The sequence below is a fragment of the Pseudomonas sp. SDO524_S393 genome (genome assembly GCF_054071875.1).
In genome coordinates this window covers 1-50,177 of record NZ_JBSVVZ010000050.1, presented here as the reverse complement: position 1 = coordinate 50,177, position 50,177 = coordinate 1, and the positions used below count along the sequence as shown (strand labels likewise).

45 protein-coding genes and 5 tRNA genes are annotated in these 50,177 nt (G+C 61.8%); 34 read left to right on the top strand and 16 right to left on the bottom strand.

Annotated features, from left to right (window positions below; genetic code table 11):
* Positions 1-163: 163 nt before the first annotated feature.
* Positions 164-442 carry a 30S ribosomal protein S20 gene (gene rpsT, locus ACW9IB_RS20630; protein WP_123714497.1) on the bottom strand — a complete coding sequence of 93 codons (279 nt, stop codon included), beginning with the start codon at positions 440-442 and terminating at the stop codon, positions 164-166.
* A gap of 254 nt (positions 443-696) precedes the next feature.
* On the opposite strand from rpsT, the gene murJ reads away from it, so the two are divergent.
* From murJ to ispH, 6 genes are all read left to right on the top strand, one after another.
* Positions 697-2,235 (top strand): murein biosynthesis integral membrane protein MurJ, encoded by a 1,539-nt coding sequence (gene murJ / locus ACW9IB_RS20625; RefSeq protein ID WP_457365295.1) that lies wholly within the window; start codon positions 697-699, stop codon positions 2,233-2,235.
* A gap of 119 nt (positions 2,236-2,354) precedes the next feature.
* Entirely contained in the window at positions 2,355-3,293 is a 939-nt protein-coding gene (gene ribF / locus ACW9IB_RS20620; RefSeq protein ID WP_457415252.1) for a bifunctional riboflavin kinase/FAD synthetase, read from the top strand.
* A 14-nt stretch (positions 3,294-3,307) separates the two neighbouring features.
* Positions 3,308-6,139, top strand: coding sequence for an isoleucine--tRNA ligase (ileS, locus tag ACW9IB_RS20615; protein ID WP_457415251.1), 2,832 nt, complete (start codon positions 3,308-3,310; stop codon positions 6,137-6,139).
* Positions 6,132-6,641: a signal peptidase II gene (lspA, locus tag ACW9IB_RS20610; RefSeq protein ID WP_457365298.1), complete on the top strand. Its 510-nt coding sequence runs from the start codon at positions 6,132-6,134 to the stop codon at positions 6,639-6,641. Before ileS ends, lspA begins: the two co-directional genes overlap by 8 nt.
* A 7-nt stretch (positions 6,642-6,648) precedes the next feature.
* Positions 6,649-7,086, top strand: a complete 438-nt coding sequence (fkpB, locus tag ACW9IB_RS20605; RefSeq protein ID WP_457365445.1) for an FKBP-type peptidyl-prolyl cis-trans isomerase — start codon at positions 6,649-6,651, stop codon at positions 7,084-7,086.
* Positions 7,087-7,269: 183 nt separating this feature from the next.
* Positions 7,270-8,217: a 4-hydroxy-3-methylbut-2-enyl diphosphate reductase gene (ispH, locus tag ACW9IB_RS20600; RefSeq protein ID WP_457415249.1), complete on the top strand. Its 948-nt coding sequence runs from the start codon at positions 7,270-7,272 to the stop codon at positions 8,215-8,217.
* On the opposite strand, the gene ACW9IB_RS20595 is transcribed toward ispH, so the two are convergent.
* Positions 8,171-8,752 carry a GspH/FimT family pseudopilin gene (locus ACW9IB_RS20595; RefSeq protein WP_457415247.1) on the bottom strand — a complete coding sequence of 194 codons (582 nt, stop codon included), beginning with the start codon at positions 8,750-8,752 and terminating at the stop codon, positions 8,171-8,173. The genes ispH and ACW9IB_RS20595 overlap by 47 nt on opposite strands.
* A gap of 203 nt (positions 8,753-8,955) precedes the next feature.
* On the opposite strand from ACW9IB_RS20595, the gene pilV reads away from it, so the two are divergent.
* The 5 genes from pilV (at position 8,956) to thiO (ending at position 12,263) form a co-directional block, all read left to right on the top strand.
* Positions 8,956-9,435, top strand: a complete 480-nt coding sequence (gene pilV / locus ACW9IB_RS20590) for a type IV pilus modification protein PilV (protein ID WP_457415255.1) — start codon at positions 8,956-8,958, stop codon at positions 9,433-9,435.
* Positions 9,432-10,139 carry a PilW family protein gene (locus ACW9IB_RS20585; protein ID WP_457415244.1) on the top strand — a complete coding sequence of 236 codons (708 nt, stop codon included), beginning with the start codon at positions 9,432-9,434 and terminating at the stop codon, positions 10,137-10,139. Before pilV ends, ACW9IB_RS20585 begins: the two co-directional genes overlap by 4 nt.
* 13 nt (positions 10,140-10,152) lie before the next feature.
* Positions 10,153-10,677: a pilus assembly PilX family protein gene (locus ACW9IB_RS20580; RefSeq protein WP_457415242.1), complete on the top strand. Its 525-nt coding sequence runs from the start codon at positions 10,153-10,155 to the stop codon at positions 10,675-10,677.
* 12 nt (positions 10,678-10,689) lie between these two features.
* A complete protein-coding gene (locus ACW9IB_RS20575) occupies positions 10,690-11,091 on the top strand; it encodes a type IV pilin protein (protein ID WP_457415239.1) in 402 nt (133 codons plus the stop codon).
* A gap of 62 nt (positions 11,092-11,153) precedes the next feature.
* The gene (gene thiO, locus ACW9IB_RS20570; protein ID WP_457415236.1) at positions 11,154-12,263 is read left to right on the top strand and encodes a glycine oxidase ThiO; all 1,110 of its coding nucleotides are present in this window, start codon (positions 11,154-11,156) and stop codon (positions 12,261-12,263) included.
* Here thiO and ACW9IB_RS20565 read toward each other — a convergent pair.
* Complete coding sequence (locus ACW9IB_RS20565; RefSeq protein ID WP_457365305.1) at positions 12,250-12,483, bottom strand: PP0621 family protein; 234 nt, start codon at positions 12,481-12,483, stop codon at positions 12,250-12,252. The genes thiO and ACW9IB_RS20565 overlap by 14 nt on opposite strands.
* A gap of 141 nt (positions 12,484-12,624) precedes the next feature.
* Complete coding sequence (locus ACW9IB_RS20560) at positions 12,625-13,650, bottom strand: outer membrane protein assembly factor BamD (RefSeq protein ID WP_457415234.1); 1,026 nt, start codon at positions 13,648-13,650, stop codon at positions 12,625-12,627.
* 149 nt (positions 13,651-13,799) lie between these two features.
* On the opposite strand from ACW9IB_RS20560, the gene rluD reads away from it, so the two are divergent.
* From rluD to ACW9IB_RS20525, 7 genes are all read left to right on the top strand, one after another.
* A complete protein-coding gene (rluD, locus tag ACW9IB_RS20555) occupies positions 13,800-14,762 on the top strand; it encodes a 23S rRNA pseudouridine(1911/1915/1917) synthase RluD (RefSeq protein ID WP_457365307.1) in 963 nt (320 codons plus the stop codon).
* Positions 14,759-15,484 carry a peptidoglycan editing factor PgeF gene (pgeF, locus tag ACW9IB_RS20550; RefSeq protein ID WP_457415231.1) on the top strand — a complete coding sequence of 242 codons (726 nt, stop codon included), beginning with the start codon at positions 14,759-14,761 and terminating at the stop codon, positions 15,482-15,484. The genes rluD and pgeF overlap by 4 nt, the downstream gene beginning before the upstream one ends.
* 132 nt (positions 15,485-15,616) lie before the next feature.
* Complete coding sequence (gene clpB, locus ACW9IB_RS20545; RefSeq protein ID WP_457415228.1) at positions 15,617-18,181, top strand: ATP-dependent chaperone ClpB; 2,565 nt, start codon at positions 15,617-15,619, stop codon at positions 18,179-18,181.
* Positions 18,182-18,482: 301 nt separating this feature from the next.
* A tRNA-Asn gene (locus ACW9IB_RS20540) sits at positions 18,483-18,558 on the top strand.
* A 9-nt stretch (positions 18,559-18,567) separates the two neighbouring features.
* A tRNA-Pro gene (locus tag ACW9IB_RS20535) sits at positions 18,568-18,644 on the top strand.
* 5 nt (positions 18,645-18,649) lie between these two features.
* Positions 18,650-18,725: transfer RNA gene (locus tag ACW9IB_RS20530), tRNA-Lys, on the top strand.
* Positions 18,726-18,819: 94 nt separating this feature from the next.
* Positions 18,820-18,896, top strand: a tRNA-Pro gene (locus ACW9IB_RS20525).
* A 175-nt stretch (positions 18,897-19,071) separates the two neighbouring features.
* Here ACW9IB_RS20525 and ACW9IB_RS20520 read toward each other — a convergent pair.
* The 3 genes from ACW9IB_RS20520 to ACW9IB_RS20510 all read right to left on the bottom strand — a co-directional run bounded on the left by ACW9IB_RS20520 (position 19,072) and on the right by ACW9IB_RS20510 (position 21,309).
* Positions 19,072-20,370: an NAD(P)/FAD-dependent oxidoreductase gene (locus ACW9IB_RS20520; RefSeq protein WP_457415224.1), complete on the bottom strand. Its 1,299-nt coding sequence runs from the start codon at positions 20,368-20,370 to the stop codon at positions 19,072-19,074.
* Between the two features lie 60 nt (positions 20,371-20,430).
* Positions 20,431-20,604, bottom strand: a complete 174-nt coding sequence (locus ACW9IB_RS20515; protein ID WP_016976295.1) for a DUF3094 family protein — start codon at positions 20,602-20,604, stop codon at positions 20,431-20,433.
* Between the two features lie 75 nt (positions 20,605-20,679).
* The gene (locus tag ACW9IB_RS20510; RefSeq protein ID WP_010213242.1) at positions 20,680-21,309 is read right to left on the bottom strand and encodes a DUF1780 domain-containing protein; all 630 of its coding nucleotides are present in this window, start codon (positions 21,307-21,309) and stop codon (positions 20,680-20,682) included.
* Between the two features lie 172 nt (positions 21,310-21,481).
* Here ACW9IB_RS20510 and ACW9IB_RS20505 point away from each other — a divergent pair, with 172 nt between their 5' ends.
* Both ACW9IB_RS20505 and ACW9IB_RS20500 read left to right on the top strand, forming a co-directional pair.
* Complete coding sequence (locus ACW9IB_RS20505) at positions 21,482-22,171, top strand: energy-coupling factor ABC transporter permease (protein ID WP_457365311.1); 690 nt, start codon at positions 21,482-21,484, stop codon at positions 22,169-22,171.
* A 75-nt stretch (positions 22,172-22,246) separates the two neighbouring features.
* Positions 22,247-22,462 carry a hypothetical protein gene (locus ACW9IB_RS20500; RefSeq protein WP_457365447.1) on the top strand — a complete coding sequence of 72 codons (216 nt, stop codon included), beginning with the start codon at positions 22,247-22,249 and terminating at the stop codon, positions 22,460-22,462.
* Here the strand turns inward: ACW9IB_RS20500 and yacG are convergent.
* From yacG to ACW9IB_RS20480, 4 genes are read right to left on the bottom strand one after another with little or no spacing between them, the layout of a single operon-like run.
* Positions 22,459-22,659: a DNA gyrase inhibitor YacG gene (gene yacG, locus ACW9IB_RS20495; protein WP_457365312.1), complete on the bottom strand. Its 201-nt coding sequence runs from the start codon at positions 22,657-22,659 to the stop codon at positions 22,459-22,461. The genes ACW9IB_RS20500 and yacG overlap by 4 nt on opposite strands.
* Complete coding sequence (gene coaE, locus ACW9IB_RS20490) at positions 22,656-23,279, bottom strand: dephospho-CoA kinase (protein ID WP_457365313.1); 624 nt, start codon at positions 23,277-23,279, stop codon at positions 22,656-22,658. The genes yacG and coaE overlap by 4 nt, the downstream gene beginning before the upstream one ends.
* On the bottom strand, positions 23,276-24,142 hold the full coding sequence (locus tag ACW9IB_RS20485; protein ID WP_457415222.1) for a prepilin peptidase: 867 nt from the start codon (positions 24,140-24,142) through the stop codon (positions 23,276-23,278). Before ACW9IB_RS20485 ends, coaE begins: the two co-directional genes overlap by 4 nt.
* A complete protein-coding gene (locus ACW9IB_RS20480; protein ID WP_457415220.1) occupies positions 24,139-25,347 on the bottom strand; it encodes a type II secretion system F family protein in 1,209 nt (402 codons plus the stop codon). The genes ACW9IB_RS20485 and ACW9IB_RS20480 overlap by 4 nt, the downstream gene beginning before the upstream one ends.
* Before the next feature lie 202 nt (positions 25,348-25,549).
* Here ACW9IB_RS20480 and ACW9IB_RS20475 point away from each other — a divergent pair, with 202 nt between their 5' ends.
* The 4 genes from ACW9IB_RS20475 (at position 25,550) to ACW9IB_RS20460 (ending at position 27,968) form a co-directional block, all read left to right on the top strand.
* Positions 25,550-25,963 carry a pilin gene (locus ACW9IB_RS20475; protein WP_457365448.1) on the top strand — a complete coding sequence of 138 codons (414 nt, stop codon included), beginning with the start codon at positions 25,550-25,552 and terminating at the stop codon, positions 25,961-25,963.
* Positions 25,964-25,998: 35 nt separating this feature from the next.
* Positions 25,999-27,408: an O-antigen ligase family protein gene (locus tag ACW9IB_RS20470; protein WP_457415217.1), complete on the top strand. Its 1,410-nt coding sequence runs from the start codon at positions 25,999-26,001 to the stop codon at positions 27,406-27,408.
* A 39-nt stretch (positions 27,409-27,447) separates the two neighbouring features.
* A tRNA-Thr gene (locus tag ACW9IB_RS20465) sits at positions 27,448-27,520 on the top strand.
* A 142-nt stretch (positions 27,521-27,662) separates the two neighbouring features.
* Positions 27,663-27,968: a DUF6388 family protein gene (locus tag ACW9IB_RS20460; RefSeq protein ID WP_457365317.1), complete on the top strand. Its 306-nt coding sequence runs from the start codon at positions 27,663-27,665 to the stop codon at positions 27,966-27,968.
* A 49-nt stretch (positions 27,969-28,017) separates the two neighbouring features.
* Here ACW9IB_RS20460 and nadC read toward each other — a convergent pair whose 3' ends face one another.
* The gene (gene nadC / locus ACW9IB_RS20455) at positions 28,018-28,866 is read right to left on the bottom strand and encodes a carboxylating nicotinate-nucleotide diphosphorylase (RefSeq protein ID WP_457365318.1); all 849 of its coding nucleotides are present in this window, start codon (positions 28,864-28,866) and stop codon (positions 28,018-28,020) included.
* Between the two features lie 246 nt (positions 28,867-29,112).
* Here nadC and ACW9IB_RS20450 point away from each other — a divergent pair, with 246 nt between their 5' ends.
* The 5 genes from ACW9IB_RS20450 (at position 29,113) to ACW9IB_RS20430 (ending at position 35,472) form a co-directional block, all read left to right on the top strand.
* The gene (locus ACW9IB_RS20450) at positions 29,113-31,260 is read left to right on the top strand and encodes a DUF1631 domain-containing protein (protein WP_457415215.1); all 2,148 of its coding nucleotides are present in this window, start codon (positions 29,113-29,115) and stop codon (positions 31,258-31,260) included.
* A 61-nt stretch (positions 31,261-31,321) separates the two neighbouring features.
* Positions 31,322-31,885 carry a 1,6-anhydro-N-acetylmuramyl-L-alanine amidase AmpD gene (gene ampD / locus ACW9IB_RS20445; RefSeq protein ID WP_457415212.1) on the top strand — a complete coding sequence of 188 codons (564 nt, stop codon included), beginning with the start codon at positions 31,322-31,324 and terminating at the stop codon, positions 31,883-31,885.
* Positions 31,882-32,718: a regulatory signaling modulator protein AmpE gene (gene ampE / locus ACW9IB_RS20440; protein WP_457365321.1), complete on the top strand. Its 837-nt coding sequence runs from the start codon at positions 31,882-31,884 to the stop codon at positions 32,716-32,718. Before ampD ends, ampE begins: the two co-directional genes overlap by 4 nt.
* A 149-nt stretch (positions 32,719-32,867) precedes the next feature.
* The gene (locus tag ACW9IB_RS20435; protein WP_457415210.1) at positions 32,868-34,898 is read left to right on the top strand and encodes a methyl-accepting chemotaxis protein; all 2,031 of its coding nucleotides are present in this window, start codon (positions 32,868-32,870) and stop codon (positions 34,896-34,898) included.
* A 142-nt stretch (positions 34,899-35,040) separates the two neighbouring features.
* Positions 35,041-35,472, top strand: a complete 432-nt coding sequence (locus ACW9IB_RS20430; RefSeq protein ID WP_457365322.1) for a hypothetical protein — start codon at positions 35,041-35,043, stop codon at positions 35,470-35,472.
* Here ACW9IB_RS20430 and ACW9IB_RS20425 read toward each other — a convergent pair.
* Both ACW9IB_RS20425 and cra read right to left on the bottom strand, forming a co-directional pair.
* Positions 35,419-36,195 (bottom strand): TatD family hydrolase, encoded by a 777-nt coding sequence (locus ACW9IB_RS20425; RefSeq protein ID WP_457415207.1) that lies wholly within the window; start codon positions 36,193-36,195, stop codon positions 35,419-35,421. The two genes, ACW9IB_RS20430 and ACW9IB_RS20425, sit on opposite strands and share 54 nt — an antisense overlap.
* 2 nt (positions 36,196-36,197) lie before the next feature.
* On the bottom strand, positions 36,198-37,193 hold the full coding sequence (cra, locus tag ACW9IB_RS20420) for a catabolite repressor/activator (RefSeq protein WP_457415204.1): 996 nt from the start codon (positions 37,191-37,193) through the stop codon (positions 36,198-36,200).
* A 282-nt stretch (positions 37,194-37,475) separates the two neighbouring features.
* Between cra and ptsP the strand changes: the two genes are divergently transcribed.
* From ptsP to ACW9IB_RS20400, 4 genes are all read left to right on the top strand, one after another.
* Positions 37,476-40,334, top strand: coding sequence for a phosphoenolpyruvate--protein phosphotransferase (gene ptsP / locus ACW9IB_RS20415; protein WP_457415201.1), 2,859 nt, complete (start codon positions 37,476-37,478; stop codon positions 40,332-40,334).
* Entirely contained in the window at positions 40,335-41,255 is a 921-nt protein-coding gene (gene pfkB / locus ACW9IB_RS20410; RefSeq protein WP_457415198.1) for a 1-phosphofructokinase, read from the top strand.
* A gap of 11 nt (positions 41,256-41,266) precedes the next feature.
* Positions 41,267-42,970 carry a PTS fructose-like transporter subunit IIB gene (locus ACW9IB_RS20405; protein ID WP_457415195.1) on the top strand — a complete coding sequence of 568 codons (1,704 nt, stop codon included), beginning with the start codon at positions 41,267-41,269 and terminating at the stop codon, positions 42,968-42,970.
* Positions 42,971-43,443: 473 nt separating this feature from the next.
* A complete protein-coding gene (locus tag ACW9IB_RS20400; protein ID WP_457415192.1) occupies positions 43,444-44,985 on the top strand; it encodes an alkaline phosphatase D family protein in 1,542 nt (513 codons plus the stop codon).
* A 58-nt stretch (positions 44,986-45,043) separates the two neighbouring features.
* Here ACW9IB_RS20400 and ACW9IB_RS20395 read toward each other — a convergent pair whose 3' ends face one another.
* Entirely contained in the window at positions 45,044-47,569 is a 2,526-nt protein-coding gene (locus ACW9IB_RS20395; protein ID WP_457415189.1) for a PepSY domain-containing protein, read from the bottom strand.
* 249 nt (positions 47,570-47,818) lie between these two features.
* Here ACW9IB_RS20395 and ACW9IB_RS20390 point away from each other — a divergent pair, with 249 nt between their 5' ends.
* Complete coding sequence (locus ACW9IB_RS20390; RefSeq protein WP_457415186.1) at positions 47,819-48,568, top strand: tetratricopeptide repeat protein; 750 nt, start codon at positions 47,819-47,821, stop codon at positions 48,566-48,568.
* A gap of 49 nt (positions 48,569-48,617) precedes the next feature.
* On the opposite strand, the gene ACW9IB_RS20385 is transcribed toward ACW9IB_RS20390, so the two are convergent.
* On the bottom strand, positions 48,618-49,781 hold the full coding sequence (locus ACW9IB_RS20385; protein WP_457365331.1) for a type III PLP-dependent enzyme: 1,164 nt from the start codon (positions 49,779-49,781) through the stop codon (positions 48,618-48,620).
* Positions 49,782-50,177 lie beyond the last annotated feature (396 nt).

Sequence of the window (50,177 nt, the reverse complement as noted above, 5' to 3'; positions counted from 1 at the left end):
CACTGAATAACGTGGCTGACACGCCCTCATCGCGGGCAAGCCCGCTCCCACATTTTGATCTGTGTACGCCAAATATGAAGGGCAAACAAAAATGCCCCGAACCTTTCGATTCGGGGCATTTCTTAACTGTGCATAGCCTGGGCTACACGTCAGTTGTTACCACTCAGGCTGCTGCAGCGACGTTCAGAGCCTTGATGTGGCCATTCAGGCGGCTCTTGTGGCGAGCGGCCTTGTTCTTGTGGATGATGCCTTTATCGGCCATACGGTCGATAACAGGCACAGCCAGAACGTAAGCAGCTTGGGCTTTTTCAGCGTCTTTGGTGTCGATGGCTTTAACTACATTCTTGATGTAGGTACGAACCATGGAACGCAGGCTGGCGTTGTGGCTGCGACGCTTCTCAGCCTGTTTTGCACGTTTTTTGGCGGAAGGTGAGTTGGCCACCGTCGAGCTCCTCGAAAGACTTTTTAGGAAATAGCAAACAAAATAGGCCGCGAATCATGCCGATGACTTGATGGGTTGTCAAGGCCGGCTGAAGCGAACTGCTGAGTGGTCGATCTGAAGAGGCGGGTGATTTATTTCCGGCGCTTGACCTGTAAACTCGCGAGCTTTGGCTCTGTGCTGTTGCAGGCGCGCAGTATCGCACAAGTGGGCGCGTTGTTCGCCTGCTCTTTATCTAATAGGCGCAATCTCTTTCAATGAATCTGCTCAAATCGTTGGCCGCCGTCAGCTCTATCACGATGATCTCCCGGGTACTGGGGTTTGTGCGTGACACCCTGCTGGCGCGCATTTTTGGCGCCAGCATGGCTACGGATGCCTTCTTTATTGCCTTTAAATTGCCCAACCTGCTGCGACGCATCTTCGCGGAGGGCGCATTTTCCCAAGCGTTCGTGCCGATCCTGGCCGAGTACAAGACCCAGCAGGGCGAAGAAGCGACCCGCACCTTTATCGCTTACGTCTCGGGCCTGCTGACCCTGGTACTGATGCTGGTGACCGTTGTCGGCATGCTCGCCGCGCCCTGGGTGATCTGGGCCACGGCCCCCGGTTTTGCCAACACCCCGGAAAAGTTCGCGCTGACCTCGGACCTGCTGCGCGTCACCTTCCCTTATATATTGCTGATCTCCCTTTCATCCCTTGCCGGAGCGATCCTCAACACCTGGAACCGTTTCTCGGTGCCGGCGTTCGTGCCGACCCTGCTCAACGTCAGCATGATCCTCTTCGCGCTGTTCCTCACACCGTACTTCGACCCGCCCGTGATGGCCCTGGGCTGGGCCGTGCTGGCCGGCGGGCTGGCGCAATTGCTGTATCAACTGCCGCACTTGAAGAAGATCGGCATGCTCGTGCTGCCGCGCCTGAACCTCAAGGACACCGGCGTATGGCGTGTGATGCGCAATATGCTGCCGGCGATCCTCGGGGTCTCGGTCAGCCAGATTTCCCTGATCATCAACACCGCCTTTGCCTCGCTGCTGGTGTCGGGCTCGGTGTCGTGGATGTACTACGCCGATCGCCTGATGGAGCTGCCGTCCGGCGTGCTCGGCGTGGCGCTGGGCACGATTCTGCTGCCGACGCTGTCGCGTACCTATGCCAGCAAGGATCGCCAGGAGTACTCGCGCATCCTCGATTGGGGCCTGCGCCTGTGCTTCGTACTGGTATTGCCGTGCGCCCTGGCCCTGGGGATTCTGGCGGAGCCGCTGACGGTATCGTTGTTCCAGTACGGTCAGTTCAGTGCGTTTGACGCGTCCATGACCCAGCGGGCGCTGATCGCGTACTCGGTCGGCTTGCTGGGTATCATCGTGATCAAGGTGCTGGCCCCTGGCTTCTATGCCCAGCAAAACATCCGTACGCCGGTCAAGATCGCGGTCTTCACGCTGATCGTGACGCAACTGCTCAACCTGGCGTTCATCGGTCCGCTGGCCCATGCGGGCCTGGCGCTGGCCATCAGCGCAGGCGCCTGCATCAATGCCGGCCTTTTGTTTTACCAACTGCGCAAGCAGGAAATGTTTCAACCGCAGCCCGGCTGGGGGATGTTCGCCTTGAAGCTGTTGGTTTCAGTCGCCGCGATGTCTGCGGTGTTGCTGGGCCTGATGCACTTCATGCCGGCCTGGGATGAGGGGCATATGCTGGAGCGTTTCATGCGCCTGGGGCTGTTGGTCGTGGCCGGCGTGGTGGTGTACTTCGGTATGTTGCTGCTGCTGGGCTTTCGACTGCGGGATTTCAATCGCAAGTCCCTTGGGTAGAGACATTCCCGCGATAAACCGGTTGTTTTATCGATTCGATCCATTTGCCCTGCGCTGTTGCCTGTCGTCCGGGGCCGGGTGTGGTTATAATCGACCACTTTATGAGCAAGAAGCGCGTTATGCAGCTGGTTCTAGGTCTCCACAACCTGCGCCCCGAGCATCGGGGCTGCGTCGCCACTATTGGCAACTTTGACGGTGTTCACCGTGGTCACCAGGCTATCCTGGCCCGGCTGCGTGAGCGTGCGGTCGAGTTGGGCGTGCCCAGCTGCGTGGTGATTTTCGAGCCACAGCCGCGGGAATATTTCACCCCCGAAACGGCGCCGGCCCGCTTGGCCCGCCTGCGGGACAAGCTGCAACTGCTGGCTGAAGAAGGTGTGGACCGCGTTCTGTGCCTGGCCTTCAACCAGCGCCTGCAAAGCTTGAGCGCCGCCGAGTTCGTCGACCGTATCCTGGTCGATGGCCTGGGCGTGCAGCACTTGGAGGTCGGTGACGACTTCCGCTTTGGTTGCGATCGCGTCGGGGATTTCGATTTCCTGCAACAGGCCGGTATCAGCCAGGGGTTTACCGTCGAAGCCGCGCAAACCGTCGAACTGGATGGCCTGCGCGTGAGCAGTACCCAGGTGCGTAACGCCCTGGCCGCTGCCGACTTCGCCCTGGCCGAGCGTTTGCTCGGTCGCCCGTTCCGCATTGCCGGGCGGGTATTGCACGGCCAGAAGCTGGCGCGCCAATTGGGCACGCCAACCGCCAACGTGCAACTCAAACGTCGTCGTGTGCCGCTCACCGGGGTCTACCTGGTCAGCGTCGATATCGACGGCCAATCGTGGCCCGGAGTCGCCAACATAGGCGTCAGGCCCACGGTTGCAGGTGATGGCAAGGCCCACCTGGAAGTTCACCTTTTGGATTTTGCCGGTGATCTGTATGACCGGCGTTTGACGGTGGTTTTCCACCACAAGCTGCGTGAAGAGCAGCGTTTCGCCTCCCTCGAGGCGTTGAAAACGGCGATCAATGCGGATGTCGCCGCCGCCCGTGCACTAGCCGCACCTAGCGCCCATCGCTAACCGAAGAGCCTTAAATGACCGACTATAAAGCCACGCTAAACCTTCCGGACACCGCCTTCCCAATGAAGGCCGGCCTGCCACAGCGCGAACCGCAGATCCTGCAGCGCTGGGACAGTATTGGCCTGTACGGAAAGTTGCGCGAAATTGGCAAGGATCGTCCGAAATTCGTCCTGCACGACGGCCCTCCTTATGCCAATGGCACGATTCACATCGGTCATGCACTGAACAAAATCATCAAGGACATGATCATCCGCTCGAAGACCCTGTCGGGTTTCGACGCGCCGTACGTCCCGGGTTGGGACTGCCATGGCCTGCCGATCGAACACAAGGTCGAAGTGACCCACGGCAAGAACCTGGGCGCGGATAAAACCCGCGAACTGTGCCGGGCCTACGCCACCGAGCAGATCGAAGGTCAAAAAGCCGAGTTCATCCGCCTGGGTGTGCTGGGTGACTGGGCCAACCCCTACAAGACCATGGATTTCAAGAACGAGGCCGGTGAGATCCGTGCCCTGGCCGAAATCGTCAAGGGCGGTTTCGTGTTCAAAGGCCTCAAGCCTGTGAACTGGTGCTTCGATTGCGGTTCGGCCCTGGCCGAAGCGGAAGTCGAGTACGAAGACAAGAAGTCCTCGACCATCGACGTGGCCTTCCCGATCGCCGACGACGCCAAGCTGGCCGAGGCTTTCGGCCTGGCGTCGCTGGCCAAGCCGGCCGCCATCGTGATCTGGACCACAACCCCGTGGACCATCCCGGCCAACCAGGCGCTGAACGTGCACCCTGAATTCACCTATGCCCTGGTGGACACCGGTGATCGCCTGCTGGTGCTGGCCGAGGAAATGGTCGAGTCGTGCCTGGCCCGTTACGGGCTGCAAGGTTCGGTGATCGCCACCACCACCGGCTCGGCACTGGAACTGATCAACTTCCGTCACCCGTTCTACGACCGCCTGTCGCCGGTATACCTGGCCGACTACGTGGAGCTGGGCGCCGGTACCGGTATCGTTCACTCCTCGCCGGCCTACGGCGTGGACGACTTCGTGACCTGCAAAGCCTACGGCATGGTCAACGACGACATCCTGAATCCGGTGCAGAGCAACGGTGTCTATGCGCCGTCGCTGGAGTTCTTCGGTGGCCAGTTCATCTTCAAGGCCAACCCGGCGATCATCGACAAGCTGACGGAAGTCGGTGCGTTGCTGCACACCGAAACCATCAAGCACAGCTACATGCACTGCTGGCGCCACAAGACGCCGCTGATCTACCGCGCCACCGCGCAGTGGTTCATTGGTATGGACAAAGAGCCGAACGGCGGCGAAACCCTGCGCAAACGTGCGCTCAAGGCCATCGAAGACACCACGTTCGTGCCGGCCTGGGGGCAGGCGCGCCTGCACTCGATGATCGCCAACCGTCCGGACTGGTGCATCTCGCGTCAGCGTAACTGGGGCGTGCCGATCCCATTCTTCCTGAACAAGGAAAGCGGCGAGCTGCACCCGCGTACCGTCGAGCTGATGGAAGAGGTCGCCAAGCGCGTCGAAGTCGAGGGCATCGAAGCCTGGTTCAAACTGGACGCCGCCGAGCTGCTGGGCGACGAAGCGCCGCTGTACGACAAGATCAGCGACACCCTCGACGTGTGGTTCGACTCCGGCACCACCCATTGGCACGTATTGCGCGGTTCGCACCCAATGGGCCACGAAAGCGGCCCGCGTGCCGACCTGTACCTGGAAGGCTCCGACCAGCACCGCGGCTGGTTCCACTCGTCGCTGCTGACCGGTTGCGCCATCGACGATCACGCACCGTACCGCGAGCTGCTGACCCACGGTTTCACCGTCGACGAAAACGGTCGCAAGATGTCCAAGTCGCTGGGCAACGTGATCGCACCGCAAAAGGTCAACGACACCCTGGGCGCCGACATCATGCGCCTGTGGGTTGCCTCGACGGACTACTCGGGCGAAATGGCCGTGTCGGAGCAGATCCTGCAGCGCAGCGCCGATGCCTATCGCCGTATCCGTAACACCGCGCGCTTCCTGCTGTCGAACCTGACCGGTTTCAACCCGGCCACCGACTTGCTCCCGGCCGAAGACATGCTCGCCCTGGACCGTTGGGCCGTGGACCGTACCCTGTTGCTGCAACGCGAGTTGCAGGAACACTACGCCGAATACCGCTTCTGGAACGTCTACTCGAAGATCCACAACTTCTGCGTGCAGGAGCTGGGCGGGTTCTACCTCGACATCATCAAGGACCGCCAGTACACCACCGGCGCCAACAGCAAGGCGCGCCGTTCGGCGCAAACCGCGCTGTACCATATCAGCGAAGCGCTGGTGCGCTGGATCGCGCCAATCCTGGCCTTCACCGCCGACGAGCTGTGGGAATACCTGCCGGGCGAGCGCAACGAGTCGGTGATGCTCAATACCTGGTACGAAGGCCTCACGGAGTTGCCGGCCGACTTCGAACTGGGTCGCGAGTACTGGGAAGGCGTCATGGCCGTCAAGGTCGCGGTGAACAAGGAACTGGAAGTGCAGCGTGCGGCCAAGGCCGTTGGCGGTAACCTGCAAGCCGAAGTCACTCTGTTTGCCGAAGACGGCCTGACCGCCGACTTGTCCAAGCTGAGCAACGAGCTGCGTTTCGTACTGATCACCTCTACTGCGAGCCTTGCACCGTTTGCCCAGGCGCCGGCGGATGCGGTCGCGACCGAAGTGCCGGGTCTCAAACTCAAGGTGGTCAAGTCTGCTTTCGCCAAGTGCGCCCGTTGCTGGCACTGCCGTGAGGATGTCGGTGTGAACCCTGAGCACCCAGAGATCTGCGGTCGTTGCGTCGACAACATCAGCGGCACTGGCGAGGTTCGCCACTATGCCTGAAGCCAGTCGTTTTGGACGTCTGGGCTGGCTCGTATTGAGCGTGCTGGTGCTGGTCATCGACCAGCTCAGCAAGGCTCATTTCGAGGGCGCACTGCAGATGTACCAGCAGATCGTCATCATCCCTGATTACTTCAGCTGGACCCTGGCCTACAACACCGGCGCGGCCTTCAGCTTCCTGGCAGACAGCTCCGGCTGGCAGCGCTGGTTGTTTGCCTTGATCGCCGTGGTGGTCAGTGCCGTGCTGGTGGTGTGGCTCAAGCGTCTGGGTCGGGACGACACCTGGCTGGCCATCGCCCTGGCCCTGGTGTTGGGCGGTGCGCTGGGCAACCTGTACGACCGCATTGCTTTGGGCCATGTGATCGATTTCATCCTGGTGCATTGGCAGAACCGCTGGTACTTCCCGGCGTTCAACTTCGCCGACAGCGCCATCACCGTCGGTGCAATCATGCTGGCGCTGGACATGTTCAAGAGCAAGAAAACCGGAGAGACCGTCAATGACTGATCAGGTATTGGCTGAGCAACGCATCGGCCAGAACACGGAAGTCACTTTGCATTTCGCATTGCGCCTGGAGAATGGCGACACGGTCGACAGCACGTTCGACAAGGCCCCGGCGACCTTCAAGGTCGGTGATGGCAACCTGCTGCCAGGTTTTGAAGCCGCCCTGTTCGGTTTCAAGGCCGGTGACAAACGCACCCTGCAAATCCAGCCGGAAAACGCGTTTGGCCAGCCCAACCCGCAGAACGTGCAGATTATTCCGCGTTCGCAGTTCCAGGACATGGAGCTGTCGGAAGGCCTGCTGGTGATCTTCAATGACGCGGCGAACACCGAACTTCCAGGGGTGGTTAAAACCTTCGATGACGCGCAAGTGACCATCGATTTCAACCACCCGCTGGCCGGTAAAACCTTGACGTTTGATGTTGAAATCATCAGCGTTAAAGCGATCTAACAGAAGATCAGGCCCTGTGAGTGTCGGGCTTGTGTGGGAGCTGGCTTGCCTGCGATTGCATCACCTCGGTGTACCTGATACACCGAGTCGTCTGCATCGCGGGCAAGCCCGGCTCCCACAAAGGCTTACTCTTATAGAGCTGAGTTGATCCAATTTCTTGCGCTGCAAGACACGAGGCACAGCATGCAAATCAAACTCGCCAACCCCCGTGGCTTTTGCGCCGGCGTGGACCGGGCGATCGAAATCGTCAACCGCGCCCTGGAAGTCTTCGGTCCGCCGATCTATGTGCGCCATGAAGTCGTGCACAACAAGTTCGTGGTTGAGGACCTGCGCGCGCGCGGCGCGATCTTTGTCGAGGAACTCGACCAGGTGCCGGACGACGTAATCGTTATCTTCAGTGCCCACGGTGTGTCCCAGGCCGTACGTTCCGAAGCGGCAGGCCGTGGGCTGAAGGTGTTCGATGCCACCTGCCCGCTGGTGACCAAGGTGCACATCGAGGTCGCGCGCTACAGCCGCGACGGTCGTGAGTGCATCCTGATCGGCCACGCCGGCCATCCGGAAGTCGAAGGCACTATGGGCCAGTACGACGCCAGCAATGGCGGCGCCATCTACCTGGTCGAAGACGAAAAAGACGTCGCTGACTTGCAGGTGCACAACCCGGACCGCCTGGCATTCGTTACTCAGACTACCTTGTCCATGGACGACACCAGCCGTGTGATCGACGCCTTGCGCAGTCGTTTCCCGGCCATTGGCGGGCCGCGCAAGGACGACATCTGCTACGCCACGCAAAACCGCCAGGATGCGGTCAAGCAACTGGCCAACGAGTGTGACGTGGTGCTGGTCGTCGGCAGCCCCAACAGCTCCAACTCCAACCGCTTGCGCGAGCTGGCCGAGCGCATGGCGACACCGGCGTATCTGATCGACGGCGCCGAAGACATGCAGCGCAGCTGGTTCGATGGTGTCGAGCGTATCGGCATCACGGCAGGCGCTTCCGCACCGGAAGTGTTGGTGCGCGGTGTAATCCAGCAACTGCATGCGTGGGGTGCTACGGGTGCCGATGAACTGGCTGGGCGCGAAGAGAACATCACGTTCTCAATGCCCAAGGAACTGCGAGTCCGTTCGCTGCTCTGACGACCAAGGTGCCGGAAGGGCTCCGGCACAGCGCCTGCTCGGCTCTGTCGTTGCGCAGGCTGATGCGCCCACTGGGTGCCAGCACGATCTGATACAGACTTTGCGCCACCTCCGTGGCGCAGACGTGCACCGTACCGGCACGAAAACCTCCCGCTGAAAACACCGGCTCGCCCAGGCCGCTGAAGCGCACCTGGCTCTTCACGGGGCCGTTGCCCACGATCGGCACGCGCCCGCTCTCCTGATGAATCAACAGCACCGGGTTGTCGTCGTCCAGGTGGCCGCGCCCGCTTACATCCAGAATCACTCGCCAGCCCTGGGACCAGTCTTCGTCCAGCGCATGAATAACCACCGCTTGGTTGCGCGCGATGGCCTCGGTGCGCGCATAGCGCAGACCGCCCGCCAAGGCTTGCGCGGCGCCTTGACGTTGCTGCGATTCCAGCAAGCCCTTGAAACCGGGCAGTGCAAGGTGAGCCAGAAGTCCGCTCACGATCAGCCCGAGGAGCAATTCGATCAGCGTGAAACCACGTTGTTGCATGGAACATCCCTCCGTGGATGAAGTCGTTCTTCAAGTGGAGAGCTAGGTATAGCGTCCAGTTTCCGGGGCTGAGTGATGGCCTTTACGTCCAAAGTATTTCCCTTTGTTCCCGCAGCAGCGCCCGCGAAAAACCGGCGCTAGTCTTGGGTCGCACAACAGGTTTCACCTGCCTCCTTTGGCCTTCGACATGGACGACGATGCAAATGCCTGCCAGCCCGAACACTCTTTTTACCCGCGCCTTGCCGCGCTGTCAGACCGGCATGACGCTGATCGAAGTGCTGGTCGCGGTGCTGATTCTCGCGGTCGGCCTGCTCGGCACGGCGGCGATCCAGCTCAATGCGCTCAAGTACACCGACAGCTCGCGGATGACCAGCCAGGCCAGCTTCATCGCTTACGACATGCTCGACCGGATACGCGCCAATTCCGCAGCGGATTATTCAGGGGGACGGGCCGAGCGTGCGCCGCTCGGCAGTGCCAGTGTGCGTGATCAGGACCTGCACGATTTCGAAGCCAACATCCTCGGATTTGCCGGGGCGAGCGCCAAGGGGACGGTGGCGATCAGCGGTACCGAGGTCGCCATCAATATCAGTTGGGACGATGCCAGAGGGGCGAACAGTGCGGGCGCGCGGGAAACCTTCACGTTGACCAGTCGCATTGCCGGCGTGCCGGGAGCGGCGCAATGAAAGCGTATGCCCGAGGGTTTGGTCTTCTGGAGTCATTGCTGGCCCTGGCTGTCGGCCTGCTGCTGGTGTTGGGCGTGAGTCAGGTGGTGATCAGCACGCGACTGACCCACGCCAGTCAGCAAGCCGCAATGTTGCTGCAGGACGACGCACGGTTTGCGCTGGGCAAGCTGGTTCAGGATATTCGTCAGGTCGGTATGTTTGGCTGCCTGGGCGTCGCCTTTATCGATGATGCGCCATTGGCTTTTGATCGGCCTGTCAGTTGGAGCGTTTCAGGCAGTTCAAAGGCCCTGACGCTGATCAGTGCGGATGTCGGGGACGGCGGGGGCAAGCCCGACTGGACGGTGCTTTCCGACTGTACCGGGAGTGCCCGGGCTTATGAGGGGCAAGCACCTGCGCCTGCGCCGGGGCAGATTCGTTTTGCGATACGCCAGCTCACCTACACCTTTGAAACCGGCCAATTGAAAGTCAGCAGCCCCGCGGCACCGGCGAAGGCGGCGCTGGTGGATAACGTAGCGGCATTCGAGATCAGTTTCGGCGTGGCGGCCAACCCCATATCGACGAGCGTGGACCATTACGATCTGCAGCCAGCGGACGCTTCGCTGATCCGTAGCGTCCGTATCCTGATCACGCTCCAGGACCCGACAGGGCAGGTCAAGGACCAGACCTACAGCGTCGTGGCGGCGTTGCGAAACCGGTTGGGTTAGGGAGGGCAGGGTCATGAAGGCGTTCATTCAGAAGCGGCAGTCGGGCATGGTGCTGTTGATCAGTCTGGTTTTCCTGCTGCTGCTATCGCTGGTGAGCCTGGCGTCCATGCAGGGCGCGGTATCCCAACAAAAAGTCACGGGCAGCCTCTGGCACCGCAACCAGTCGTTTCAAACCGCCGAGAGTGGTCTCAGGCTGGGAGAGTCAACCCTGCAGCATGGCGCGGCGGCGGTACCGTTATGTCACTCGATTGCTACTTGTGCGCCACCGGCAGAGTCGTTTTCGGTGCTGGGTGCCGGTACGAACCCTGTTTCGGCGGTGACGTGGATGGCTCTGAAGGGGGGCCTGTATGGCCTTCAGGCGTTGGGGCCGGCAGTGGGATTGGCGCAGTTGCCGGCGCAGACCGTCGCCGACCTGTATCGGGTGACGGCGGTGGGCTTGGCTGGCCAATCGCGAACGGTACTGGAAACGGTGTACGCCCGTGTGGCGGAGGGTCCCGGTGTCCGGTTTCAGCGAGTGTCATGGCGGCAACTTCAATAAAGGAGCAGTGGGATGGGCAAGGACAGCCAAGGGTTTACCCTGATCGAGTTACTGATCGCCGTGGCGATCGTTGCGGTGCTGGCAGGTATCGCTTATCCGGGATACAGCAGTCACGTCAAAAAGGGGTATCGCGCCGAGGTGGTGGCGTTGTTGATGGAGCAAGCCCAGCTTCTCGAGCGCTTTTATACGAGGAACGGCAGTTTTATTGACGCAAGCGGCGTCAGCTCGGGCAATGATCGCTATAGAATCACCGCTGCATTGAGCCCTCAGGATTTCAGCCTGGTGGCCACGCCGCTGGTCGATTCGGTCATGGCGGGCGACGCGTGCGGCGATTTCAGTCTCACCAGTACGGGCCTGCGGACCAATCCGGGCGCTTCGCCTGAAATGTCCCGCAAAGCGTGCTGGGGGCGATGATGCGAATGCTGAATGATGGGGCGCCGAGCGCGCTCGTTCCTATTTATCGGCTGGATCAGGTAATGGCTAAGCAAGAGCAAGTGGTAGTTGTCGGCGGTGGAGTCATCGGTTTGTTGACCGCGTTCAACCTGGCTACCCAGGGGCGGCCTGTGGTGTTGCTGGACCGTGCAGGGGTAGGGCAGGAGTCTTCCTGGGCCGGAGGCGGGATTGTGTCCCCACTCTACCCGTGGCGCTACAGCCCGGCTGTCACGGCGCTGGCCCATTGGTCCCAGGACTTCTATCCGCAACTCGCCCAGCGCTTGTTTGCCGCCACCGGGTTGGATCCGGAGGTTCACACTACCGGTCTGTACTGGCTCGATCTGGACGACGAAGCCGAGGCTTTGGCCTGGGCCGCCCGTGAAGGCCGTCCGCTGAGCAAGGTGGACGTTTCGGCGGCCCATGATGCTGTCCCGGTGCTGGGCGGTGGGTATTCCCGCGCGATCTACATGGAGAACGTGGCCAACGTGCGCAACCCGCGTCTGGTCAAGTCCCTCAAGGCCGCGTTGCTGGCATTGCCGGGCGTGACGATTCATGAACAGTGTGAAGTGCGTGGTTTTGTGTTGGAGGCCGGCTGTGTCGTGGGCGTGAACACTACCGCCGGTCCGATTCCGGGTGATCAGGTGGTGTTGGCGGCGGGGGCCTGGAGCGGTGAGTTGTTGCGCACTCTGGGCCTGTCGCTGCCGGTGGAGCCGGTCAAGGGGCAGATGATTCTCTACAAATGTGCAACGGATTTCCTGTCGAGCATGGTGCTGGCCAAGGGGCGCTATGCCATCCCACGGCGTGACGGGCACATTCTGATCGGCAGCACGCTGGAGCATGAAGGGTTCGACAAGACACCGACTGACACCGCTCTGGAAAGCCTCAAGGCGTCGGCAGTGGAGCTGATTCCCGCCCTGGCGGACGCTGAAGTGGTGGGCCACTGGGCCGGCTTGCGGCCAGGCTCGCCGGAGGGCATCCCTTATATCGGCGAGGCTCCGGGCTTCAAAGGTCTGTGGCTCAATTGTGGGCATTACCGCAATGGGCTGGTGCTTGCGCCTGCGTCCTGCCAGTTGTTCGCCGATCTGTTGCTGGGGCGTCCGCCTATTATCGATCCGGCGCCCTATGCTCCTGAAGGGCGGATCAGCGCTGGATAGATTTCGGGCCCTGTTCCAGATGCGCCTGAGTGCAATACCACTCCTGGCGTGAGCTCAGTGCGCGATCCTGCGGCAAGTGCACGCCACAGTGGGCGCAGCGTACCATCGGGGTCGCGTCAGGTTCGCCGCTGCGCTGCTGCCTGGCAGCCGGGCTTTTGAATTTGCGCCAGAACCATACCGCGGCAGCAATGACGGCAATCCAGAACAGTAGACGAACCATGATGGGCAGTTTCTCGACAAGGAATGCGCCAGTTTAGCCAAGGACGTGTCAGGCGCACAGCGCAATAACACCAGCCCATAAAATCGGCCCATAAAAAAGGGAGCCTCGAAGGGCTCCCTTTGTGTGCGTTGTCGACGAGGATCAGTCGAATACGCCGAAGGTCATGTAGCTGAACCACGAGCGGTCCTGGTTGTTGCCCAGGGCCTGCGGTGCTTCCTCCTCGATCACGTCGCCGTTTTCGTCGTGGGGCTTGAGGTCCGAAGGAATGGCGTCCTTGGCGTCCTGGAACTGCTTGATCACGTCCTGGTTGGCGCGGGTTTCTCCCGGCGGCAGCGGAGGACGGGATTCGATCAGGCCCAGGGTGTATTTGCTCAGCCACGAACGATTGTCCGCTTCGGCGACCTGAGGCACGAACTGGCCGTCTTTAAGGCTTGGATGGTCCGGGTAGTTGAGCTTCAAGGTTTCCAGGCTGGTGCTGGCCAGGTCATCCAGGTGCAGACGCTGGTAGGCCTCGGTCATGACTGCCAGGCCGTCACCCACCGAAGGGGTCTCCTGGAAGTTTTCCACCACATAACGACCACGGTTGGCCGCTGCGACGTAGGCCTGGCGGGTCAGGTAGTAGTGAGCCACGTGGATTTCGTAGGACGCCAGCAGGTTGCGCAGGTAGATCATGCGCTGCTTGGCGTCAGGCGCGTAGCGGCTGTTGGGGTAACGGCTGGTCAGCTGGGCGAACTCGTTGTAGGAGTCGCGGGCGGCGCCCGGGTCGCGTTTGGTCATGTCCAGCGGCAGGAAACGCGCCAGCAGGCCGACGTCCTGGTCAAACGAGGTCAGGCCCTTGAGGTAGTAGGCGTAGTCCACGTTCGGGTGCTGGGGGTGCAGGCGAATAAAACGCTCGGCAGCGGACTTGGCGGCCTCGGGCTCGGCGTTCTTGTAATTGGCGTAGATCAGTTCGAGCTGGGCCTGGTCAGCGTAGCGTCCGAACGGATAGCGCGACTCCAGTGCCTTCAGCTTGGCCGTGGCGCTGGTGTAGCTATTATTGTCCAGGTCTTTCTGAGCCAGCTGGTACAGCTCGACTTCGCTCAGGTTTTCGTCGACGACTTCCTTTGTTGACGAGCAAGCAGCAGTCATGGCGAGGATGGCGATCAGCAGCAGGTGTTTCACTTGCATGGCGGCTTGCGTCCCTATGACGGCCGCTGTCTTGGGCGGGGCCGTCCTGTTATGATGAGCGCCCCGTTGAAAGCCTCGGGGCAAAAGACGCCGTATTTAACCACAAGCGCGCAGCCGAAACCAAAGGCTGTGCCACGCCTAGTCTGAGCATGTCCGATAAAATTGAACTTCGCGCAGAGGTGCCGTCCGAATTGGGCGGCCAACGCCTCGATCAAGTCGCCGCACAATTATTCGCCGAGCACTCGCGCTCGCGCCTTTCCGCCTGGATCAAAGACGGCCGCCTGACTGTGGACGGGGCGGTCATCCGCCCGCGAGACATCGTCCATGGCGGTTCGATCCTCGAGCTGACTGCCGAGCAGGAAGCCCAGGGAGAATGGGTCGCCCAGGACATCGAGCTGGACATCGTCTACGAAGACGACGACATCCTGGTGATCAACAAACCTGCGGGCCTGGTGGTGCATCCGGCGGCCGGCCATGCTGATGGCACCTTGCTCAATGCCTTGCTGCATCACGTGCCGGACATCATCAACGTCCCGCGCTGCGGCATCGTGCACCGTCTGGACAAGGACACTACCGGCTTGATGGTGGTGGCCAAGACCATTCAGGCGCAGACGCAACTGGTTGCACAATTGCAGAGCCGCACTGTCAGCCGTATCTACGAATGCATCGTGATCGGCGTGGTCGTGGCGGGTGGCAAGATCAACGCCCCGATTGGCCGCCACGGTCAGCAACGCCAGCGCATGGCGGTGATGGAAGGTGGCAAACCGGCCGTCAGTCACTACCGGGTGCTCGAGCGTTTCCGCTCCCACACCCATGTGCGGGTCAAATTGGAAACCGGGCGCACCCACCAGATTCGTGTGCACATGGCCCATATCAACTTCCCGTTGGTCGGTGACCCGGCCTACGGCGGTCGTTTCCGTATTCCGCCGGCGGCCAGTGCAACCATGGTGGAATCCTTGAAGAACTTCCCGCGCCAGGCGCTGCATGCGCGCTTCCTGGAGCTGGATCATCCGACGAGTGGTAAACGCATGAGCTGGGAATCGGAACTGCCGGACGACTTCGTCTGGCTGTTGTCGCTGCTCAAGCAGGATCGCGAGGCATTTGTCGGATGAGTGACTGGCTGATCCCAGACTGGCCCGCGCCGGCCCGGGTAAAAGCCTGCGTCACCACCCGTGCGGGCGGCGTCAGTGCGGCGCCGTTCGACAGCTTGAACCTGGGCGATCATGTCGAGGACAGCCTGGAAGCTGTCCTGGAAAATCGCCGTCGTCTCACTGATGCCTTTGATATCACGCCCGCCTGGTTGCGTCAGGTTCACGGGGTGACGGTGGTCGAGGCTGACCCGAGCCTCACCGTCGAAGCCGATGGCAGTTGGACCAGCACTCCGGGTATCGCTTGCACGGCCATGACGGCCGATTGCTTGCCTGCGTTGTTCTGCAACCGTGCAGGCACTTGCGTGGCGGCGGCCCACGCTGGCTGGCGTGGACTGGCGGCAGGCGTGCTGGAAGTGGCTGTCGAAAGCCTCGATGTGGCGCCTGATCAAGTGCTCGTATGGCTCGGCCCTGCGATTGGCCCGGGAGCCTTCGAGGTCGGCCCGGAAGTGCGTGAAGCCTTCATGCAGCAGTTGCCGATCACCGCCGAGGCCTTTGTGCCGAGCCATAATCCGGGCAAGTTCATGGCCGACATCTATCAATTGGCTCGCCTGCGGCTCGCCGCGCGCGGCATTACTGCTGTGTATGGTGGTGGTTTCTGCACCGTCACCGACCCGCGCTTCTTTTCCTACCGTCGCAGCCCGCGCACCGGTCGATTCGCCTCCCTTATCTGGCTCGAGCGCTAGACTCTCCTGATCCATATCACGCATCGCCTGCTTGAATCCTGCAAAATCCACCCCATCTATAAGGGCATCTGGCAGGTTTCTTCATTCAGGATGTGTTTACTAGCTCCGGCCTGCTCAAAAGGAAGGTGACTAATGCGTATTGATCGTTTAACCAGCAAATTACAATTGGCCTTATCCGACTCCCAATCCCTGGCAGTCGGCCTCGACCATCCGGCCATCGAGCCCGCGCACTTGATGCAGGCGCTGCTCGAACAACAAGGTGGCTCCATCAAACCCTTGCTGATGCAAGTGGGCTTTGACGTCAACAGCCTGCGCAAGGAGTTGAGCAAAGAGCTCGACCAATTGCCGAAAATCCAGAACCCCACCGGCGACGTGAACATGTCGCAGGAGTTGGCGCGCCTGCTCAATCAGGCGGACCGTCTGGCCCAGCAAAAGGGTGATCAGTTCATCTCCAGCGAACTGGCGCTGCTCGCCGCCATGGACGAAAACAGCAAACTGGGCAAGTTGCTGCTGGGCCAGGGCGTAAGCAAGAAAGCCCTGGAAAATGCCATCAACAACCTGCGTGGTGGCGACGCGGTGAACGACCCCAATCATGAGGAGTCGCGTCAGGCCCTGGATAAATACACCGTCGACCTGACCAAGCGCGCCGAAGACGGCAAGCTCGACCCAGTGATCGGCCGTGACGATGAAATCCGTCGCACCATCCAGGTGCTGCAACGTCGCACCAAGAACAATCCGGTACTCATCGGCGAGCCTGGCGTGGGTAAGACCGCGATTGCCGAAGGCCTGGCCCAGCGCATCATCAATGGCGAGGTGCCGGACGGCCTCAAGGGCAAGCGCCTGCTGTCCCTGGATATGGGCGCGCTGATCGCCGGCGCCAAGTTCCGTGGCGAGTTCGAAGAGCGTTTGAAATCCTTGCTGAACGAACTGTCGAAGCAGGAAGGGCAGATCATCCTGTTTATCGACGAGCTGCACACCATGGTCGGCGCCGGCAAGGGCGAAGGCTCGATGGATGCCGGCAACATGCTCAAGCCGGCGTTGGCGCGGGGTGAATTGCATTGCGTTGGTGCCACCACGCTGAACGAGTACCGCCAGTACATTGAAAAGGACGCGGCCCTTGAGCGTCGTTTCCAGAAAGTGCTGGTGGAAGAGCCGAGCGAAGAGGACACCATCGCGATCCTGCGTGGCCTGAAAGAGCGCTATGAGGTCCACCACAAGGTGGCGATCACCGACGGTGCGATTATTGCGGCGGCCAAATTGAGCCATCGCTACATCACTGACCGTCAGTTGCCCGACAAGGCCATCGACCTGATCGACGAAGCGGCGAGCCGCATTCGCATGGAAATCGATTCCAAGCCGGAAGTGCTCGACCGTCTGGATCGCCGCTTGATTCAACTGAAGGTCGAATCCCAGGCCCTCAAGAAAGAAGAGGACGATGCGGCGAAGAAACGCCTGGAAAAACTCCAGGAAGAGATTGTGCGTCTGGAGCGTGAGTATTCGGACCTGGAAGAAGTCTGGACCTCGGAAAAAGCTGAAGTGCAGGGTTCTGCGCAGATCCAGCAAAAGATCGAGCAGTCCCGTCAGGAACTGGAAGCCGCGCGGCGTAAAGGTGACCTGAACCGCATGGCCGAGTTGCAGTACGGGGTGATCCCGGACCTGGAGCGTAGCCTGCAGATGGTCGATCAACATGGCCAAAGCGAGAACCAGTTACTGCGCAGCAAGGTGACCGAGGAGGAAATTGCCGAAGTCGTCTCCAAGTGGACCGGCATTCCTGTGTCGAAAATGCTTGAAGGAGAACGCGACAAACTGCTGAAAATGGAAAGCCTGTTGCATCAGCGCGTCATCGGCCAGGAAGAGGCGGTGGTGGCGGTGTCCAACGCGGTACGGCGCTCCCGTGCCGGCTTGGCCGACCCGAACCGTCCGAGCGGTTCGTTCATGTTCCTCGGCCCGACCGGCGTGGGCAAGACCGAGCTGTGCAAGGCCTTGGCCGAGTTCCTCTTTGACACCGAAGAGGCCATGGTACGCATCGACATGTCTGAGTTCATGGAGAAACACTCCGTGGCTCGTCTGATCGGTGCGCCACCGGGCTATGTGGGTTATGAAGAGGGTGGTTACCTGACCGAAGCAGTGCGGCGCAAGCCTTACTCGGTGATTCTGCTGGACGAGGTCGAGAAGGCACACCCGGATGTATTCAACATCCTGCTGCAAGTGCTGGAAGATGGCCGTCTGACGGACAGTCACGGGCGTACCGTGGATTTCCGCAACACGGTGATCGTGATGACCTCCAACCTGGGCTCGGCGCAGATCCAGGAGTTGGTAGGGGATCGCGAAGCCCAGCGTGCTGCGGTCATGGATGCGCTGACCACGCACTTCCGTCCGGAATTCATCAACCGGGTCGACGAAGTGGTGATCTTCGAGCCTTTGGCGCGGGATCAGATTGCGGGCATCACGGAGATCCAGCTGGGTCGCCTGCGCAGCCGTCTGGCCGAGCGTGAGCTGGACCTGGAATTGAGCAGCGAGGCGTTGGACAAGCTGATCGCGGTGGGTTACGACCCGGTGTATGGTGCACGGCCCCTGAAGCGTGCGATCCAACGCTGGATCGAGAACCCGTTGGCCCAGTTGATCCTGTCGGGAAGCTTCATGCCGGGCACCCGTGTCACGGCGAGTGTGGAAAACGACGAAATCGTCTTCCACTGAGTCCGGACTGCTGTGTGACAAAAGAAGGCCCTGCATCGCGGGGCCTTTTTTTTCGATAGGGCGTTGAACTGTAAGGCAAAGGCTTGTAAAGTGCGCCCCGCAGCAACGTCAGCCCACGGGTTTCTTCTCCCCAAGAAGAAATCAGAAACAAGCGCAAATCATTGTCTTAAAAGCAATTTAAAGGGTTGACAGGGGTTTTTAAGATTGTAGAATAGCGCGCCTCAGAGGCACGAACGTAGCGATACGGACGGTTGAAGAGAACGTTGTAAAGCAGTAAAAGTTGTACTTTGAAATATGCAGTTCCGTGATAGCTCAGTCGGTAGAGCAAATGACTGTTAATCATTGGGTCCCAGGTTCGAGTCCTGGTCACGGAGCCAATTTCAAACCGGGGTATAGCGCAGTCCGGTAGCGCGCCTGCTTTGGGAGCAGGATGTCGGGAGTTCGAATCCCCCTACCCCGACCATATTTGGGTCGTTAGCTCAGTTGGTAGAGCAGTTGGCTTTTAACCAATTGGTCGTAGGTTCGAATCCCACACGACCCACCATTTTTGAAACCAGTTAATTCTGGGATCGAATCTTAAGATCAGAGGCCAAAAGCGCTGATCGAAGAAGGCGACTGAAAGGTCGCCTTTTTTTTACCGGGGTATAGCGCAGTCCGGTAGCGCGCCTGCTTTGGGAGCAGGATGTCAGGAGTTCGAATCCCCTTACCCCGACCATATTAAAAATCCCCGTATCGAAAGATACGGGGATTTTTTTTGCTCACAATTTTTGAACTGACTGCTGGAAAAATGTGGGAGCGGGCTTGCTCGCGAATGTGGTGGATCAGTGACAGATGTACTGCCTGACACACCGCTCTCGCCAGCAAGCCCGCTCCCACAGTGGTTTGCGCTGTTAGTGAAGTTTTAGCCTGGGCTCGGTGCCTCGGCCAATCTTGCTCCCCAGCATCAGCATCGCCGTGCGGAAGAAGCCATACAGCGCCATCTGGTGCATGCGGTACAGCGACACATAGAACATCCGCGCCAACCAGCCTTCCAGCATCACACTACCGGTGAGGTTGCCCATCAAGTTACCCACCGCCGAGAACCGCGACAGCGAAATCAACGAGCCGTAATCGGTGTACTTGTAGGTGGGCAGGTCCTTGCCCTCAATGCGCAACTTCAGCGATTTGGCCAGCAACGAGGCTTGCTGGTGAGCGGCCTGGGCTCGCGGCGGCACATTGCGATCGGTGCCCGGTTGCGGGCAGGCTGCACAGTCGCCAAAGGCGAAGATGTTTTCGTCACGCGTGGTTTGCAGGGTCGGCAACACTTGCAGTTGGTTGATACGGTTGGTTTCCAGGCCATCGATGTCCTTCAGGAAGCCCGGAGCGCGGATCCCGGCGGCCCAGACCTTCAGGCTGGCTGGAATGACCTGGCCGCTGCTGGTGATCAATGCATCCGCCGTCACTTCGCTGACTGCCGAGTTGGTCAGCACTGTCACCCCAAGTTTCTCCAGGGTTTTATGCACAGGCCCGCCGATACGCTCCGGCAGGGCAGGCAGCACCCGCGGGCCGGCTTCGATCAGGGTGATGTGCATGTTTTCCGGTTTGATGCGGTCAAGACCATAGGCCGCCAGCTCATGGGCGGCGTTGTGCAGCTCGGCGGCCAGCTCGACGCCCGTCGCGCCGGCACCGACGATGGCAACGCTGATCTGCTCCACGGCGTCCGTCTGTCCGGCGTGGGCGCGCAGATAATGGTTGAGCAGTTGCTGATGGAAGCGTTCGGCCTGTTTACGGGTGTCGAGGAACAGACAATGCTGCGCCGCACCTTCGGTGCCGAAGTCATTAGTGGTGCTGCCGACCGCGATCACCAGGCTGTCATAACCCAGCACACGGGCAGGCAACAGTTCGCGGCCTTCTTCGTCGAGGGTGGCGGCCAGCTGGATTTTCTTTTGTTCACGGTCGAGCCCGCTCATGCGTCCCAGCTGAAACTCGAAGTGGTTCCATTTCGCCTGGGCGACATAGTTGAGTTCGTCTTCCGAAGAGTTCAGGGAGCCAGCGGCCACTTCGTGCAGCAGGGGTTTCCAGATATGGGTCAGGTTGGCGTCCACCAGCGTGATGCTGGCAGTGCCGCGCTTGCCCAGAGTCTTACCCAGGCGGGTAGCCAACTCCAGGCCGCCGGCGCCGCCGCCGACGATAATAATACGATGGATCATGGGGATATCTCGCAAGGCTAAAAGAAATCGGAGCAGTTACCCCCGCGAGCGCCAGGCAGCTCATAGCGTCAGGTAACTCAAAAGGCGGCTCAGCAGTCCGAGCCCGATCACCACCACCAGCACCACACCGAGGAGCAGCCAAGGCCGGAAAGGCTTGCGCTCGACTCGGTTCTGGGACAGTTGCAGGTACTCTTCGACATGCTGTTGGTCATCGGGGTTCAGGCGACTGGTCATAAAGGCCTCGTCAGGTAGACGTTGCAAAGGGGCGCCACGTTACAGGCATTGCCACAAGCGTAGCCTGTGCCCGAGTCACAGGCTGATGCCCACGTCGAACACTATGCTGCGCCCCAGATTGTTGCGCAAGAAGTCCGGCGCGTCGGGATGGGCAAACAACACCCGCGCAAAGGTCGGTCCGACCAGTGACAGCGAGCGCCATCCCTGGCGCAGGTATTCGGTGGGGGGAGGGAAGTGGCTATTGAGGTCCAGCACTTCGCGCTTGAGGCTGGTGAAGGCGACGATATCCAGCTCCCCCAGGTCCATGCCGCGCTCTTTATAGTTGTGCGCTTTCTTGCGCAGGGTTGGTGCCAGGCGTAACAGAAACTCATGGGCCGGAATACGCCGGGGTTTGGCTTCGCGCCTCACCAGTTGGCTCAGTGAAAAGGCACTGCGTCGGCGTAGCAACTCGTCACGCCATTCGTCGTTCAGGCGCCTGCCTTCATCCAGCACGAAAAACACTTCGAAACTGGCATCGCGAAACAGCACATCCGGTGGTTCCTGCCCGGCGGCATGAAACTCTTCGGCGCGATAGGGCACATTCAAGCCTTGCAGCAGGCGTTGGCAGACCCAACGCTCACGCTCCCATTTGCGGGCATTGGACAGGAATGCGTTGGCTTGTTCGGCTGCCACGGTGAGCAGGCGCAAGTAATCAGAGTCATCCATAGCTAGCAGCTTAGCGCCCAAATGATGACCGCAGGAAGTCCTGCCGCAAAAGGTCGGTGTAGACTGGTCACTCGACCGTTACCCAGGCAAGGGAGTACGCCGTGAAGTGTTTATCGAGGCTATTTTCGGAGCACTCGCTTCTTGACGCTCGGCACCTGGAACGGGTGAAACCGTGATCGGCGCAGCGGTCCTGGCGCCGGAAACCCTCAGCATCGGCTGGCTGATGTACGCGCCTGTAGTGATGTGGGCGACCCTGCGCGCGCCTTGGGTCGAGCTGTTTGCCGACCGGCGGCGCCAGCACCTGCTGTTCGGCACCGTGTTTGCGCTGTTCATGTTGTGGCTGGTGCGACGGGATTTCGATACCGGTGTTTCTTATCACTTTATCGGCATGACGGCGGTCACGCTGCTGCTGGATTGGCCCCTGGCGGTCGTGGGAGGGTTTGCGGCGCAGGTAGGCTTGATGGCGCTGGGGCGCCAGGACCTGGCAGCTCTGGGTATCAATGGCCTGTTGCTGGTCGTGCTGCCGGTGCTGGTGACTGAAGCCTGCGCGCTGGTGGTCGAGCGCGCGCAACCGCGTAACCCCTTTGTCTATATCTTCTGCTCCGGTTTTTTTGCGGCCGCGCTGTCGGCGTTGCTCTGCCTGCTGGCGGGCCTGGGGTTGCTGTGGCTGGACGGTCGTTTCGCGATGCCGGAATGGCTGGAGGATTTTGTCGGTTACCTGTGGCTGATGATTTTTCCAGAGGCCTTTATCAACGGGATGGTGGTCAGCGCGCTGGTGGTGTTTTGCCCTGAATGGCTGGAGACGTTCAATCGCTCGCGTTACCTCTCGGCCCCGTGGAAAGACGACGACTCAACGCGTTGACCCAGATCAAACCCTGCCTATCCAGGCAGGCCCATGCTTTGCGCACTATTCATGGGCAACACGGCGGGGCGAATCATGGGGGTGTACGAGTGGGCACGGCAGGAGTTGCGCAGAAGCCAGGATGCGGCACAGGAAATTGGCTTTGACCCGGGGTTGACCCTGCGTGCGATGCTCAGCGCGGTGGTGCAGCAGAGCAAAGGCGTACGTACGTTCGAGGACCTGGCCGACGAGCTGCAATATCTCGCAGAAAACCTCGACGACCAGCAGATCCATGCCTTTATGCGACCTTAGTGGCGCGGTGTCAGATCTTCGGAAAACAGCTCGTCCTCGGCATCCGGGGCGACAGGAATCTTGTGGTCTTCGGCGGCCCAGGCGCCCAGGTCGATGAGTTTGCAGCGGTCCGAGCAGAACGGCCGGTTGGGGTTGGTCGCTTTCCATTCCACGGGGGCGCCGCAGGTTGGGCAGTCGACGGTCAAGGGTTGGCTCATGATCGGCCTCCACGCAAAGTAAGATAAAAGTGATGCAGTCGCTCGACCTCGCCGTGCAACCAGGCGAGGTCTTTGTCGTTGACCAGCACGTCATCGGCATGGCTCAAGCGGTCTTCGCGGCTGGACTGGGCCTTGAGGATCGCCTGCACCTGCTGTTCACTGATGCCGTCACGTTGCAAGGTGCGCTGTACCTGCAACGATTGCGGCACGTCGATCACCAGGATGCGCTGGGTCATGCTGTACTGGCCGGACTCGATCAGCAGCGGTGACACCAGGATCGCGTAGGGTGATTGTGCGCGGGCCAGGTGGCTGCGAATTTCTTCACCGATCAGCGGATGCAGCAAGGCTTCCAGCCACAGGCGCTCTTCGGGGTTTTCAAAGATGCGCTTGCGCAGCACCGCGCGATCCAGTTGGCCGTCCGGTTGAAGCACGCCATCGCCAAAGTGTTCGGCGATGCGGGCCAGCGCCGGACGCCCCGGCTCGACCACCCAGCGCGCGGCGTGGTCGGCGTCGACCAGGTCGATACCCAGGTCGATAAAGTGTTGGGCCGCCGCGCTCTTGCCGCTGCCAATGCCGCCTGTGAGGCCGAGAATCCAGGGTGTTGCAACAGAAGTGGTCATCTGAAACCGACAGACTGCAAATAGAAGTCGGTTATTTGACCACCCCAGAGCAATGCAATCCAGCCGGCAATCGCCAGATACGGACCAAACGGCATCGGCGTCGACGCCTGGGCCTTGCGCAACCGCAGCAGAATCAGCCCGGCAATCACGCCCACCAGCGAGGACATCAACAGCGTCATTGGTAGAATTTGCCAGCCACCCCAGGCGCCCAGCAGGGCCAACAGCTTGAAGTCTCCATGGCCCATTCCGTCCTTGCCGGTCACCCATTTGAACAGCCAGAACACCGTCCACAGGCTCATGTAGCCGATGACCGCTCCCCAAAGTGCGTCGGTCAACGCCACCCAGCCGCCCAGGCTGTTGGCGATCAGCCCCAGCCAGAGCAAGGGCAACACCAGTACGTCGGGCAACAACTGATGGTGTGCGTCGATCAAGCTCATCGCCAGCAGTCCCCAGCTCAACAGCAACACGGCGCCTGCTTGCCAGCCAAAGCCGAAGTGCCAGGCGACCACCGCCGAGAGCAGCCCGCAGGCCAGCTCGGTAAAGGGGTAGCGGGCACTGATGGTTCCACGGCAATGGGCGCAACGCCCTCTGAGCATGATGTAGCTGAGCAGCGGGATATTTTCCCAGGGGCGGATCGGATGATTGCAATGGGGGCAGCAGGAGTTGGGTCGCATCAGGTTGTAGGGCGGAGCGGCCGGATCGCCGGGCAGCCCGAGTACTTCATGGGCCTGGGCGCGCCATTCGCGCTCGAGGATTTTCGGCAGGCGCCACACCAGCACATTGAGGAAGCTGCCCACAATCAGGCCCAGTACCAGCGCCAGCCCGACGAAGGCCCAGGGTTGTTGACTCAGCAGCAGGCTCAAAATGCACTGCCCAGCTGAAATACCGGCAGGTACATCGCAATGACCAGCCCGCCGACGATGCCGCCCAATACCACCATGATCAGCGGCTCCATCAGGCTGGTGAGATGATCGACCAGGTTATCCACATCGGCCTCGTAGTGGCTGGCGACTTTTTCCAGCATGCGGTCCAGGGTGCCCGACTCCTCGCCGATGGCGGTCATCTGGATGGCCATGCCGGGAAACAGGCCGCTGGCCGTCATGGCATGGTTCAACGGTATACCGGTCGATACAGCGTGACGCATATGTTCGATCGCCTGTCTGAACGGCCCGCTCCCGACGGCGCCTGCCACCGAGTCCAGTGCCGGCAATAGTGGAACACCCGCTGCAAAGGTGGTTGAAAGTGTGCGCGCGTAGCGGGCCACAGCCGTTTTTTTCAGCAGTGTGCCTGCCAGGGGCGTTTTCAACAAACCCGCATCGAGCCTTTCGCGAAAACCGGGCGAGGTGCGATACGCGTGACGCAACCCGACAAGCCCGGCACCAATGCCCAGCAACACGGCCCACCACGCGCGCTGCATGAACTCGGACAGCGCGATGACGTGCAGGGTCAGGCTGGGCAGTTGGCTGCCCACGCCGGCGAACAGGTTCTGGAACTGTGGCACGACATGGATCAGCAGGATCGCACTGACCAGGCTGGCGATGACCAGAACCGCCACAGGGTAGGTCATGGCTTTCTTGATTCTGGCCTTGAGCTGCTGGCTTTTTTCCAGGTGAATCGCTACCCGCTCCAGCAGGGTTTCCAGAGCGCCCGCCTGCTCGCCGGCTGCAACCAGATTGCAATACAGGTCATCGAACTGACGGGGGTGTCTGCGCAGCGCCATCGTCAGGCTGTTGCCCGCCGCAATGTCCTGCTTCAGTCCTTGAACCCGCTCGCGCAACGACCGGTTTTCGAAGCCTTCAGCGATGATGTCCAGGGCTTGCAGCAGGGGAATGCCGGCTTTGAGCAGCGTGGCCAACTGGCGAGTGAACAGCGCGATTTCGGCAGGGCTTATCGCGGGGGCAAAACTGGGCAGCCCCGGTGTTTTTCTGCGCACCCGCTCCGGGCTGATACCTTGCTGGCGCAACCGGGCCTTGATCATTGCCGGGCTGTGCCCCGCAGTTTGCCCGGACACCCTGCGTCCCTTGCGGTTGATGCCTTCCCAGGCGTAGAGCGTTGACGCGTCGTTCATGTTGCGATTCCGCATGCAGGTCGTCGAAGATTCATAGCTTAGTCAGGTGACAGAGTCAGACACGCTGGCGGCGAAGGATAAAATGTCAGATTGTGCGTCCTGGACGCGATGGAGTGCTCGCCGATGAGTACACTGGCGCCGCTGTGAAATACGGGGCGCAGGATGTGCCTCGTCATGAGTTCTATTCTGGAGAGTGAAAGTGATGCGTCAGAAAGGTTTTACTTTGATCGAGCTGCTGATCGTCGTGGCAATCATCGGCATATTGGCCACCATCGGCCTGCCCATGTACACCACCCACCAGGCCAAGGCCAAGTTCACTGCGGGTCTGGCTGAAATCTCCGCCTTGAAGGCAGGCTATGAAGACACCCTCAACCAGGGCACCGTACCGACCCTGGCGCTGATCGGCGGCACCAGCCCCACCGCCAACTGCCGGATCGAGGTGACTGGCGACGTCGCTACCGGTGCCGGCTCCCTCAACTGCGAAATACTCGACGCGCCTGCGCCCGTGCTGGGCAAGACCATCACCCTGACGCGCAGCGCCACCACCGGCTGGAAATGCACCACGACAGCTGAAGCGAAATACATCGCCAAGGGTTGCGATACCAGCGGGGCCTGACAGCCCAACCTTCTGCATGGATGTAAAGGTGGCCCATGTCATTGTCCCTACAGCAGCGTGGCAATATTTTTCTGGTCGTGGTGGTGTGCCTGCTGACGCTGGGCATCTGCCTGCCAGTCAGTGGGCATGACCTGCAGCGCGTGATGCAGATCGCCATTGGCTTGTGTGCCGTGCTGTATGGACTGTCGGTTGCCTGTGGAGAGTGGTTGGTGGACCGGTCCACGGCGGTCGGTGTGGCGCTGGTGATAGCCCTGGGGCTGGTGTCTTCGGCGCTGGCTCGTCAGCCGTTGTGGGCACTTGTCGAAGTGGCGTTGTTCGTCAGCTGTGGCGCGATTGCCGTGGCGTTTGCCTTGCTTCGCCGCCGGGGTGACGAGTCACTGGACCGGGTGTTGATGGTGATCGTGGTGATGCTCTGCCTGATCAAGTCGATCCAGTATCTGTATGCCGGCACCTTGGCGTTCACCAGCGGGAAGCCAACGCTGGACCCGGACCTCCTGCTCTGGAGCTTTTCCAACAAGCGTTTTTACGGCCAGTTTCAGACGTTCACCTTGCCTTTGCTGGCGCTTCCCTTGCTGATGCCCACGTTTTCCCGCCCGTTCAGGAGCGGGATTTTTGTGCTGCTCTGTGTCTGGTGGCTGATCGCGATCAGTGGCGGCACCCGGGGAACCTGGCTTGGCCTGGGTGTCGCCGGAGCGGTACTCGTTCTATTGGGACCATGGGCGCGCCGCTGGGTTATCTGGCAATTGGGCGCCGTGTGCGTCGGGCTGGTGTTGTATTGGCTGACGTTCACGGTGCTGGCCGACTACCTGGGGATCGAAATCGTCAACGCGGCCAGTGATCGTCTGACCACCTCGCTGTCGGGACGCGGCCCGATCTGGTGGCAAGCCTGGCATATGGTGGCCGAGCGGCCCTGGCTGGGGTTCGGGCCGATGCACTTTGCCGATATTGCCAACAAGATTGCCGCCCACCCCCATCAGGCGATCTTGCAATGGGCCAGTGAATGGGGCGTGCCGTCGGCCTTGTGCGTACTGGCCCTGGCGTGGCGCAGCGGTTGGGCGACGCTGGTTGTGTTGCGTGAGCGGGCGCAGTCCGGCGAACCCGCTGACCTGCTGAGGTTGGGCCTGTTTGCCGCGCTGACGGGGTCATTGGTGCAGTCCATGGTCGATGGCGTGATGGTGATGCCTGTCTCCCAGGTCTGGCTTGCGCTGGTGGTGGGCTGGCTGATGGCGTTGCATGTGTGGCGAACACCGACGGCAGCGCCTCTACCAGTGGGGTGGTTTGTAGGAAGAGTCGCCGGGGTATTGGCCGTTGGTCTGTTGATCGTTATCGCGATACGCGACGTGCCGGACCTCAAGCAAGCCCAGCAACACTACCTGGACGATAGAGGCGCGCACCTGCAACCTCGTTTCTGGGCCCAGGGCGTCATTGCCCCGCAAAGCCCGTAAGTTGCCGGACGCCCGATGCGGTGCTAGCTTTAGCCCACCGCCCGTGTAGCTCAGTTGGTAGAGCAGCGCACTCGTAACGCGAAGGTCGCAGGTTCGACTCCTGTCTCGGGCAAAAGAGCATCAACGGTACTGTTTTCAGCTGATCCCAGAATGGTTCTGAAGGCCAGACGAGCCGGCACACGTGCCTGTTCTTTTGTATCTGCGCAACCTTGATGACCCAGATGCATTCCCATTCCTCGATCCAAGAGAACACTATGACCACGACGGAAATGACCCAGGAAGTTCGGCATGAACGGGCTCTCGAAAAATACCTCGCAGAGTCGCCGCAACTCAAAGAAGAGATCAAGGACCTGAGCGCCGACGACCAGCGCGACCAGATTCAGTGGGCATTTGAGGACGAGGCCGAGAGCCAGGGCCTTCAGGCCTGGGAACTGACGCTCAAGTACACCTCGACACCGGAAGAGTTCGAAGCGAAGCGAATAGCTGCGCATCAAGAGGCGGCCGAGGTGCTGGGTGTGCCATGGGACGAGTACTGCGAGATGAACGACCTCGTCGTCTGAAGTCGTTCACCCCTCCTGGTTGTTCAGCAACGCAGCCGATTCATGCGCCTCAGAGGCTGAGGCGCATCGACAAATCCACCGCCTTCACATCCTTGGTCATCGCGCCGATGGAGATGTAGTCCACCCCGGTTTCCGCGATGGGCAGCAGGGTGCTTTCATTGATCCCGCCGCTGGCCTCCAGCTTCGCCTTGCCGCCGTTCAGGCGCACGGCTTCACGCATGTCGTCGAGGCTCAGTTCGTCGAGCATGATGATATCGGCGCCCGCCGCCAGTGCTTCGCGCAGTTCGTCCAGGCTTTCCACTTCGATTTCCACCGGCTTGCCCGGGGCGATCTTGTGGGCGGCGGTAACGGCCTGGGCAATGCCGCCGCAGGCGGCGATGTGGTTTTCCTTGATCAGGAACGCGTCGTACAAGCCGATGCGGTGGTTATGGCAGCCGCCGCAGGTCACGGCGTATTTCTGCGCCAGACGCAAGCCCGGCAGGGTCTTGCGGGTGTCCAGTAGCTTGACTTGGGTGCTGGCGACAAAATCCGCCAGGGCTTGCGCACGGGTGGCCACACCCGACAGCAGTTGCAGGAAGTTCAGTGCGCAGCGTTCACCGCTGAGCAGAGAGCGCGCCGGACCTTCGAGGTGAAACAGCACCTGGTTGGGGCTGACGCGCTCGCCGTCGGCCACCTGCCAGTGCACCGCGACGCGTGGGTCCAGTTGGCGAAAGACGGCGTCCACCCAGGCCGTGCCGCTGATCACGGCCGCATCACGGGTGATGATCGTGGCCTTGGCCAGCCGTTCGGCCGGGATCAACTGCGCGGTGATATCGCCGCTGCCGATGTCTTCCAGCAGTGCGCGGCGCACGTTGGCTTCGATTTCGGCGGTGAGGTCGGCAAGACGGAGATTCGGCATAACAGGCTCCACAAACAAAGTGCCCCGATTATAGGGGCTGTGGGTGCCTGAACCCAGACTCGCCCTTCAATTACCGCGTAATGACAGAGTTTGCTGGCGCAACCGGCCCTGTTTGCAAGATAATCTCGCGCCTTGCAATTGGCGTCATAGCTTTGACGTCCTGGCGATAACCGGTTATCCCTGTAGCCCAACCGGGCCTGTAGTCGATCTTTGCCCAATTCAATACCGCCGTTTCAGGAGGCCAGGATGCACAATGACGGAAAGGTGGTGCCGATCAACAAGGCACAGGCCACGCCATCGCCACTGGCTCGCCTGCCGGTGGTGTTGCTGCAGGTGCGGGACAAGGCCGCGCAGCAACTGCAGCAGGGTTTGCAGGATTTGTTCGATAACGCTGACGACACCCTGTTCGAGATGGCCGACAAAGCCCGCAGCACGCTCGACCATCACATCTTTTTCGAAGCCATGCGGGACCTGCGCCTCAAGCGCAAGAACTTCGAACGGGTGTTCATGGAGCGGCTGTTCGAAGCCTTTGCCAACCTGGACCATGCCGGGCGTGGTGAATTGCAGATGGTGCCGGTGGTCTCCTACGACACGGCATCGAGCACTTCCCGGGACACGATGGAAAAGACCGTGGCGCTGGAAGGCATGCTGGGCCGGGTGCAGCACCGTGATGGTCAGGCTCTGGGTCAACTGACGGCTCGCTTGAGTGCCTTGCTGGGCAATCAGCTGGATGACCGTGAGAACCCGCTGGGCCCCGCGCTGCTGTGTGAGTTTTTCCTGCGCGCCGGGCGCAGCCTGGGTGTCGAGATCCGGGTCAAGCTGATCATGCTCAAGCTTTTCGAGAAGTACGTGCTCAGTGACGCCGATCAACTGTACGGCGAAGCGAATCGGTTGCTGATGGCCACCGGGGTCCTGCCCGACCTCAAGGCCGTGCCCTCCCGTCGCCCGGACGGGCGCGTTGCCCGTGAACATCCACGCGAAGACGCGGTGGCCGGCAGCGAGCCGCCGGCGGACGAAAACGGCCAGCAAGCCTTCGCCGTTCTGCAGCAACTGCTGATCGTCGTGCGGGGCAGTGTCGCGCCCACCCTGGAAGCCAGTGCCGAGCCCTTGCCCATTACCTCCCGCGATCTGCTGCGGTTGCTGTCCCACTTGCAGCAATACGTGCCGGAGCCGGACGCCGAGGACGATTTCGACCTGCGCAGCCAGCTCGAACAACTGCTCACCCGGGTCAGCGTCAAGAGTGGCAAGTCACGGGTCGTCGAGCAGGCCGACGAAGATGTGATCAACCTGGTCGCGATGCTGTTCGAGTTCATCCTGGCCGATCGTGCCGTGCCCGCTTCCTTCAAGGCCTTGATCGGGCGCTTGCAGATCCCGCTATTGAAAGTCGCGATCGTGGACAAGAGCGTTTTCAGTCGCGGCAACCATCCGGTACGGCGGCTGCTGAATGAAATCGCCGCGGCCGCCCTGGGCTGGAGCCCCCGTGACGATTATCAGCGAGACAGCCTGTATTTGCGCATCGAGCAGGTGGTACAGCGCCTGCTCAACGAGTTCGTCGAAGATCCGGCGATCTTTTCCCTGTTGTTGACGGAGTTCAGCACGTTTACCGCTGAAGAGCGTCGCCGCAGTGACTTGCTGGAACAGCACACCCGTGACGCCGAAGACGGACGCATGCGTACCGAGGCCGTGCGCCAGCGGGTGGCCGAGGTCCTTGACCGACGGCTGATGGGCAAGGTACTGCCGCGCTCCGTGGTGCAGTTCGTGCAGCAGGCCTGGAGCCAGGTGCTGTTGCTGGCCAGTCTCAAGCACGGCGAACAGTCGGTGCAGTGGCAGGCGGGCTTGCGCACCCTGGATGAGTTGATCTGGAGCGTCAGCCTGCAGAAGGACGCCGAGGCCGGACGGCACTTGCTGGAACAGTTGCCGGGGTTGCTCAAGGCGTTGCGTGACGGCCTGACCAGTGCGGCGTTCGATCCTTTCAGTACCCGTGAATTCTTTGTCAGGCTGCAAGCCATGCATGTCCAGGCGCCCGAAGAGGCCGACGGGCTGATGGAGGTGCGTGAGCCTTTTGTAATGACGACACGGCCCGCCGACGCGGTCGACGGTTGGCCGAAGGGTGATCCCGACCTGCTCAAGGTTCATCACCTGCGCATCGGTGGCTGGGTGGAGTTCCAGGAAGACGACACGTTCCAGCGCTGCAAACTGACGGCCATCATGGCGCCGACGGGGGCGTATATTTTCGTCAATCGCACGGGGCTCAAGGTGCTGGAGAAAAGTGCCGGCCAGTTGGTCCAGGCCTTCAAGGCGGGCGTACTGCGAACACTGGAAGGCGGACTGCTGTTCGATCGTGCCCTGGCGACGGTGACCGATCAATTGCGTCAACTCAATCGCGCCAAGTGATCGCAACAGCGGGGCGGAACGCGGCATACTGGTCACACTTTGTCCCGTTCAAGGAACCCGCATGCAGTTGGACCCCGCCAGTGGCTGGTGCCAGGGCATTCGCCATTGCCCTTCGCCAAACTTCAACGAGCGCCCCGCCGGCGAAATCTCGCTGTTGGTGGTGCATAACATCAGCCTGCCGCCCGCACAGTTCGGCACCGGTAAAGTGCAGGAGTTTTTCCAGAACCGTCTGGACGTCACGGAACATGCCTACTTTGAAGGGATTGCCGACCTACGAGTGTCTGCGCACTTCCTGATTGAGCGCGATGGCGCGGTGACGCAGTTTGTCTCCTGCATCGACCGGGCCTGGCATGCCGGAGTTTCGCGGTTCGAGGGGCGAGAGACGTGCAATGATTTTTCCCTGGGCATCGAGCTGGAAGGCACGGACGACCAGGCGTTCACCGACGCCCAGTATGTGTCGTTGATCGACCTGACACGCCAACTGTTATCGGCCTATCCCGGCATTACTCCTCAGCGTATCTGCGGGCACAGCGACATCGCCCCGGGACGCAAGACCGATCCCGGCCCGGCTTTTGATTGGACGCGCTTTCGCAGCGCCCTGCAGGATGGAGGACACGTACGATGAGTTTCCTGGTGTTGGTGCTGGCGGTCTGGATCGAGAAATTCTCGGCCCTGCGCCAGCGGTTGCAGCGTGACGGCGGTTGGTTGCACGAACTGGCCAGGCTGGAAGCCAGCCCGCGACTGGGCAAGCACCCTTGGCTGATCCTGGCCTTGCTGGTGTTGTTGCCCGTGGTTCTGCTGGCGCTGTTGCTGGTGGTTCTGGAGCCGGTGGCCTACGGTTTGCTGGCGCTGCCGGTGCACTTGCTGGTGGTGATTTACAGCCTGGGGCGGGGCGACTTGCTGGCCGGGCTTGGCCCGTTCCGTGATGCCTGGCGCCGGGGCGACCTGCAAGCTGCCGAACACGTGGCGGAGCGCGACCTGGGCCTGAGCGCCGACAGCGGCGAACAACTGCTCGAACGCGTCCAGGGGCATTTGCTATGGCAGGCTTATCAGAGTTTTTTTGCGGTCATTTTCTGGTATTTCCTGCTGGGCCCGGTCGCCGCGCTGGCCTATCGATTGCTGGCGCTGGCCAATGAGCACAGCCAGAATCCGTTGGTTGCGGAGCGCGCCGGACAGTTGCGCCACGCCTTCGACTGGCTGCCGGTGCGCCTGCTGGCCGCAAGCTTTGCCCTGGTGGGTAACTTCGTCGCGGTCAGCCGTGTGATGCTGCATGAGCTGTTGAGCTGGGACATCAGCGCGGCGCAACTGGTGGAAAAAGTCGGCCTGGTGGCCGCTGAAATCCCGCCGCCGGCAGTGGGTGCCGACGGCATCAACAGCCTCGACCGCTTGTGGGAACTGCTGCTGCGTGCAGCGGTGCTGTGGTATGCCGGCTTTGCCATCTGGACCGTGCTGCCCTGATCTTCGGCAGGGGTGAGTCGGTCACTCCTGCTGTTAACCTTAAGTTACAAAACTCCCTTTCGAATTGAGCTATACAGACAGAGCGCCCAAATAGTGGCTTTCTGCCGCCGCCCTGCGCTCAATAAAAATAAAAGAAAGGGAGTTCACCTGTGAAGAGCTTGCTCTATCCGGCTGTCGCGCTGATGAACCGCCTGAGCTTCGGCATGAAGTTCAGCTTGATCAGTGTGCTGTTCCTGCTGCCGATGCTGGCGACCAACTATTTTCTGGTGCGCGATTCCTGGCGCGAATTCCAGGGGACCCGCGTCGAGCTGCAAAGCCTCGACCTGCTGGGCAGCGCCCTGGCCCTGCGCCGCGACCTGGAAACCCTGAACAACCAGGTACAGATCAATGCGGTGCTCGGCCAATCCGGCAAGGCCGGTGACCTTGAGGGCCAGATCAGCGCGCTGGAGCAGAGCATTCTGGGCCGCCTGCAAGGGCTCAGCGCCATGGCGACTGACCCGGAACATATTGCCGCTTTCGAGACCAAGCGCGATGAATTGATCGCAGCCTTCAAGGCTCAACAACAGGAAACCTCGCTGCAGAGCAAAAGCGCGTTGATCGGCAAGCTGCTGAACAAAGCGCAGATGCTCGGCCAGATCGTGGCCAGTCAATCCGGCTTGAGCCGCGACTCCCAAAGCGACGTACGCCAACTCGGCGAGCTGGTCACCAGCGTGACCCCACACGTCACCCAGGCCCTGGGCGAGGGGCGGGCGATGGGCGCGTACTCCCTGGGCCAGGGCTTTCTCAATTCATCTTCCAGCACACGGTTTGACGAGTTGCTGCAACAGTTGGAAAAACTCCACGCCGAATACGCCTTGAAGCTGCAAGACGCCCTCAGCGCCAGTCAGGCAGCTCATGGCGCACTGAACGGCCTGGCCCAGGCCAGCAATGCCAGTCTCAAACACGGCAGTGAGCTGTTCGAAGAACAGGTGGTGATGGCCGAAACCCTCGATGCGCCTTGGCAGCGTTTCTATGAGGAGGTCAGCACGCTGATGGCCGGGACCTATCAGCTCGACCAGGCCACCCTGACGTTTATCGGCCAGCAACTGGAACTTCGCCTGGCCCAGAACCGCATGCACATGGTGCTGCTGGTGGCGGCGCTGGCCGCGGTGTTTTTGTTGATCTTCTACCTGTACGCCGGTTTCTACGCCTCCACCCGTACCACGCTGCGGCGCCTGGGCGTGATGATGGACCAGGTCGCGGCAGGCGATATGACGGTCAGTTTTGTCGCCCACAGCCGCGATGAACTCGGCGACTTGGGCAACGTGTTCAACGGCACCGTGGCTAAGATCCATGACCTGATCGAACGCGTCGGGCACACCGTCGGCCAGGTAGAGCTCCAAGCCGGGCAGGTGGAAACGGTTTCGGCCCGGAGCAACCAGGCAGTCTCGGGCCAGCGCACCCAGATCGAACAGGTGGCCACGGCCATGAATCAGATGTCGTCCACCGCCCAGGAGGTGGCGCGCAACGCGGCGGCGGCGGTCGACAGCGCCCACAGTGTCAATGATGAAACCCTCAGCGGCCGCAGCCTGGTGCAATCCCAGCAAAGCAGCATGGCGCGGCTGGCCTCGGAGATCGACCAGTCGGCGCAGGTGATCAACCGGCTGGCCAGCGACAGTCAGGCCATCAGCAGTGTGTTGGAAGTGATCAAAAGCATTGCCGAGCAGACCAACCTGCTGGCGCTCAATGCCGCTATCGAAGCGGCGCGGGCCGGTGAGCAGGGGCGCGGCTTTGCGGTGGTGGCCGACGAGGTCCGCACCCTGGCGCGGCGCACCCAGCACTCCACTGAAGAAATCGAGCAGATGATCAGTCGTCTGCACAGCGGCGTGGATGCAGCCGTAAAGGCCATGGGCAGCAGTCACCAGATGGCCAGCGGCACAGTGGGGCAGTCGGAAAAAGTCCAGCAGGCCCTGGAAAATATCCTCGCCGCGGTCGGCATGATCGTCGACCAGAACCAGCAGATTGCCGCAGCGGTGGAGCAGCAGACCGCCGTCGCCCACGATATCGACCAGAACATCGTTGAAATCAACCGTGCCGGCGAGCACGCGGCGCACGGTGCCCACCAGACCGAGGCGGCCAGCCGACAACTGTCGGTGCAGGTGAACGAGCTGAAGCAGCTGATTGGCGCGTTTCGTGTGTGAGGTCAGTCAGTTAAGTGCATTCGTCTGTAGGGTGTTTCTTTGTGAGGTGTAGTGCTTGTCCTGATTTTCCGGAGTTTCTGTTTGGGCTGCCTGAATGAGTGAGAATTTATTTCACTCAAACAAGATTCAGGGAGGCACAGCCATGACCACAGTCGTCGGTATCAAGGGCCACTGCGCCCATTGTGAGATCACCTTTGAGCTCAAGTCCTGGCAAGTGAATGCCATCTCCATCGACGAGCCCTTCGATTGTCCGTACTGCCAGCGCGTGTTGCAGTTGTGTTGTCCCAGGGAACTGCGCCGGTTCAAGTCGCTGGAACATTGGGCGCTGGTGCGTCCGGGCATGGTGGTGCTGACGTGCATCGTGTTGATCGTGGCGCTGGTGATGGAGTGGCTGGGGCTGATCAGCGTGATCGGGCAGCTCAATGTGTCACTGGTGGTGCTGCTGGTGCATTTTCTGACGCTGCGTTACGCCCGATACCGACAGCACGTGATTTTGAACCTGGAGGCGGGGCGTCCGGCGCTACCAGTTGAACAGCTCGCACGCATTGCGAGTGCTCGCCTCAGCCAGCACTGAAGCGCTGATGCCCATGCGTTCGGCCAGGGCGTTGCAGATGGCCGGCAAGTGTTGCGGGCTATTGCGCTGGCCTGGGTACATGACGGGCGCCATGTCCGGGGCGTCGGTTTCCAGCACGACCGCATCCAGTGGCAGCTGTGCCAGTACCCGATGCATGCGCAATGCCTGGGGCCAGGTGGCAGCACCGCCCAAACCCAGTTTGAACCCGAGCCGCAGGTATTCGCGGGCTTCTTCGAAGCTGCCGGCGAAGGCGTGAATAATGCCGCCCCGGGGCACACGGATGCGCTTCAAGGTGGCGATAACCGCCGCGTGGCTGCGGCGCACGTGCAGCAGCGCCGGCAATTGAAAGTCCACCGCCAGCTTGAGCTGCGCTTCGAACAGCTGTTGCTGGCGCTCGCGGTCCAGTTGTTCAAGAAAATAATCCAGGCCGATTTCACCCACTGCGCAGAGCTGGGGATGCCCGTGCAGGCGCGTCAGCCACTCGGCCAGCTCCGTGAGATCGATGGGGCGGTGTTCATCGAGGTAGACCGGGTGCAGGCCAAAGGCAGCGAACAAACCTTCATCCTGTTGCACCAGATCCCACACCCGCTGCCAATTCTGCTGATACACCCCCAGCACCACCATGCGCCGCACGCCCAGTTGGCGGCTGTCAGCGAGGACTTCCCGGCGGTCGGCATCGAAGTCAGGGAAGTCCAGGTGGGTGTGGGTGTCGATCAGCTCCACGCTCACGCCTCGTGGATGCGCTGTTTGAAGGTACGTCCAATGGCGTGCACGCCGGGCTGGTACTGCTGTTCTTCGATCGCGGCCAGGGCCAGGCGCAGGGCGGTGTCGGCGATAAGTTGATGTTGCTGGGCCATGGCATTCACCGGCAACGGCAGGAAGTCCAGCAGCTGCGTGTCACCAAAGGTGCCGAGGCTGAGCGGGCGTGATTTGAGCGGGAAGTCGTGCAGCGCATCGAACACGCCTTGCAGTAGCACGTAGGACGTTGTCACCAGCGCGTCAGGCAAATGCCCCAGCTTCTGCAGAAGTTGCTCCATCAGCCGCCGGCCACAGTCGCGGCTGAACGCTTCACCCTGTTCGATGATCACCTCACCCTTGAAACCTTGCAGTGCCTCGCGGAAACCGGCGGCACGTTCCTGGCTGATGCTCAGTTCCGGATGCGCGCCGATCAGGGCGATTTGCTTGGGCAGTGGTTGCAACAGGCTGCTGGTCAGTTGCTGGCAGGCCTGGCGGTCGTCACTGACCACCGAACAGAATTGCTCGTTGTCCATCACCCGGTCGATGGCGATCACCGGCAAGCCCTTGGCTTGCAGTTCGCGGTAGCTGTCGTCGCTGGCCGGCAGGCAACTGGCGACGAACAATGCGTCACACCGGCGGGCACGGAACAGTTGCAGCAACTGACGTTCGCTGTCGGCCTCATCGTCGGAGCTGGCGATCAGCAACTGGTAGCCGCGCGCGCGTGCACCTTGCTCCAAAAGTTTGGCGATGCGGGCGTAACTGGGGTTTTCCAGGTCCGGCAGGATGAACCCCAGCGTGCGTGTGTGCCGACTGCGCAGCCCGGCCGCCTGGGGGTTGGGCGTAAAGCCGTGGGCCTCGACCACCGCACGCACCCGTTCGACGGTCGCGTTGCTGATGCGTTGCTGTTCGGCCTTGCCGTTGATGACGTAGCTGGCGGTGGTCACGGACACACCGGCGAGACGGGCGATATCACTGAGTTTCAAACCGGGATTTCCTTGTTTTTTAGAGCGTGCCCCGACATTTTGTCCAATCGTAACCGATTCCTGCCTACAGCCAATGTCCCAGGGCAAGCGCCGAGTGGTCGTTCAAGCTGGCGCAATTAACGCGTAATCTGCCATTAGTTATAGATTAAACGTTTCAGCTAACGTATTTTTACGACGTTCGTGACTAAGTGGCTACTGCCAATTGACCGCTCAGTCAGTTATTTTTGAACACCCAGCGCTGATTCATTCAAAACAATACCTAGCGTCAAGTAGGAGAACGGCATGCTTGAGCTCACTGTAGAGCAGATTTCCATGGGCCAGGTGGCTGCGGACAAATCTGCGGCCCTGCACCTGCTGGCGGACAAACTGGTGGCCGATGGCCTGGTCGCCGAGGGTTACCTCAGTGGTTTGCAGGCCCGTGAAGCCCAGGGGTCGACCTTTCTTGGCCAGGGCATCGCGATTCCCCATGGCACCCCCGAAACCCGCGACCAGGTGTTTTCCACCGGCGTGCGTCTGTTGCAGTTCCCCGACGGGGTGGATTGGGGCGACGGCCAGGTGGTGTACCTGGCCATTGGTATCGCTGCCAAATCCGATGAACACTTGCGCTTGTTGCAATTGCTCACCCGTGCCCTCGGTGAAACCGATCTGGGCCAGGCGTTGCGCCGTGCCGGTTCTGCCGAGGCCCTGCTGAAGTTGCTGCAAGGTGCGCCGCAGGAACTGGCGCTCGATGCGCAGATGATCAGCCTGGGTGTCTCCGCCGATGACTTCGAAGAACTGGTGTGGCGCGGTGCGCGGCTGCTGCGCCAGGCCGATTGCGTGAGCAACGGTTTCGCTGCCGTGTTGCAGCAAGTCGACGCTTTGCCTCTGGGCGATGGCCTGTGGTGGCTGCACAGCGAGCAGACCGTCAAGCGCCCGGGCCTGGCGTTCGTCACGCCGGACAAACCCATGCGTTATCTCGGCCAGCCGCTCAACGGCCTGTTCTGCCTGGCCAGCCTGGGGGAGGCGCACCAGACTCTGTTGGAGCGCCTGTGCGCCTTGCTGATCGAGGGCCGTGGCCAGGAACTGGGCCGCGCCACCAGCAGCCGCGCCGTGCTGGAAGTGCTGGGCGGTGAATTGCCACCCGACTGGCCCAGCACCCGTGTCGTTCTGGCCAACGCCCATGGGTTGCACGCGCGCCCGGCCAAGATCCTCGCGCAACTGGCTAAAAGCTTTGACGGTGACATTCGCCTGCGCATCGTCGATGGCGCGGTCGGCGCAGTGTCGGTGAAAAGCCTGAGCAAGCTGCTGAGCCTGGGCGCGCGCCGGGGCCAGGTGCTGGAGTTTGTCGCTGAACCCAGGATTGCCGCTGACGCGCTGCCCGCCTTGTTGGCGGCGGTCGAAGAAGGCCTGGGCGAAGATGTCGAGCCGCTGCCGACAGCCAGCGTGCAACCCCAGCTGCTGGATATCGAACCGCTTGTCAGCGCCCCGTTGGCCGGCAGCCCGGTGCAAGCCGTCGCGGCGTCGCCGGGTATCGCCATCGGCCCGGCCCATCTTCAGGTACAGGAAGTGTTCGATTACCCGCTGCGCGGCGAGTCTGCGCTGATTGAGCGCCAACGGCTGCACGCGGCGGTTACTGACGTGCGCGGCGATATCCAGGGTTTGATCGAGCGCAGCCCGTCCAAGGCCATCCGCGAGATTTTCATCACTCACCAGGAAATGCTCGACGACCCCGAACTCACCGACGAAGTCGGCACCCGTCTCAAGCAGGGCGAAAGTGCCGAGGCGGCCTGGATGAGCGTGATCGAAAGCGCCGCCCGGCAGCAGGCATCGTTGCAGGACGCATTGCTCGCCGAGCGCGCCGCCGATCTGCGTGACATTGGCCGTCGCGTGCTGGCGCAACTCTGTGGTGTCGAGGCCGCCCAGGAACCTGCCGAGCCGTACATCCTGGTGATGGACGAAGTGGGCCCTTCGGACGTCGCGCGTCTGGACCCGGCCCGCGTCGCCGGCATCCTCACCGCGCGCGGTGGTGCGACGGCCCACAGCGCGATTGTCGCCCGTGCCCTGGGCATTCCTGCGCTGGTCGGCGCCGGTGCCGGTGTATTGCGGCTGGCCGCCGGCACGCCTTTGTTGCTTGATGGGCAGCGCGGTCGCCTGCACGTGGACCCCGATGCCGCCACCTTGCAACGCGCCACCGTCGAACGCGACAGCCGTGAACGGCGCCTGCAAGCCGCTGCGGCCCAACGCCACGAACCGGCGCAGACCCGGGATGGGCATCGGGTGGAAGTGTTCGCCAATATCGGCGAAAGCGCAGGCGTTGCCGGCGCGGTAGAGCAGGGCGCCGAAGGCATTGGTTTGCTGCGCACCGAACTGATTTTCATGGCGCACCCGCAAGCGCCGGACGAGGCCACCCAGGAAGCCGAATACCGCCGTGTGCTCGATGGCCTCGCGGGGCGCCCGCTGGTGGTGCGCACCCTCGACGTCGGCGGCGACAAGCCGTTGCCCTATTGGCCGATTGCCGAGGAAGAAAACCCCTTCCTGGGCGTGCGCGGCATTCGCTTGACCTTGCAGCGTCCGCAGATCATGGAGGCGCAATTGCGCGCGTTGTTGCGTTCGGCAGACAACCGCCCGCTGCGCATCATGTTCCCGATGGTCGGCAGCGTCGACGAGTGGCGTGCTGCCCGCGACATGACCGAGCGCCTGCGCCGGGAAATCCCGGTGGCGGACTTGCAACTGGGCATCATGATCGAAGTGCCGTCCGCCGCGTTGCTCGCGCCGGTGTTGGCCCAGGAAGTGGATTTCTTCAGCGTTGGCACCAACGACCTGACCCAATACACCCTGGCCATCGACCGTGGCCACCCGACGCTGTCGGCCCAGGCCGACGGCCTGCACCCGGCGGTGTTGCAACTGATCGACATCACCGTGCGTGCCGCCCATACCCACGGCAAATGGGTCGGCGTATGCGGCGAGCTGGCGGCGGACCCGCTGGCGGTACCGGTGCTGGTCGGGCTGGGTGTGGATGAGTTGAGCGTATCGGCCCGCAGCATTGCGGAAGTGAAGGCGCGCGTGCGCGAATTCAGTCTGAGCGAGGCCCGGAGCCTGGCGCAAAACGCACTGACCGTGGGCTCGCCCGCCGACGTGCGAGCCCTAGTGGAGGCCGTGTAGATGGCAAGGATTCTGACCCTGACGCTGAACCCTGCGTTGGACCTGACGGTACGCCTGGGGCACCTGGAACCGGGTGCGGTGAACCGCAGCGAAACCCTGCTGACCCATGCCGCCGGCAAAGGCGTGAACGTGGCGCAGGTGTTGGCCGACCTGGGCCATCAGGTGAGCGTGGGCGGGTTTCTCGGTGAGGAAAACCCCCAGGCGTTCGACACACTGATCGCCCGTCGTGGGTTTGGCAATGCATTCATTCGCGTACCGGGTGAGACACGCAGCAATATCAAGATTGCCGAGCAGGATGGCCGGGTGACCGACATCAATGCGCCTGGACCGATGGTGAGTGAGCGGGCGCAAAAGGAATTGCTCAAGATGATTGCGGTCATCGGCCCGGAATTCGATGCAGTGGTGGTGGCCGGCAGCTTACCGCGTGGCGTCAGCCCGCAATGGTTTCAAGCAATGCTCGAACAACTGAAAGGCTTGGGTTTGAAAGTCGCCCTGGACACCAGTGGCGACGCCTTGCGCGCCGGCTTGCAGGCTGGCCCGTGGCTGGTCAAACCCAACACCGAAGAGTTGGCCGACGCCCTGGGTCATGTCCCTGATGCCATCAACCAACTGCATTTGCTGGGTGTGGAACACGTGGTGGTTTCCGATGGCGCCGCGGGCGTGAGCTGGTACAACCGAGGCACATCGCTGCACGCCAAGCCGCCCAAGGTCACTGTCGCCAGCACCGTCGGCGCCGGCGATTCGCTGCTGGCCGGGATGCTCCATGGTTTGCTCAGTGGTGACACGCCCGAGCAGACCTTGCGCCGAGCCACCGCGATTGCGGCGATGGCCGTTACGCAGATCGGCTTCGGCATCGGCGATGCGGCGCAGCTGGCGCAGCTCGAACGTGGCGTTCACGTGCGCGCGCTGACAGAACAATAAGAGGGTATGTGATGAAGTTAGCCATTGTTACCGCCTGCCCGAACGGCATGGTCACCAGTGTGCTGTGCGCCCGCTTGCTGGACGCCGCGGCGCAGCGCCAGGGCTGGAGCACCAGCGTTGAGGTGGTGGACGCGCAACGCCCCGAGCGCCGGTTGTCCCAGGCCACTATCGATGACGCCGAATGGGTGTTGCTGGTCAGCAGCACGCCGGTGGACATGCGGCGATTTGTCGGCAAGCGCGTGTTCCAGAGTACGCCGGCCCTTGCGCTGGCGGATGTCGACGCGGTGTTGCGGCGCGGCGCTGAAGAGGCGCAGGTGGCGGTCGCTGCGGCACCCGTGGCCAGGCAGGCGCCGCGTATCGTTGCGATCACCGCTTGCCCGACCGGCGTGGCCCACACCTTCATGGCGGCGGAAGCCTTGCAGCAGACGGCCAAGCGTTTGGGCTATGACCTGCAGGTCGAAACCCAGGGCTCGGTCGGAGCCCGAACGCCGTTGAGCCCGCAGGCCATCGCCGAGGCCGACGTGGTGTTGCTGGCCGCCGATATCGAAGTGGCCACCGAGCGCTTCGCCGGCAAGAAAATCTACCGTTGCGGCACCGGCATCGCCCTCAAGCAATCCGAGGCGACCCTCAACAAGGCGCTTGCCGAAGGCGTGGTGGAAAGCGCGGCCAGCGGTGCGGTGGCCAAGCCAGAAAAAACCGGCGTCTACAAACACCTGCTGACCGGTGTGTCGTTCATGTTGCCGATGGTGGTGGCGGGCGGCCTGCTGATCGCTTTGTCGTTCGTGTTCGGCATCCATGCCTTCGAAGAGCAAGGCACCCTGGCGGCGGCGCTGAAAACCGTGGGTGATCAGGCCTTCATGCTCATGGTGCCGCTGCTGGCGGGTTATATCGCTTATTCGATTGCCGACCGTCCCGGCATTGCCCCCGGCATGATCGGCGGCTTGCTGGCGGGTACCCTGGGCGCAGGGTTTATCGGCGGCATCTTCGCCGGTTTCCTCGCCGGCTACTGCGTCAAGCTGATTACCCGTGCGGTGCAGTTGCCCCAGAGCCTGGAGGCGCTCAAGCCGATCCTGATCATCCCGTTGCTGGCGAGCCTGTTCACCGGCCTGGCGATGATCTACCTGGTGGGCCCGCCGGTGGCGCGCCTGCTCACCGGGCTCACCGATTTTCTCAGCACCATGGGTACCACCAATGCGGTGCTGCTGGGCATTCTGCTGGGCGGCATGATGTGCGTCGACCTGGGCGGACCGATCAACAAGGCGGCGTATGCGTTTTCGGTGGGCCTGCTGGCGGCCCAGAGCGGCGCGCCGATGGCCGCGACCATGGCCGCCGGCATGGTCCCGCCGATCGGCATGGGCATCGCCACCTTCCTGGCGCGGCGAAAGTTCGCCCAGACCGAGCGGGAGGCGGGCAAAGCCGCGATGATCCTCGGTCTGTGTTTTATTTCCGAAGGCGCGATTCCGTTTGCCGCCAAGGACCCGCTGCGCGTGATCCCGGCCAGCATCGCCGGCGGTGCACTGACCGGCGCGTTGTCGATGTACTTCGGCTGCAAACTGGCGGCGCCCCATGGCGGCTTGTTTGTGCTGGTGATCCCGAACGCGATGAACCATGCGCTGCTGTACCTGCTGGCGATCGTTGCCGGTAGCCTGCTGACCGGGTTGGTGTATGCGTTGATCAAGCGCCCGGACGCCGTAGAGCTGGCGGTCACGGCCTGAAAAAGTCTGGGCGCCGGTCTTGCCCGCGATGCAGACACTGCGGTGTATCAGTCACACCGCGGTGACGCTATCGCAGGCAAGCCAGCTCCCACATTGGAGCCGTGTTGTTGGCAAGAAAGTGCCCGGCGCGATGACCCTGCTGACAGCGTTTTTTCCAGCCACTGCAAGCCTCCTGTGGGAGCTGTCGAGCCCCGGCGAGGCTGCGAAAGCGGCGGGGCAGGCGACATCGCAGGCAAGCCAGCTCCCACATTGGATCCGTGTTGTTGGCAAGAAAGTGCCCGGCGCGATAGCCCTGTTGACCGCGTTTTTCCAGCCACTGCAAGACCCCTGTGGGAGCTGTCATCGCAGGCAAGCCAGCTCCCACCCAAGCACGGCTCCTACCGTTTGATCACTTGTGATCGCGGGATCGGTGTCATCTCTGTTTCATCCCCGCGTGGTTTAGTTGCTCTTTTGATACTCAAGAGGGCACCTGCATGAGTCACTTCGATCTCGGCCGTCGCCGTGTGATGCAAGCCGTAGGGGCCGGGTTGCTGCTGCCGGGCCTGGCGCCGGCGGTGATCGCTTCGGTCAAGGACCGCCCGCAGCTCACCGACGGTGTGCAGTCCGGCGACCTGCTCGGCGACCGTGCGATGATCTGGAGCCGCAGCGACCGCCCGGCGCGCATGGTGGTGGAGTGGGACACCCGCAGCGTGTTCAGTAACCCGCGCCGATGTGTCTCGCCCCTGGCCGACAACCGCAGCGACTTTACTGCCCGGGTCGAACTCACCGGGCTGCCCGCCGACCAGGCAATTTTCTACCGCGTGTGTTTCGAGGACGCCCAGACCGGTGTCGCCAGCGAACCCTGGTTCGGGCATTTGCGCAGCGTGCCCCAGGCGCGTCGCGACATCCGTTTTGTCTGGAGCGGCGACACCGTCGGCCAGGGCTTTGGCATCAACCCGGACATCGGCGGCATGCGCATCTACGAAGCCATGCGTCTGCGCCTGCCGGACTTCTTTATCCACAGCGGCGACACCATCTACGCCGACGGCCCGGTACCGGCGCAACTGACCACCGAAGGCGGGCGCATCTGGCGCAACATCACTACCGAGGCCAAGAGCAAAGTGGCCGAGACCCTCGATGACTATCGCGGTAACTATCGCTACAACCTGCTGGATGAAAACGTGCGCCGTTTCAACGCCGAGGTGCCGCAGATCTGGCAGTGGGACGATCACGAAGTGGTCAACAACTGGTCGCCGAGCAAACAACTGGACGAGCGTTACCAGACCAAGGACATCAACACCCTGGTCGGCCACGCACGTCAGGCCTGGCTGGAATATTCGCCGATGCGCCGGCAAAGCGCCGATGGCGGCGGGCGGATTTACCGCAAGCTCGGTTATGGGCCATTGCTGGATGTGTTCGTGCTGGACATGCGCAGCTATCGCGGGCCCAACGATGACAACCTGGGCGCGGCAAAACCCTTTCTCGGTCGCGAACAGCTGGACTGGCTCAAACGCGAGCTCAAGGCGTCCCGGGCGCAATGGAAGGTGATTGCCGCTGACATGCCCATCGGTCTTGGCGTGCCCGACGGTGAGGTCAGCCCTGGCGTGCCGCGCTGGGAAGCCATCGCCAACAACGATCCGGGGGCGCCGCAAGGGCGTGAGTTGGAGATTGCCGAGTTGCTGGCCTTTTTAAGGGCCCAAGAGGTGCGCAATCATGTGTGGCTGACGGCGGATGTGCATTACTGCGCGGCGCACCACTATCACCCTGATCGCGCGGCGTTCCAGGATTTCGAACCGTTCTGGGAGTTTGTCGCCGGGCCGTTGAATGCCGGCAGCTTCGGGCCCAATCCGCTGGATAAAACCTTCGGCCCCGACGTGGTGTTCCAGAAAGCACCGCCCGCGCAGAACACCTCGCCGTTCGCCGGGTTCCAGTTTTTTGGCGAGGTGCAGATCGACGGGCAGACGGCGGAGCTGACCGTCATCCTGCGCGATCTCGATGGGGTGGCGGTGTTCCAGCAGAAACTCCAGCCTGTCTGACCGCCTCTGTGGGATCTGGCAAGCCAGCTCCCACAGTTGATCTCAGCGTCTGGGACGCTCAGTACACATCCCGGCGGTAGCGGCCTTGTTCGATCAGCCGATTCACCGCCGCTGTGCCCAGTATGTCCACCAGCGTTTGATCGACGCCGCTGGCCATGCCCTGCAAACTGCCGCACACATAAATCGCCGCGCCATCGGCCAGCCATCGGCGCAACACATCGGCCGATTCGCGCAGGCGGTCCTGCACGTAGATCTTTTCTGCCTGATCACGGGAAAACGCGAGGTCCAGCAACGCCAGGTCGCCGCTGGCCAGCCAGCCTTGCAGCTCATGCTGGCACAGGAAATCGTGGGCGATATTACGTTCGCCGAACAGCAGCCAGTTGCGCTGCCGGCCTTGGGCGATACGTGCCTTGAGCAAACCGCGCAGCCCCGCAAGACCGGTGCCGTTGCCCAACAGGATCAGCGGCACGGGCGCATCCGGCAGGTGAAAACCACTGTTACGGCGCAGGCGCAGGCTGATGGCCGAGCCGATGGGCGCATGCTCCGTCAGCCAGCCCGAGCCCAGGCCCAGGCTGCCGTCCGGGTGACGTTCCTGGCGTACGATCAGCTCCAGCACACCGTCGCCGGCAATCGAGGCGATGGAGTATTCGCGCATGCCCACGGGCACCAGCGCGTTCACCAGGGCCTGGGCATGCAGGCCCACCAGGTGGGCACGGTTGTCAGGCAGTTGCCGACCGGCCAGGGCCTGGTCGAGGGATTGCGCCAGGCCGTCGACGATCACCCCGTCACTGCCCGCCAGGCCCAGGCCTTCCAGGAAGTGCTCGATGGCCCAGGGTCCGTTGCGTGGCAGCACCTCTACCAAATCGCCCGCCTGCCAGCTCTGCGGCGACGCCGGGGTGAGACCGAGCAAGTAGACATCGGCGCCGACGCTGTCCGGGTTGAGCAGGGTGCGTTGGGTGAGGGTCCAGTTTTCGTAGGTGGCCACCGGCCAGGCCGCAGTCGGTGCGTGACCGATGAGTTGGCCGAGTTGTTGCTGCCAGTGCAGCAGGGCGGCGGTGTCGCCGCTGTCGACTTCCACCGGCGCGAATAACGGGTTGCCGCCCTGGTTGGTCAGCCAGAAATGCAGGCGCCTTGCGAAGCCGCAGAAGTGTTCGTACTGGCGATCCCCCAGGGCCAGCACCGAGTAGTTCAGGCCGCTCAGCGACAGATCGTGGCCCAAGACGCTGCGTTCGAAGCCGCGGGCGTTGTCGGGCGCTTCGCCGTCGCCGAAGGTGCTCACTACAAACAGCGCGTTTTGCGACTGGCGCAGGTCGTCCTGGCTGACGCTGCCCAGTGGCTGCACGTTCACCGGCAAGCCAGCGGCCTGCAGTTGCCCGGCGGTCTGCCAGGCCAGTTGTTCGGCAAAGCCGCTCTGGCTGGCGAAACCGATCAGCCACGCCGGCGCGTTGCCGGGGTTGGCGCCGAGGCCGTTGCGCGCATCGCGCACCTGGCGTTTCTTGCGGCGGCGGTCGAGGTACAGCAGCCAGCCGGTGATGAAGAACAGCGGCATGCACAAGGCGCTGACGGTCAGGATGATCCTGCCCGCAATGCCGAAGTAACTGCCGGTATGCAGCGCATAGATGCTGGTCAACAGCTGCGACTTGAAGCTCTTGCTGGCGTAACGATCATGGGATTTCACTTCGCCCGTGGCCGGGTCCAGGTTGATCTGGTTCAGCGCCCGGTTATGCGGTGAGTTTTCCAGCAGGTAATACACGGTGGCCGGTTGCCCGGCGAGCGCCGGCATGCGGATGTTGTAGGCGCTCAAGCCAGGGCCGGCATTGCTGTAGATCGTGCTCCAGATAGCCTCATAGTTGGCCACCGGCGCCGGGCCTTCGGGGGCCGGGCCGCGTTTGCGCACGCGCTCGTTCTGCGGGGCGTCGGACAGCAGTTGGGTCAGGCCCCGGCTGTACCATTCGTAGGACCAGAACAGGCCGGTCGAGGCCGACAGCAGATAGAGCAGCAGGCACCAGGTGCCGAACACCGAATGCAGGTCCCAGTTGAAGCTGCGACCCTTTTTGCGCCAGTCCAGGGTCAGCCAGGCACGCCAGTTCGCGGCCTGGCGCGGCCAGCGCAGGTACAGGCCGGAGAGGCAGAAGAACACCAGGATCAGGGAGCAGGCGCCGGTGATTTGCCGGCCAGTGTCACCCATGGCGAGAAAGCGGTGCAGTTGCAGCACGAACGCGAAGAAGTCTTCGCCGACGGCCTCGCCCATGTAGGCGCCGGTATAGGGGTCGAAGTAGCGCATCTGGCCCCGTCGTTCGCCCGGTGCCGGCGTGAAATACACGCGGGCGGCTTCGCCGCTTTCGCGTCCGACCCACAGCATCGAGACGGTCTTGCCTTCGGTGGCTTCGAGCGTGCGCACCAGCTCCGCGGGCGGCAGCACGCCGGCTTCGCGTTTTTCCACATGCAGCACCGTCGGGTTGAGGGCGCGCAGTATTTCGTCCTCGAACGAGACCGTGGCCCCGGTGATCCCCATCAACGCCAGCACCAGCCCGGCGGTGATGCCGAAGAACCAGTGCAACTGGAACAGGGTTTTCTTCAACACGTCTGACCGCCTCGCTCATCTGGATGTATACGCCACGGCGCGCATTATGCCGTGGCATGTCGAGAAACATTCTTTTTTACACACAAAAGCCCCACGCATCCGATGCGTGGGGCTTTTACAGGGCGGTCTTGCGAGCGCGCGGCGCATTTTACAGGGAAGATAAGAATCAATACCATTGGCGGCTTTATGCTTTCAGGCTGCTGCGCATTCGCCAGCGCCTGGAAAACACCGAGTGGCTCGAGGGCTGGCATGGGCTTTTTATTGCGTCGTGAAGAAGTGCTCAACGTCGAGCAGTTGCAGTCGATGCTCGACGACTCCCCGGTGCGCGCCGCCCAGGCGATCCTGATGGCCGCGAAAGAGGGCGTGGTTGACGCCCAGGCCCTGCTCGGACAAATCCTGCTGGAAGGGCGTGGTATCGCCCGTGATGAAGCGCTGGCGCTGCGCTGGTTCGAAATCGCTGCCCGCGCCGGTCACCTGATCGCGCGCAACATGGCCGGGCGCTGCCTGGAGCATGGCTGGGGCTGTGCTGTCGATGAGGTCGCTGCCGCCCGCGAATACCGTATGGCGGCGCAGGCGGGGTTGGACTGGGCGCAATACAACTACGCCAATCTGCTGGCCACCGGGCGAGGGGTGGTTGAAGACCAGGCACAGGCGCTGGCGCTGTATCGCGAGGCGGCCGAGCAGGGCCATATCAAATCGATGAACCTGCTGGGGCGTTATCTCGAGGAGGGCCGCTTCTGCCCGCAGGACCGGGAGGGCGCGGTGGCGTGGTATCGACGCTCGGCCAAGGGCGGTGATTTTCGCGGGCAGTTCAGTTACGCGGCGGTGCTGGCCGACAGTGGCGAGGTCGAGGCGGCGCTGGAGTGGCTGCACAAGGCACTGGCGGGCGGCAACCTGAAGTTTTTGCGTACTGCCTGCAATGCCCTGGCGGCGGCCCGTGATCCGCAGATCCGCGCCATGGCTGATGTCTACCATCGGCGCGCGATGACCCTTTCTTGAGGCATAAAAAAACCCATGACGTGTCATGGGTTTTTTGGGTGCAGGCGTCTTACACGTAGTAGGACTTCAGCGGCGGGAAGCCGTTGAATTCCACCGCGCTGTAGCTGGTGGTGTAGGCACCGGTGGACAACCAGTACAGACGATCGCCGATCGCCAGGTTCAGCGGCAGGCCGTACTTGTAGTTCTCGTACATGATGTCGGCGCTGTCGCAGGTCGGGCCGGCGATGACCACTTCCTCGGTTTCACCCTTTTTCTCGGTCCAGATCGGGAACTTGATGGCTTCGTCCATGGTTTCGATCAGGCCGGAGAACTTGCCCACGTCGGTGTAGATCCAGCGCTCGACGGCGGTGCGGGATTTACGGGCCACCAGTACCACTTCGCTCACCAGGATGCCGGCGTTGGCGATCAGCGAACGGCCCGGTTCCAGGATGATTTCCGGCAGGTCGTCACCGAAGTCTTCCTTGAGGAAGCGGATGATTTCCTCGGCGTAGGTTTCCAGGCTGTTGGTGCGGGTGATGTAGTTGGCCGGGAAGCCGCCGCCCATGTTGATCAGCTTCAGGTGGATGCCGTCTTCTTCCTTCAGGCGTTCGAAGATCACCTTGACCTTGGCGATGGCCGCGTCCCACACGCTGATGTCGCGCTGTTGCGAGCCCACGTGGAACGAGATGCCGTAGGGCACCAGGCCCAGGTCACGGGCCAGGATCAGCAGGTCCATGGCCATGTCGGTCTGGCAGCCGAATTTGCGCGACAGCGGCCAGTCAGCGGTGGTGGAGCCTTCGGTGAGAATGCGCACATACACTTTCGAACCCGGCGCGGCCTTGGCGATGTTGCGCAGGTCGGCTTCGGAGTCGGTGGAGAACAGGCGCACGCCTTTCTCGTAGAAGTAGCGGATGTCCTTGGATTTCTTGATGGTGTTGCCGTAGCTGATGCGGTCGGCGCTGACGCCACGGCTCAGCACTTTATCCAGCTCGTAGATCGAGGCGATGTCGAAGCTCGAGCCTTTGTCCTTGAGCAGGTCGATGATCTCGACAGCCGGGTTGGCCTTGACCGCGTAATAGACTTTGGCGAATTCGAAACCGGCGCGCAGGTCATCGTAGGCCTGGGCGATCATGGCGGTGTCGATCACCACGAACGGGGTTTCTTGCTTGTCGGCGAACGCCTTCATTTTTTGAAAGGTTTCGCGCGCGAAATAGTCTTCGACCTGGATCGACATGCTGGGGAACTCCTAGTGGCAAACTGTTTTAGTCAATGGGTGCAAATGAACGTCCTCCGTATCCCCACTTTGGTTCGCCTACTTCCCAAGGCATGTCGCCGAAAGCAAAAAGGCCATGGGATCAACCGCTTCCCTTGGCCTTGCTGTCTCGTCGTCAGTACTTGAGCCGGATGGATCGTTTCCAGCATGGACGTTCGGCGCGAACTTTAGGACGTGAGGGGCCATAGATCAACTAAAAATGTCGCGTTTTTGCACGCGTTCGTCGCGAGAACCCGTGCAGCTACTTATGTAACCGACCGGTGTGACGGATTGATGTTCCCCGGACGGGGCAAATCAGGGGGATTTGCGGTGTACCTATCGCAGGCAAGCCAGCTCCCACAGGGAATGCATTTCAAC

Coding starts and splice junctions, on each gene's coding strand:
- ACW9IB_RS20510 (WP_010213242.1), bottom strand. CDS start 21,309: ATGGATGACTCTGATTACTTGCGCCTGCTCACCGTGGCAGCCGAACAA.
- thiO (WP_457415236.1), top strand. CDS start 11,154: ATGGCTAAGCAAGAGCAAGTGGTAGTTGTCGGCGGTGGAGTCATCGGT.
- ACW9IB_RS20515 (WP_016976295.1), bottom strand. CDS start 20,604: ATGACCAGTCGCCTGAACCCCGATGACCAACAGCATGTCGAAGAGTAC.
- ACW9IB_RS20500 (WP_457365447.1), top strand. CDS start 22,247: ATGGGGGTGTACGAGTGGGCACGGCAGGAGTTGCGCAGAAGCCAGGAT.
- ACW9IB_RS20575 (WP_457415239.1), top strand. CDS start 10,690: ATGGGCAAGGACAGCCAAGGGTTTACCCTGATCGAGTTACTGATCGCC.
- ACW9IB_RS20460 (WP_457365317.1), top strand. CDS start 27,663: ATGACCACGACGGAAATGACCCAGGAAGTTCGGCATGAACGGGCTCTC.
- ACW9IB_RS20480 (WP_457415220.1), bottom strand. CDS start 25,347: ATGAACGACGCGTCAACGCTCTACGCCTGGGAAGGCATCAACCGCAAG.
- pfkB (WP_457415198.1), top strand. CDS start 40,335: ATGGCAAGGATTCTGACCCTGACGCTGAACCCTGCGTTGGACCTGACG.
- ACW9IB_RS20560 (WP_457415234.1), bottom strand. CDS start 13,650: ATGCAAGTGAAACACCTGCTGCTGATCGCCATCCTCGCCATGACTGCT.
- murJ (WP_457365295.1), top strand. CDS start 697: ATGAATCTGCTCAAATCGTTGGCCGCCGTCAGCTCTATCACGATGATC.
- nadC (WP_457365318.1), bottom strand. CDS start 28,866: ATGCCGAATCTCCGTCTTGCCGACCTCACCGCCGAAATCGAAGCCAAC.
- ACW9IB_RS20565 (WP_457365305.1), bottom strand. CDS start 12,483: ATGGTTCGTCTACTGTTCTGGATTGCCGTCATTGCTGCCGCGGTATGG.
- pgeF (WP_457415231.1), top strand. CDS start 14,759: ATGAGTGACTGGCTGATCCCAGACTGGCCCGCGCCGGCCCGGGTAAAA.
- ileS (WP_457415251.1), top strand. CDS start 3,308: ATGACCGACTATAAAGCCACGCTAAACCTTCCGGACACCGCCTTCCCA.
- ribF (WP_457415252.1), top strand. CDS start 2,355: ATGCAGCTGGTTCTAGGTCTCCACAACCTGCGCCCCGAGCATCGGGGC.
- ptsP (WP_457415201.1), top strand. CDS start 37,476: ATGCTTGAGCTCACTGTAGAGCAGATTTCCATGGGCCAGGTGGCTGCG.
- ACW9IB_RS20585 (WP_457415244.1), top strand. CDS start 9,432: ATGAAAGCGTATGCCCGAGGGTTTGGTCTTCTGGAGTCATTGCTGGCC.
- pilV (WP_457415255.1), top strand. CDS start 8,956: ATGCCTGCCAGCCCGAACACTCTTTTTACCCGCGCCTTGCCGCGCTGT.
- lspA (WP_457365298.1), top strand. CDS start 6,132: ATGCCTGAAGCCAGTCGTTTTGGACGTCTGGGCTGGCTCGTATTGAGC.
- ACW9IB_RS20430 (WP_457365322.1), top strand. CDS start 35,041: ATGACCACAGTCGTCGGTATCAAGGGCCACTGCGCCCATTGTGAGATC.
- ispH (WP_457415249.1), top strand. CDS start 7,270: ATGCAAATCAAACTCGCCAACCCCCGTGGCTTTTGCGCCGGCGTGGAC.
- clpB (WP_457415228.1), top strand. CDS start 15,617: ATGCGTATTGATCGTTTAACCAGCAAATTACAATTGGCCTTATCCGAC.
- coaE (WP_457365313.1), bottom strand. CDS start 23,279: ATGACCACTTCTGTTGCAACACCCTGGATTCTCGGCCTCACAGGCGGC.
- ACW9IB_RS20520 (WP_457415224.1), bottom strand. CDS start 20,370: ATGATCCATCGTATTATTATCGTCGGCGGCGGCGCCGGCGGCCTGGAG.
- rluD (WP_457365307.1), top strand. CDS start 13,800: ATGTCCGATAAAATTGAACTTCGCGCAGAGGTGCCGTCCGAATTGGGC.
- ACW9IB_RS20595 (WP_457415247.1), bottom strand. CDS start 8,752: ATGCAACAACGTGGTTTCACGCTGATCGAATTGCTCCTCGGGCTGATC.
- ACW9IB_RS20385 (WP_457365331.1), bottom strand. CDS start 49,781: ATGTCGATCCAGGTCGAAGACTATTTCGCGCGCGAAACCTTTCAAAAA.
- yacG (WP_457365312.1), bottom strand. CDS start 22,659: ATGAGCCAACCCTTGACCGTCGACTGCCCAACCTGCGGCGCCCCCGTG.
- ampD (WP_457415212.1), top strand. CDS start 31,322: ATGCAGTTGGACCCCGCCAGTGGCTGGTGCCAGGGCATTCGCCATTGC.
- ACW9IB_RS20470 (WP_457415217.1), top strand. CDS start 25,999: ATGTCATTGTCCCTACAGCAGCGTGGCAATATTTTTCTGGTCGTGGTG.
- ACW9IB_RS20475 (WP_457365448.1), top strand. CDS start 25,550: ATGCGTCAGAAAGGTTTTACTTTGATCGAGCTGCTGATCGTCGTGGCA.
- ACW9IB_RS20400 (WP_457415192.1), top strand. CDS start 43,444: ATGAGTCACTTCGATCTCGGCCGTCGCCGTGTGATGCAAGCCGTAGGG.
- ACW9IB_RS20450 (WP_457415215.1), top strand. CDS start 29,113: ATGCACAATGACGGAAAGGTGGTGCCGATCAACAAGGCACAGGCCACG.
- ACW9IB_RS20405 (WP_457415195.1), top strand. CDS start 41,267: ATGAAGTTAGCCATTGTTACCGCCTGCCCGAACGGCATGGTCACCAGT.
- ACW9IB_RS20390 (WP_457415186.1), top strand. CDS start 47,819: ATGGGCTTTTTATTGCGTCGTGAAGAAGTGCTCAACGTCGAGCAGTTG.
- ACW9IB_RS20580 (WP_457415242.1), top strand. CDS start 10,153: ATGAAGGCGTTCATTCAGAAGCGGCAGTCGGGCATGGTGCTGTTGATC.
- ampE (WP_457365321.1), top strand. CDS start 31,882: ATGAGTTTCCTGGTGTTGGTGCTGGCGGTCTGGATCGAGAAATTCTCG.